59 protein-coding genes and 2 pseudogenes (1 of these 61 only partly in view) are annotated in these 56186 nt (G+C 50.8%); 38 read left to right on the forward strand and 23 right to left on the reverse strand.

Translation table 11 applies throughout. The features are described 5' to 3' along the window. The first annotated feature begins 63 nt into the window (after window positions 1-63). Window positions 64-1026, forward strand: a complete 963-nt coding sequence (locus ACQG1Y_RS23895) for a DNA replication terminus site-binding protein (protein ID WP_000119428.1) — start codon at window positions 64-66, stop codon at window positions 1024-1026. Between the two features lie 9 nt (window positions 1027-1035). Beyond that, complete coding sequence (locus ACQG1Y_RS23900; protein ID WP_001198595.1) at window positions 1036-1941, forward strand: hypothetical protein; 906 nt, start codon at window positions 1036-1038, stop codon at window positions 1939-1941. Between the two features lie 301 nt (window positions 1942-2242). On the opposite strand, the gene ACQG1Y_RS23905 is transcribed toward ACQG1Y_RS23900, so the two are convergent. Continuing rightward, window positions 2243-3418 (reverse strand): tyrosine-type recombinase/integrase, encoded by a 1176-nt coding sequence (locus ACQG1Y_RS23905; protein ID WP_000795949.1) that lies wholly within the window; start codon window positions 3416-3418, stop codon window positions 2243-2245. Between the two features lie 169 nt (window positions 3419-3587). Here ACQG1Y_RS23905 and ACQG1Y_RS23910 point away from each other — a divergent pair, with 169 nt between their 5' ends. Both ACQG1Y_RS23910 and ACQG1Y_RS23915 read left to right on the forward strand, forming a co-directional pair. Further along, on the forward strand, window positions 3588-3800 hold the full coding sequence (locus tag ACQG1Y_RS23910; RefSeq protein ID WP_001285422.1) for an Hha/YmoA family nucleoid-associated regulatory protein: 213 nt from the start codon (window positions 3588-3590) through the stop codon (window positions 3798-3800). Between the two features lie 360 nt (window positions 3801-4160). Further along, window positions 4161-5243, forward strand: coding sequence for a hypothetical protein (locus tag ACQG1Y_RS23915; RefSeq protein WP_001232447.1), 1083 nt, complete (start codon window positions 4161-4163; stop codon window positions 5241-5243). A gap of 165 nt (window positions 5244-5408) precedes the next feature. Here the strand turns inward: ACQG1Y_RS23915 and ACQG1Y_RS23920 are convergent, their stop codons facing one another. From ACQG1Y_RS23920 to ACQG1Y_RS23980, 13 genes are all read right to left on the reverse strand, one after another. Beyond that, window positions 5409-6908, reverse strand: coding sequence for a helix-hairpin-helix domain-containing protein (locus ACQG1Y_RS23920; RefSeq protein ID WP_001284318.1), 1500 nt, complete (start codon window positions 6906-6908; stop codon window positions 5409-5411). Window positions 6909-6933: 25 nt separating this feature from the next. Further along, a complete protein-coding gene (locus tag ACQG1Y_RS23925; protein ID WP_000081059.1) occupies window positions 6934-8571 on the reverse strand; it encodes a PP2C family serine/threonine-protein phosphatase in 1638 nt (545 codons plus the stop codon). Beyond that, complete coding sequence (locus ACQG1Y_RS23930; RefSeq protein WP_001253656.1) at window positions 8571-9611, reverse strand: TerY-C metal binding domain-containing protein; 1041 nt, start codon at window positions 9609-9611, stop codon at window positions 8571-8573. The genes ACQG1Y_RS23925 and ACQG1Y_RS23930 overlap by 1 nt, the downstream gene beginning before the upstream one ends. An 84-nt stretch (window positions 9612-9695) precedes the next feature. Beyond that, on the reverse strand, window positions 9696-10334 hold the full coding sequence (locus ACQG1Y_RS23935; protein WP_001253658.1) for a vWA domain-containing protein: 639 nt from the start codon (window positions 10332-10334) through the stop codon (window positions 9696-9698). Further along, the gene (locus ACQG1Y_RS23940; protein WP_000116681.1) at window positions 10334-10975 is read right to left on the reverse strand and encodes a TerD family protein; all 642 of its coding nucleotides are present in this window, start codon (window positions 10973-10975) and stop codon (window positions 10334-10336) included. The genes ACQG1Y_RS23935 and ACQG1Y_RS23940 overlap by 1 nt, the downstream gene beginning before the upstream one ends. Before the next feature lie 22 nt (window positions 10976-10997). Continuing rightward, window positions 10998-11636, reverse strand: coding sequence for a vWA domain-containing protein (locus ACQG1Y_RS23945; RefSeq protein WP_001253657.1), 639 nt, complete (start codon window positions 11634-11636; stop codon window positions 10998-11000). A 462-nt stretch (window positions 11637-12098) separates the two neighbouring features. Beyond that, window positions 12099-12566: a tellurium resistance protein TerW gene (gene terW, locus ACQG1Y_RS23950; RefSeq protein WP_001176767.1), complete on the reverse strand. Its 468-nt coding sequence runs from the start codon at window positions 12564-12566 to the stop codon at window positions 12099-12101. Window positions 12567-12583: 17 nt separating this feature from the next. Next, entirely contained in the window at window positions 12584-13792 is a 1209-nt protein-coding gene (locus ACQG1Y_RS23955; protein WP_011152964.1) for a DUF4236 domain-containing protein, read from the reverse strand. Between the two features lie 10 nt (window positions 13793-13802). Next, on the reverse strand, window positions 13803-14759 hold the full coding sequence (locus ACQG1Y_RS23960) for an HpcH/HpaI aldolase/citrate lyase family protein (protein ID WP_011152965.1): 957 nt from the start codon (window positions 14757-14759) through the stop codon (window positions 13803-13805). Further along, window positions 14759-15838 carry a cysteine protease StiP family protein gene (locus ACQG1Y_RS23965; protein WP_001585166.1) on the reverse strand — a complete coding sequence of 360 codons (1080 nt, stop codon included), beginning with the start codon at window positions 15836-15838 and terminating at the stop codon, window positions 14759-14761. The genes ACQG1Y_RS23960 and ACQG1Y_RS23965 overlap by 1 nt, the downstream gene beginning before the upstream one ends. Window position 15839: 1 nt before the next feature. Beyond that, the gene (locus ACQG1Y_RS23970; RefSeq protein WP_001040058.1) at window positions 15840-16613 is read right to left on the reverse strand and encodes a hypothetical protein; all 774 of its coding nucleotides are present in this window, start codon (window positions 16611-16613) and stop codon (window positions 15840-15842) included. Continuing rightward, the gene (locus ACQG1Y_RS23975) at window positions 16606-17748 is read right to left on the reverse strand and encodes a phosphoribosyltransferase domain-containing protein (protein ID WP_001280115.1); all 1143 of its coding nucleotides are present in this window, start codon (window positions 17746-17748) and stop codon (window positions 16606-16608) included. Before ACQG1Y_RS23975 ends, ACQG1Y_RS23970 begins: the two co-directional genes overlap by 8 nt. Before the next feature lie 9 nt (window positions 17749-17757). Further along, window positions 17758-18816: an ATP-grasp domain-containing protein gene (locus ACQG1Y_RS23980; protein WP_012695441.1), complete on the reverse strand. Its 1059-nt coding sequence runs from the start codon at window positions 18814-18816 to the stop codon at window positions 17758-17760. A 320-nt stretch (window positions 18817-19136) separates the two neighbouring features. Here ACQG1Y_RS23980 and ACQG1Y_RS23985 point away from each other — a divergent pair, with 320 nt between their 5' ends. The 8 genes from ACQG1Y_RS23985 (at window position 19137) to ACQG1Y_RS24020 (ending at window position 25903) form a co-directional block, all read left to right on the forward strand. After that, on the forward strand, window positions 19137-19718 hold the full coding sequence (locus ACQG1Y_RS23985; RefSeq protein ID WP_000254137.1) for a tellurium resistance-associated protein TerZ: 582 nt from the start codon (window positions 19137-19139) through the stop codon (window positions 19716-19718). Further along, the gene (locus ACQG1Y_RS23990) at window positions 19718-20875 is read left to right on the forward strand and encodes a TerD family protein (protein ID WP_001054786.1); all 1158 of its coding nucleotides are present in this window, start codon (window positions 19718-19720) and stop codon (window positions 20873-20875) included. The genes ACQG1Y_RS23985 and ACQG1Y_RS23990 overlap by 1 nt, the downstream gene beginning before the upstream one ends. Before the next feature lie 22 nt (window positions 20876-20897). Further along, window positions 20898-21353: a tellurite resistance TerB family protein gene (locus tag ACQG1Y_RS23995; RefSeq protein WP_000007449.1), complete on the forward strand. Its 456-nt coding sequence runs from the start codon at window positions 20898-20900 to the stop codon at window positions 21351-21353. Between the two features lie 22 nt (window positions 21354-21375). Next, window positions 21376-22416: a tellurium resistance membrane protein TerC gene (gene terC / locus ACQG1Y_RS24000; protein ID WP_000255079.1), complete on the forward strand. Its 1041-nt coding sequence runs from the start codon at window positions 21376-21378 to the stop codon at window positions 22414-22416. 48 nt (window positions 22417-22464) lie between these two features. After that, the gene (terD, locus tag ACQG1Y_RS24005; RefSeq protein WP_000116680.1) at window positions 22465-23043 is read left to right on the forward strand and encodes a tellurium resistance membrane protein TerD; all 579 of its coding nucleotides are present in this window, start codon (window positions 22465-22467) and stop codon (window positions 23041-23043) included. A 68-nt stretch (window positions 23044-23111) separates the two neighbouring features. Beyond that, complete coding sequence (locus ACQG1Y_RS24010) at window positions 23112-23687, forward strand: TerD family protein (protein ID WP_000301247.1); 576 nt, start codon at window positions 23112-23114, stop codon at window positions 23685-23687. A 428-nt stretch (window positions 23688-24115) separates the two neighbouring features. Then, entirely contained in the window at window positions 24116-25357 is a 1242-nt protein-coding gene (locus tag ACQG1Y_RS24015) for a vWA domain-containing protein (protein WP_001053340.1), read from the forward strand. Window positions 25358-25447: 90 nt separating this feature from the next. Further along, a complete protein-coding gene (locus ACQG1Y_RS24020) occupies window positions 25448-25903 on the forward strand; it encodes a hypothetical protein (RefSeq protein WP_000374058.1) in 456 nt (151 codons plus the stop codon). A 240-nt stretch (window positions 25904-26143) separates the two neighbouring features. Here the strand turns inward: ACQG1Y_RS24020 and ACQG1Y_RS24025 are convergent, their stop codons facing one another. Both ACQG1Y_RS24025 and ACQG1Y_RS24030 read right to left on the reverse strand, forming a co-directional pair. Further along, the gene (locus ACQG1Y_RS24025; protein WP_000398479.1) at window positions 26144-26335 is read right to left on the reverse strand and encodes a DUF7706 family protein; all 192 of its coding nucleotides are present in this window, start codon (window positions 26333-26335) and stop codon (window positions 26144-26146) included. A gap of 91 nt (window positions 26336-26426) precedes the next feature. Beyond that, window positions 26427-26768 carry a hypothetical protein gene (locus ACQG1Y_RS24030; protein ID WP_001151572.1) on the reverse strand — a complete coding sequence of 114 codons (342 nt, stop codon included), beginning with the start codon at window positions 26766-26768 and terminating at the stop codon, window positions 26427-26429. A 625-nt stretch (window positions 26769-27393) separates the two neighbouring features. On the opposite strand from ACQG1Y_RS24030, the pseudogene ACQG1Y_RS24035 reads away from it, so the two are divergent. Together ACQG1Y_RS24035 and ACQG1Y_RS24040 are read left to right on the forward strand one after the other, a co-directional pair. Beyond that, a pseudogene (locus ACQG1Y_RS24035) lies at window positions 27394-27614 on the forward strand (type I restriction-modification system subunit M N-terminal domain-containing protein); the annotation flags it as partial. Between the two features lie 140 nt (window positions 27615-27754). After that, a complete protein-coding gene (locus ACQG1Y_RS24040; protein WP_000880375.1) occupies window positions 27755-28009 on the forward strand; it encodes a hypothetical protein in 255 nt (84 codons plus the stop codon). Window positions 28010-28011: 2 nt separating this feature from the next. Here ACQG1Y_RS24040 and ACQG1Y_RS24045 read toward each other — a convergent pair whose 3' ends face one another. Next, complete coding sequence (locus tag ACQG1Y_RS24045) at window positions 28012-30051, reverse strand: ATP-dependent helicase (protein ID WP_000166877.1); 2040 nt, start codon at window positions 30049-30051, stop codon at window positions 28012-28014. Continuing rightward, complete coding sequence (locus tag ACQG1Y_RS24050) at window positions 30048-31034, reverse strand: hypothetical protein (protein ID WP_000211823.1); 987 nt, start codon at window positions 31032-31034, stop codon at window positions 30048-30050. Before ACQG1Y_RS24050 ends, ACQG1Y_RS24045 begins: the two co-directional genes overlap by 4 nt. 920 nt (window positions 31035-31954) lie before the next feature. Between ACQG1Y_RS24050 and ACQG1Y_RS24055 the strand changes: the two genes are divergently transcribed. From ACQG1Y_RS24055 to ACQG1Y_RS24110, 12 genes are all read left to right on the forward strand, one after another. Next, window positions 31955-32347 carry a hypothetical protein gene (locus ACQG1Y_RS24055; RefSeq protein WP_000341066.1) on the forward strand — a complete coding sequence of 131 codons (393 nt, stop codon included), beginning with the start codon at window positions 31955-31957 and terminating at the stop codon, window positions 32345-32347. A gap of 647 nt (window positions 32348-32994) precedes the next feature. Next, window positions 32995-33651 carry a trypsin-like serine protease gene (locus ACQG1Y_RS24060; RefSeq protein ID WP_000462754.1) on the forward strand — a complete coding sequence of 219 codons (657 nt, stop codon included), beginning with the start codon at window positions 32995-32997 and terminating at the stop codon, window positions 33649-33651. 202 nt (window positions 33652-33853) lie between these two features. Next, window positions 33854-34351 carry a membrane protein gene (locus tag ACQG1Y_RS24065; protein WP_000340139.1) on the forward strand — a complete coding sequence of 166 codons (498 nt, stop codon included), beginning with the start codon at window positions 33854-33856 and terminating at the stop codon, window positions 34349-34351. A 4-nt stretch (window positions 34352-34355) separates the two neighbouring features. Then, window positions 34356-35744, forward strand: a complete 1389-nt coding sequence (locus ACQG1Y_RS24070) for a hypothetical protein (RefSeq protein ID WP_000083579.1) — start codon at window positions 34356-34358, stop codon at window positions 35742-35744. Window positions 35745-36144: 400 nt separating this feature from the next. Next, window positions 36145-36438, forward strand: coding sequence for a helix-turn-helix transcriptional regulator (locus tag ACQG1Y_RS24075; protein ID WP_012477377.1), 294 nt, complete (start codon window positions 36145-36147; stop codon window positions 36436-36438). A gap of 4 nt (window positions 36439-36442) precedes the next feature. Further along, a complete protein-coding gene (locus ACQG1Y_RS24080; RefSeq protein WP_426737254.1) occupies window positions 36443-37768 on the forward strand; it encodes a type II toxin-antitoxin system HipA family toxin in 1326 nt (441 codons plus the stop codon). Window positions 37769-37828: 60 nt separating this feature from the next. After that, complete coding sequence (locus tag ACQG1Y_RS24085; protein ID WP_000134171.1) at window positions 37829-38035, forward strand: hypothetical protein; 207 nt, start codon at window positions 37829-37831, stop codon at window positions 38033-38035. Between the two features lie 100 nt (window positions 38036-38135). Next, entirely contained in the window at window positions 38136-38546 is a 411-nt protein-coding gene (locus ACQG1Y_RS24090) for a hypothetical protein (RefSeq protein ID WP_000985909.1), read from the forward strand. A gap of 12 nt (window positions 38547-38558) precedes the next feature. Beyond that, window positions 38559-39374 carry an HNH endonuclease signature motif containing protein gene (locus ACQG1Y_RS24095; protein WP_001641519.1) on the forward strand — a complete coding sequence of 272 codons (816 nt, stop codon included), beginning with the start codon at window positions 38559-38561 and terminating at the stop codon, window positions 39372-39374. 252 nt (window positions 39375-39626) lie between these two features. Further along, window positions 39627-40052 (forward strand): hypothetical protein, encoded by a 426-nt coding sequence (locus ACQG1Y_RS24100; protein WP_000278471.1) that lies wholly within the window; start codon window positions 39627-39629, stop codon window positions 40050-40052. A 548-nt stretch (window positions 40053-40600) separates the two neighbouring features. Next, window positions 40601-40909 carry a hypothetical protein gene (locus ACQG1Y_RS24105; RefSeq protein ID WP_001224686.1) on the forward strand — a complete coding sequence of 103 codons (309 nt, stop codon included), beginning with the start codon at window positions 40601-40603 and terminating at the stop codon, window positions 40907-40909. Between the two features lie 15 nt (window positions 40910-40924). Next, window positions 40925-41242 (forward strand): hypothetical protein, encoded by a 318-nt coding sequence (locus ACQG1Y_RS24110; protein ID WP_012477379.1) that lies wholly within the window; start codon window positions 40925-40927, stop codon window positions 41240-41242. Between the two features lie 181 nt (window positions 41243-41423). Here ACQG1Y_RS24110 and ACQG1Y_RS24115 read toward each other — a convergent pair whose 3' ends face one another. The 4 genes from ACQG1Y_RS24115 to intI1 form a co-directional block, all read right to left on the reverse strand. After that, entirely contained in the window at window positions 41424-42428 is a 1005-nt protein-coding gene (locus ACQG1Y_RS24115; RefSeq protein ID WP_000427623.1) for an IS110-like element IS4321 family transposase, read from the reverse strand. Between the two features lie 78 nt (window positions 42429-42506). Then, complete coding sequence (locus ACQG1Y_RS24120; RefSeq protein ID WP_001138073.1) at window positions 42507-45479, reverse strand: Tn3 family transposase; 2973 nt, start codon at window positions 45477-45479, stop codon at window positions 42507-42509. Window positions 45480-45481: 2 nt separating this feature from the next. Continuing rightward, complete coding sequence (locus ACQG1Y_RS24125; protein WP_001162012.1) at window positions 45482-46039, reverse strand: recombinase family protein; 558 nt, start codon at window positions 46037-46039, stop codon at window positions 45482-45484. A 296-nt stretch (window positions 46040-46335) separates the two neighbouring features. Further along, window positions 46336-47349, reverse strand: a complete 1014-nt coding sequence (gene intI1 / locus ACQG1Y_RS24130; protein WP_000845039.1) for a class 1 integron integrase IntI1 — start codon at window positions 47347-47349, stop codon at window positions 46336-46338. A 291-nt stretch (window positions 47350-47640) separates the two neighbouring features. Here intI1 and ACQG1Y_RS24135 point away from each other — a divergent pair, with 291 nt between their 5' ends. The 12 genes and pseudogenes from ACQG1Y_RS24135 to ACQG1Y_RS24190 all read left to right on the forward strand — a co-directional run. Then, complete coding sequence (locus ACQG1Y_RS24135; protein ID WP_063840321.1) at window positions 47641-48195, forward strand: fluoroquinolone-acetylating aminoglycoside 6'-N-acetyltransferase AAC(6')-Ib-cr5; 555 nt, start codon at window positions 47641-47643, stop codon at window positions 48193-48195. A gap of 130 nt (window positions 48196-48325) precedes the next feature. After that, window positions 48326-49156 (forward strand): oxacillin-hydrolyzing class D beta-lactamase OXA-1, encoded by an 831-nt coding sequence (locus ACQG1Y_RS24140; RefSeq protein WP_001334766.1) that lies wholly within the window; start codon window positions 48326-48328, stop codon window positions 49154-49156. 137 nt (window positions 49157-49293) lie between these two features. After that, a complete protein-coding gene (locus ACQG1Y_RS24145; protein ID WP_000186237.1) occupies window positions 49294-49926 on the forward strand; it encodes a type B-3 chloramphenicol O-acetyltransferase CatB3 in 633 nt (210 codons plus the stop codon). Between the two features lie 84 nt (window positions 49927-50010). Then, entirely contained in the window at window positions 50011-50463 is a 453-nt protein-coding gene (locus ACQG1Y_RS24150; RefSeq protein WP_001749986.1) for an NAD(+)--rifampin ADP-ribosyltransferase Arr-3, read from the forward strand. Window positions 50464-50685: 222 nt separating this feature from the next. Next, entirely contained in the window at window positions 50686-51033 is a 348-nt protein-coding gene (locus tag ACQG1Y_RS24155) for a quaternary ammonium compound efflux SMR transporter QacE delta 1 (protein WP_000679427.1), read from the forward strand. Further along, window positions 51027-51866, forward strand: a complete 840-nt coding sequence (gene sul1 / locus ACQG1Y_RS24160; RefSeq protein ID WP_000259031.1) for a sulfonamide-resistant dihydropteroate synthase Sul1 — start codon at window positions 51027-51029, stop codon at window positions 51864-51866. Before ACQG1Y_RS24155 ends, sul1 begins: the two co-directional genes overlap by 7 nt. Window positions 51867-51993: 127 nt before the next feature. Further along, window positions 51994-52494 carry a GNAT family N-acetyltransferase gene (locus tag ACQG1Y_RS24165; RefSeq protein WP_000376623.1) on the forward strand — a complete coding sequence of 167 codons (501 nt, stop codon included), beginning with the start codon at window positions 51994-51996 and terminating at the stop codon, window positions 52492-52494. Window positions 52495-52569: 75 nt separating this feature from the next. Then, window positions 52570-53274 (forward strand): IS6-like element IS26 family transposase, encoded by a 705-nt coding sequence (locus ACQG1Y_RS24170; protein WP_001067855.1) that lies wholly within the window; start codon window positions 52570-52572, stop codon window positions 53272-53274. A 5-nt stretch (window positions 53275-53279) separates the two neighbouring features. Next, window positions 53280-53420 (forward strand): hypothetical protein, encoded by a 141-nt coding sequence (locus ACQG1Y_RS24175; protein WP_001044210.1) that lies wholly within the window; start codon window positions 53280-53282, stop codon window positions 53418-53420. A gap of 485 nt (window positions 53421-53905) precedes the next feature. Next, window positions 53906-54643: a recombinase family protein gene (locus ACQG1Y_RS24180; RefSeq protein ID WP_001446887.1), complete on the forward strand. Its 738-nt coding sequence runs from the start codon at window positions 53906-53908 to the stop codon at window positions 54641-54643. After that, window positions 54640-54864: a hypothetical protein gene (locus ACQG1Y_RS24185; RefSeq protein WP_000743213.1), complete on the forward strand. Its 225-nt coding sequence runs from the start codon at window positions 54640-54642 to the stop codon at window positions 54862-54864. The genes ACQG1Y_RS24180 and ACQG1Y_RS24185 overlap by 4 nt, the downstream gene beginning before the upstream one ends. Before the next feature lie 121 nt (window positions 54865-54985). Further along, window positions 54986-55090, forward strand: a pseudogene (locus tag ACQG1Y_RS24190) (Arm DNA-binding domain-containing protein); the annotation flags it as partial. A gap of 253 nt (window positions 55091-55343) precedes the next feature. On the opposite strand, the gene ACQG1Y_RS24195 reads toward ACQG1Y_RS24190, so the two are convergent. Beyond that, window positions 55344-56186 carry the 3' portion of an IS110-like element IS5075 family transposase gene (locus tag ACQG1Y_RS24195; RefSeq protein ID WP_000427619.1) on the reverse strand. Its footprint extends 162 nt past the window's final position, so 843 of the gene's 1005 nt are visible here — the last part of the coding sequence; its start codon lies beyond the right edge, outside the window; it ends in the stop codon at window positions 55344-55346.

Below are 56186 nucleotides of genomic sequence, written 5' to 3' on the forward strand. Positions count from 1 at the left end.
TGTTCTGCAAGGTCAGCCTGGGCAGCAAAATTGATTGGAAATAACATGAGCCTGGAGAAACGTATGAGTTATGACGATTTGCCCTATTTTCGTGACCAGATTCTGGAACGCATCGACTCGCTCAAGTGTTTTCTTTCGAACACCCCCCCGATGATGGCAAACCTGATGACTGTCTCCACCGTATCTAGAACAGAAGAGCGCTTGAAGCAGGTTAAACCCATCAGGGTTAGTATTAAAGACGATGCTTCGGTTGAGGAAATTATTCAGGCACTTACTGACATCTGTGTGGATGACATAGAGTCATTAAGTCATGATTCCACCAAAGTAACCACTAAATACCCGGGTCTAATCATTGTCCCCGAAAGAGCAGATCTTCTCGAAAGCTTGATCACTTCTATAAACGAAGCAAAAAATGATTTTGCTGCGGCAATGAGGCGTATCGATAATAAAAAGAATGTCCGTTTTGATAAAGTGCACAAGAAGCTCCCGGGCCTTGTCGCTATGCACTCAACAAGAAATATCCTTTTCATCAAGTCCCAGCTTAAAAAAGTTACTTTTTCATGGCGGCTAAACCGAAACCAGGAAGTTAAAACAGCAGAGCAACTTGTGAGTTTGTTGGAGCGCAGGAGAGCCTCAGAAGTAAAAAATGTAGCAACTACCAATTTGAATGTCGTGTCTAATATCGATAAGGCTTTACACCGTCTTGAATTTCACCCACTGAAGCAGGGCGAATCTTATCGCCTTTGTCGAACTAACTCTTTCCCTGTTCCGATTGCTCACATTTTTGCATTTAGGCCTGAAGGGCAGGAACGAAACGGGAATAAATATGCTGAGACTGATTATTCAGTAGTAAAAGCATCCTTGCCCATTTTCGCAGCAGGCAACATACCTCAATTAAAAACGCTCTCTGACTGGGCTCCTGAAAACAGCCAGGGTCCGTCCAACCAACGGAAGCTGAGCCTGAAATATACAGAACTCGTGCCGGGGGCTGAGCTGGGCATTTTCATTGTCAGCCCCGAAAATTAAGGAACAACAATGCAATGGATTTCCACAGCCAGCCAGAAAATCGATGAGCGTCTCTATCGTGTCTGCGTCTGGGTAAAAAAATATCACGCTGATGCGATTAACCGCGTTGTGCTAACCGTTGATCTAAGTAAAGCCCGACATGACCCTGACGAGGACCAGGTAAGAGCAGAGCTGCTGTGCGGCCATTATTTTTTGCTTCGTAAGGAAAACGCTTCGAACTCTGCGCCTGACGATCAAAAGTTTGCTTTCCTGCCTGACGGGCGCAATCTGTGTTGGCAGACCGCAACCCCGGTGCTTCAGCATCTCCTACTCAATAAAAACGTTCCTGAGTCGCTGAGGTTGCTTACGGACTACATACATATGCGTCTGGCCAGGCTGACAATGGTACCTATGTCCGGAACCATCATGAACGAGGCTCTGCTGGACAGCATCAGCTGGGTTAAGGTGGATTTGACCTACTTCTGGCAGTACGAACAGCTCAGCTCTCATCTGGGACCCATCCAGATAACCCACAAGGCACTTGTACGCTTCGGGCACCTGGCAAAGAATGATGAAAACTCCAGTGCCATAAGAATTCTGCGTCAGCGTCTGTCTTCAGAATTCTTACAAGAATTTCAGATGGCTGAGGATGAGCTAAAGCGCAAACAGTCGTTGATGGGCACCATGGACGTGAAAATGCTGTTTCATGCTCATTACCCCAGCCAGAAGATGCTGGTGGCTCGATATAAAAATGGTTGGGTAATGGTGGATTGTTTTCTGTTTCACCATACCAAACCTAAGAAAAAAGCAAAAAACAAAACTACTGTGGCTAAGCCTCAACTTAAACAGACTAAAAGAGAAGGGAGTGAAAATGGAACTGGGCATTATGGTGTGCATCGTGTTGTTACTCTCAGTGGCGGCGGCGTGGATCAGTAATAAGACAGTTGATTTGCTCGAAAGATTCTATTTCAAGCGTCCGCTGAGCATGGAGTACGCGGCATGGCTACGTGTAATGTGTGCAGGCTTGTTATTAGTTTTTATTCAGGTTGCTCCCCAATTTACACTCCTGTATACCCTTAAACTTGTCACGCTTATTAATCTTGGAATCCAGACAATGAAATTAAATGGCGTGTACAAATATAAAAGGACGGGAATTTTGCCTCCGGGAGGGGCACTCTCTAATCTCACCAGACTTAACCCGTTCAAGAAAAAATAAAGTTATGCGCCCGTGAGGGCGCTATTCATCAAAGGCATTTCGCATAAGCTTGATCATGGCTTTTTTACCAGCTTCAATATTGCGAATGTAGCGCATAACCATTTCTTCATTCGACCAGTTCCCCATTTCCATAATCTGTGGTAGCGAGTAACCTTCAATATCCAGCTGTATCGCACCGCCTACACGAACGCTGTGCCCTGTCCAGTAACGGGTTTTAGTCTCATTTGGATAAAGCTCATTCCACATTTCTTTAAATGCCCGTAAAAGGGAATTTTTGCTGAGCATACCGGCATCGTCCACAGTGTCTTCCTCATCTTCATCGTTCAGAAGACTTTGTTTAGCACGGTAGGGCAGGTTATGCCGTTTAAGAAGCTCAGATAGCTCATTCCCTTTACTCCGAAGCTTCCAGCCGGGTGGCATATAGCCTGTATCATGGAAATTTACGGCCTGGAAAAGGTATTCATCCGGATGACTGTGCTGATCCATTTTCACAAGGTTCATCAATCTCAAGAGGCAGTTAGTTAACTGACGTGTCAGCCGGTAGGTAAGAAGTGTACTGATGTTCGTTTTTGTACGGTATACCGTCAGGTTAAATTCACCGGTCATACTATCCAGAGACAGATCTTTCAGACGTATACGGCGAATTTCGGATGAACGGAGCAGTGTTTCAAAGCCTGTCCAGATCAGGCACAGGTCACGAAGCTTACGAACTGAGTTTGTAGTACTGCGTAACTTTATCAGAGCCTTGAGATCGCCAATAAGAAAGGGAGTTGCCTGTTTAGTCGTCTTTCGCTTCCGGGCTTCCGATTGTTTTAAGGCTTCCAGCATGTACCATGCTTCAGACGTAATAATCCCGGGCAGGTTAAGCCCTTTTTTATGGATACTGTTTAAGGCCTGAAGACAGCTGTTTATGCTGCTTCGTGACAATTTGCCTTCAAGATGCCCCATAAACGCCAGCAGAGCTTCCTCAGACACGGGGAGCGAACTTACTGGCCAGTCTGTATGCAACCGGGCATTCGCCTGATACCATTCGTTCCATACTCGTAGCCAGTGCAGATAGGTTTTAGCTGTGTTGTATCTCAGATGGGAAAAGTAACGGATCAAGCGTGAAAGCTGTTTATCATGGTTGCCGAACGTTTCCAGCTGCTGATGCAATTCGCTTTCCGAAAACTGTCTGATCACTGATTGATTCTTCATCCTGCTCACCGGGATACACTGGTTTTATTTACAGTCATTTTAGCACTCATGTACCTGGTTATGAACAGGGTGGAAACAACGAAAAAGGTTGTGAAATCGTTAGGCTTAAGTGAAAAATGATATTAAGATTATCCCTGGCCAGTTGAGGCCTGTCTAAAGAAGGTTGATTATGTCTGACACAAAGCAGTCTTATTTAATGAAATTCCGTAAGTGTAGTTCGTTCGAAACGCTCGAAAAAGTATTTGAAAGGTTATGTGAAAAAAACTCGGGTGTCGCCTCTCTTGAAATTTCTGGTGCTTATGATCATCGTAAAGCTGAACTGACAATGAAAAAGTTATATGACAAAGTTCCTGCGAGTGTGTGGACCTTTGTTCGCGAGTAATTATTGATATTGGCACAACAAAAAGACTGTGTCTGGATTTGAAAATAGTTTATGCCCCTTTCGGGGCTAAAGGCACTGTAATAGCCTGTCTTTTTAACTTTCTTATTAAGTTCGGAGAAAGACTTTAATCATAAGCCAAGCCCACTGCTAAATACATCCGATATTCTCCTTAATTTTAGAAGTTGTGATAAAAGTTACTTTACCTAAACTTCTCTCTCCATATTTGTAAGGCTCTCATTTGATTCTTGTCAAACATTAATCTGGAAAACTAAAAAATCATTTCTTTTAATTCGTTTTACAGAAATCCTCCTCCGTTATTTCGGATATAGTTTGAATAATTATCAAAAACGGGGTGCAGCCATGCGTAAGAGTTACACATTTGGTATTCCATTTGGACTCCAGAGAGAATCAGGACTCTTTTTAGATATTACAGAGGTCAGCCGGGGTATCGACTGTAACTGCATCTGCCCCGCTTGCAAAACTGATCTGTTAGCAAAGCAGGGGGAGGTCAAGCTTTGGCATTTCTCACACAGTACTGCTGTAGCCGGTGACTGTGATGGTCTGATGGAAGCCATCCGGGGAAAAATTATTGAAGTCATCAACGAGCACCAGGTTCTTGGTTTCCCAAATCTTCTCGCTGGCGACGATGGTGGGCCGGTTTCACTGAATGAGGTTATTGGAAGCGGCAGTATGTTCGGAGGCACAGCTGATCTGTTCGTAAAGGTTAATGATTTATGTGTGGCCGTCTTTCTGGACAGGGATCGTAGCATTTCTGCGAAGTTAACCTTTGACCACCTTCATCCTTCCGAAAGAGTTGCCGCATTGCGTATCGATCTTCCAGATATTGAATATGAAATCAGTCAGGTGCAGCTCGGGCGACGTAAAACAACATACAGTGAGTGCATTGAAAGCCTGATCATTGATGAGACCAGTTCCCGGGAATGGCTATATCATCCATTAATGCATGAACTTGAATCTGAACCTCTTCAGGAGTATCGGGGACGGGAGCCTTCAGAGGAAGGGCCTCTTCTTCAGCGCCTTGCTGACTGTAAGATGAAATTGCCTGATATCCTTCCGGGCAGTCATAACGCGTTAGTCAGGTTACAGCAGGATACGATTGTATGTCTGTGTAGGTTAACGGTTCGGGCTTATGACATCGCTCAGACCGATGAATTTCCTTTGTTCCTTCGCTATTTCAGGTTGCACTGCCTGGAAAACAGCGAACATGTCAGTTACGAAAGACTGATCTGCTGGCAGGAAATGATTTCAAAAACCCAGGAAGGCCAGTCCTTGACACAAAACGAACTTGAATATCTTCATGAGATTGTCCGCATCGCCTTATACAATCACCGGCTTAACAATGTCAGTATTTCAGATGTTAAAAACCATGACACAGGAAAGGAGAGCGGCAGGGTAGAGCCACAAAACTATTCACTCTTATAAATAAATTGGGCTTTGCGCATTAAACCCTTGCCGCAGGAGGTGTACCGCATATCCGGCACAGACAGTCAGTTTTTCTGGCAGCTTAAATTTGACACAGCTTAATATAGTGATTCATTAAACAGGTTCAGTATGCTGCCAGAACGTTTTAGTCGTTATGGGCGTCCGTTAGTTTTCTACTAACTGAACGACGACCAGCCTGCCGCCTTCCTCCTTTGACAGAACAAACTGAGCGTTATTCGTCAGTTCAATTTTTTCCCCAATGGCAATCTGTCGTTTATCCGGTAATGACATAAGCCCATTTATGCCTTCATTTACTAACCACCACTGATCGTTATGGAAAACAAAATACCCAACTCGTTTCCTTTGCAAATCGGTTGTACGCTCATTTGGCGCAATGAGGCGATTCACATGCCACGCATAGATTGACTGCCCGCTCCACACCATCAACCGGTGGTCGTCAGGACGATAACTGCCTTCCTTTCGGGAAGAATATAAATTTAGAACCGGTAATTTACCCTTGTATGGCGTACCGCAGTAGGGACAAACCGGCTTTGTCTTACCCGAGAAAACGTACCATTTCTGTTCACACGCCTTGTTCTGGCAGGGCTGTATCAGATCGACTGTTTTAACCAGGGCGCTTTCCCACTCATCGGCGGTCGGGCGTTTAGTGGCATCGTGTAAGCCATCTATAAAGGCGCGCTCAAACAAAGGTGTCAGATAAGGGCCCATGATGGTGTAAGGAATTTTCTCCGGGTCAGCCCAGGGCAGTGAAAAGGACGATAGCTGACTGACTTTGACTGCATTGCTTTTGTCTGTCGGATGTTCAATGAAGAGTGCCTTCTCACCCATAGATAAGGTCTCATCACGTACTTCATCCGACATGTCATGTATTTTTCCGCCACGTAGCGGATGACGGAAGAACAGATACATGTAGATAAGCACCGACAGCGCATGACGGTCAGTAGTAATGCTTGGCAATACGCGGTTCGGATCCTCTTTGGAAAGATGACTGGTTTTCACCACTTCCGGAGCGATAAAATCCGGGGTGCCCACCACGTCGGGAGGATACTTTCCAGGGACAACCAGGCCGTCTACGTCAATGATGCAGGCATGTCCCATTTCTGGATCGATAAGCACGTTTTTATAGCTTAGATCGCTGTGACAGAGACCTGCCGCATGCATCCTTCTGACGGCTCTTGTCAGCAGCAGACAGACCTTGAGATAGGTAAGCGTATTGCCTCGTTCACGTGGGTCGAGAAATTTGTTCTGGTTGCTGGCGCTGGCAAACCATTTGCCTTCCTTTTCACGACCTTTTATGCCAAGAAAATCATCGTTTTTAGAGCCGTATTTAAAGAAAAAGTAGCTTTTGTAGGTTGGAACCACGATGCCGATTTTATGCCCATGCTCAACAACATGGGTCGGCCAGCAAAACAGGTCCTTCCAGTATTCACCTCCGGACTGGCCAAAAATGTTTTGCCTGTAGCGTCCGGTGATCATATCAATCCGATCCCGGGCCTGCTCGTTCTGCGGTTTATGATAAAAAGCGACGACGTATGATTTATCAGGCGAAAAGTAAACATCCTTCATCGAGCCCGAACCAATTACCTCGTCAACATACTGGACTGTTTCGCCGTCCTTTGTTTTGCACGTAACGATATTTGCCATATTGATCACCGAAAAAGCGTATCCCTTACCACAACACCGCAATAGTGCGGTCATCATGGTTCCCTGTGGAGAAAAAGTTAAGCCAGTCGCCTAACCTCTCAGGCGCAATACTGGCGTCTGTAAGGACAGGGTTGAGCTCATCAACGAGACGGGTCCATTTTTCGTCACTGCGAAGCCCATTATCCGTCTCAAACAGAGGGTCTGAGACGCCGTCTGTCATGAGGATCAAGTGAGATACATCATTCCATTTACCCACGCTGATGCGGCCGCTAAACGAGGGGTCTGCGATAATGCTCTGGTCAAGGAAACGGGTTTGTCCTGCGTATTCTCCGCTATCGGGATTTCCCAGTATCCTGACTTTACCGGAAGGGCTGTATGCACCTATCGCACCATCACCAAGCCAGAATGCAGCCGCAAACAGCTCGTTATCAGTTCGTAGCGCTACAGTTGCCAGAAGGGTTGTTGAATAGGATTTCACAGGTTGTTCTGCACAAATGGCTTCGTTCTGGATACTGTTGACCGCGAGCGTAGCTGCCTGTTTAAAATGATGAAGCATGGCGTTTATTGTTGCCTGCTGATCGCTCCCTTCCCACGCCGTGATGTGCTGCTTTAAATGGACGCCTTTCACACCACTGAGCTGATTTAAAAGGTAATCGCCAGCCGTTTTGACTGCAATCCGGGAGCCTTCCCGGGAATTTACCGCACTACCGGCTCCGTCTGCGACCAGCATGACAGACCATCCTGTTTCCTGGCAGTGGTTGATGTAGAAGTCGTCATCTCTGAAGCTTCCGGCATGCTCATGAGAGCGTCCCCGGCGACTGGCGGCAGCAATACGTATATCACCCCTGACCAGGCCAGCAGCGTCCAGATGGGACTTAGGGTAGGGAGCGTCTGCTGGTGGCTCTACCACCTTCCACAGGCTTCTCGGATCGGGATTGATTATAAATAGCTGTTTTGTTTCACATTCGTCGTGCGACGTGCATGACCAGATTACTGAAAGCTCTATATCGCCGCTTTCGGTGGGAGTACCTGTCAGCAACTCCTGTTCTTTGTCAAAAGACAGGCCAATGTTCCGGGGAAAGACAACGTCCCTGACAGTAGCCTGCTGGCCCTCACCCAGAACGATAGCAACCGGCGAAGAGAAACGTTCGCCTGCGCGGGCGTTGGGGATCGTTATTTTAGCTCTCGGGGGAACGGCAGGTGGCACAGCTAAGCTGGCCCGCTGCTGGCCTGTCGGTATCTGCCCGGGTTTTAATACCAGGGAAGACAGGTTTTCGTCTTCCCTCTGTGCTGGTTTATCAAATTCGTAATAAGGCATCAGCTTCCAGAACGGAGGATGAGGCTCATTTTCTGGCAGGGGTTGCAGTGCTGATGTATCGGTAGCGTCAATGCCCGGGTTATCAGCAACACTTACGACCGTTTGTTGCTGATCGGAAAGACTGGATGCTGACGAGGCGGCAATCTCTGCGTCGTTATCACCTTCGCTAACCCGCGCAGATAAACCCTGTGCAAGGCTCTCAATCCGCTCTTTAAGCCGCATAATTTCTTCGGTAAGGGATGGGTCCTGCGATAGAAGTAAAAGCCGCTCACCTTCAACAGGGTGGCCCAGCTCAGACAGAACTAAGCGGATAATCTTCTCTTCAAGTAAAGCATTTTGCGACATCAACCTCTCCCTCTGTTTACGTCGAAGTTAGTGTTTCCGCCATCATTGCTGAATGACAGGCCTGTTTCACACCACGGGCAGATCACGTCATCCGGGCCGTCAATACACAGCAACTTTCCGCATGAGCACAGGGCAAACGCACTGGCATTACCGCAGTGGGGGCAACCCGGTACGCCATGCAGTTCGCTGGTATTTACCTGCAAACCGGTAGCGGTGGCATCTGACCACGCAAAATAGTCCTCATCGATGGGATAGCATCCGGCAATATTAAAGCTGTTCAGGTTCAGACTGAAATCGAGCCCGGAAACCCTTGCTGGTGGCCGTTCATACTTCATCAGGTACGGACGACGGGTCTTGCTGCAACGGCCGGTAAGCGTAACGCAGTTTTCGTCGTACGCTTTTACTGGCTCGTCCTTGGCCAGCCGGACTATGTATTCAGTCTGGCTGAGCTCAGGTTGTTTGTCGTCCCCGACGCTGCGGCTGTGCGCCGTAACCGAGGCCGTGATCCATTTGATGAAGCGGGTAAAGTCCCCTTCCTGAGATTCGGTGAACAGCATGACATTCTCTGTCAGTTGCCGCAGGATATTCAGGTCCGCTGACGGCCCCAGGCCAACGGCAATGAGATTCACTTTACTCGCGTAGTGATCCTTCCAGCGCTTCACTTCTGCGGTTGTGTCGTCAGTCGGACGTCCGTCGGTAAGGAGATACACGACGGGTTTCCAGTCGCCTTTAGCCTCATGAGTGGTTTTTCTGACCTGGGTATCAATTTGCACGGTCAGCTCACGCAATGCAGCTCCAAGGCTCGTACCGCCGCCAACGGGAAGGCGGGGAGGGTAGAACGAGGCAATTTCGTGAAGAGGTACAATCGTACGGGCTACACCGGCAAATGCGATTACCGAGACCCAGGCTGTTTCAAGTGCGTGTGGATCCTTTCTTAAATCTCCGACGATCATTTGCAGACCATCAGTCATTTTTTTCAGGTTTTCACCAATCATGGACTCTGAACAGTCCAGGACAAAAAACACGGGAAGGCGTCTCATAATTTTCCTCGTACGGCTGGTACGGCCAGCAGAAAACGTTGCTGTACAGAAAGGTGCTGCCCGGAAACAGCACCTTTCTGTCTGTCAGAGCACCAGCTGGATTTCTGGTGGAGGAGGGGGAAGGGTATCAGTTCCGTTATTAATCCCCGCGCTTGTGCTGCCGGAAGACACGCTGGCCGATACCCATTTAAAGAAACCTGCAAACGCGGTTGAATCTAGCGTCTCCAGAGACACAACCTTATCGGTGAGCTGTTTTAAGTGCTCATGGCCTGCTTTAGGACCAACGGCGCAGGCAATGATGGATCCGAATCCCCGGCCGCGAATCGCTTTTACCGCTTCACCGTACGCCAGGGCATCAGAAGGGGTTCCATCAGTCATCAGGAATACCAGAGGACGCCAGTCTCCTTTGGTATCACCATCTGAGCGACGTACATCCCGTTCAACACACTGCATCAGACATTCAAGGGCAGCACCGGTGAACGTCCCGCCTGCGCTTGGCACAACGATGTCAGAAAACTGGAAGTCTTCCAGCGGCGTGAGAGGAATGAACTCACGCGCCTCATTGTCATAGGTGATAATGGAGATATGAACGCTTTCGAGGGCGTAGGGATCCTGGCGAAGAGCGCTAAGCATCGCCTGAATTCCAACGTTAACGGAATGGATTGACTCACCGCGCATCGAGCCGGATGTGTCGATAACAAGGTAAACAGGCAGGCGGCGCATCACATGTAATTCCTCAGGTGCGAGACAAACGAATCTGATTCTGAAGGCTCACCAATTGCCCTGAGTTTCCAGCCTGTAGCCTCGCGTATCAGCTCGGCAAAGACCATGGAGCGCTGGCTGGCGAAGGCGGGTCCGCCAGAAAGATCGAATCGTGCCATTTCAATATTACGGGCATCTACTGCCCGGATGAAGGCATTCTGAACTTTACCAAAGTGCTGCTGGAGCTTTTCACCATTGTAGATCTGAACGATGAACACAATTTTCTCGTACTGAGCGTCAAGGGAATTCAGGCGCACAATAATTTGCTCATCGTCACCGTCACCGGCTCCGGTTCGGTTATCGCCCGTCAGCCAGATATTGCCTGACTTATGGCGAAGGCTGTTGAAAAAGATGATATCGCCATTCACAAGCGTTGGTTTACCATTTTCCACATTGCCGAGATCGGTCACCTTTCCGGCTGAATTACACAGGAAAGCGATCACATCAAGGTCGTATTCTTCTTCTTTTTTACCAAAGATCCCGCCGAGAAAACCTTTCTTTTCCTCATTAATATCCCAACCGAGGCCGATAGTAACGGACGAGAGATCGTATTCATTTTTTTTCAGGCTTACGCCCTGGCCTTTGCTCAGACTGACAGACATGATATCCCCTTAATCAATAAAATTATAAGACCACATTTACTTCTGGCGGCGGCGGTGGCAGGTCTTCAAGACCGATCACTTCTTTTTTGCTGGACTCCACTTTCTGACTGCCTACCGAAATGCTCGCACTGACCCATTTAAAGAAAGCTTTAATCGTCGAACTGTCAGCTGTATCGAGCTGAACCACGATTTCAGTGATTTCTTTGAGGACGCTGGTATCGGCATCATGCCCGGCTGCACATGCCACAACAACGCCGGTTCTGGCCGCTTTAAAGTCATTCAGGCCTTTACGCCAGTCATCATTCGGACTTCCATCCGTCATCAGGAATACAAGGGGACGCCAGTCACCTTTAGTGTCAGCCGTCGTTTTCTGTACTTCTTTGGCAATGGAGCTGGCCGTGAGGGAAAGCGCTTCGCCAAGAGACGTGGTGCCGCTGGCTGTTAGTGCTGGCATCTGGAAACTCAGGAGGTCTGTCAGGGGGACTGCCTGTCGGGCTGAAGAATCAAAGGTGATCACTGACACGTGAGCCGTTTCGAGTGCATACGGATCCTGTTTCAGCGTGGTAAGCAGCGTCTGAACGCCATTTTTAACCGCTTCGATAGGCTCTCCGTGCATAGAGCCGGACGTGTCGAGTAGCAGATATACGGGTAAGCGTCTCAAATGTAATTCCTTCTTAAGAGATCGGAAGAGGAGAGTAGTTTCAGGAAGAGGCCAGGGTTTGTTGATTTGATAAAACGGCACGACATCTGTCGGGTGGAGATTAAATACTCAGAAGCGGCATTAAAGAAATAAGTTAACCACCATAGAATTACCGACATGTGAATGGCCTCTTATCAACAGAAAAATAATTCAGACCGGACTGGAATATAAGATTTCTGAAAAAACTCGGACAAATAAACTGTCTTATGTATGAAATTCATCATACATCACAGATCTGCATGAATGGAGTGTAAAACGCCCAAAGATTGATGTGTAGCACAAGAGGATGTCAAGACACCAGGTTTTGTAGTCAGTAAGGCGCTGCTGGCATTGCGGGAGGAGAATAGATCAAAACTACGTCACGCCAATACAGAGGTAAAATATGACAAAACCGGGGTTTTCACCCCGGTCTGAGATTTAGCGTCAGGACTTTTTAGCGCTGTATTCTTTTATCAGTTCGTCAACGGAGTGCAGAGCCAGCTTCTCTACCGCTTCACTTCGGGTCGAGCCACTCAGCGCAGCCAGACGGTCAATTTTTCTTAAGATCCGCATGCGTAGCGATAAGGACACGGCTGTTTTTTTATCCTTATCGAGTACGACCTTCCCTGTAGACTCACCGGTTTTCAGTTCAGCATTCTGTGCGAGCGCTTCATTCATCCGGCGAAGGGTCTTTTTATCCAGCTGGCCCGGATTAACGAGATGGTAGGAATGACCTGCCTTGCTGTATTTGATCTCCGCAGAATATGACTCGCGTAGCTCTTTGAGGGCCCGGGTTAATGTCGGCTCTGAGCATTCCAGACTGGTTATAATGTCGGCAGCGGAAACGGGCTTGCCGGTGCCCAGTAAGTTGGCAAGCTTAAAAATCCGGGCCTGTCTGGTATTTAATTGCATCGTAAGATTTAGCCTGCTTAAAGGGTTAGTGGTTCAATAGGCTGAAAAATGAAGGTACTGCTCATCTTTCGAATAACCGGGTGATCGCCTAACGCTTCAACCGGATCAATGTGTTCTATGCCTGCAAAATTTACTGACGACATCTGGCTGCGAGTGCATTTGCAGGACAGGATATACTCATCCTCCAGATAGCCGGTCCGCTTACTGACCCGTTGCGTAAAGCCTGACACAATCACGTTGTCGAAAGGTAGCGTATGTAAAACGATACCGACCAGGCGGAACAAGCAGCCATGGACGTGGCGGGCATAGTTTTCGCGTACGGCTTTTTGCGTCATGGCTTTTTCCGTCAGCTCCGTGCCCCGGGCATTAACGCCGTAAATCTTATCAGGGAAATCTTCAATCTCAGCTAAATCAACGTCCAGCAGGACTGCTGATAGCTCCGGCTTTACTTCAAATGCAACAATCGTTTCACGCGGCCATTCAGTTTCTGCCAGCACACCCGCCAGGTATGATTCGAAAAACGCGGCGTCTGTCCGGAACTGCTGCCGGGCATCTGCCTGAGCCGTGGCGAGCCGTTTTTCATGTTCTTCTGCTTCAAACTTCCAGTTTGCATACTGTTCGGCCCAGGCCGTCCGTTGTTGCTGGTACCGGTGCTGTCGAAGGGTATTCTCACGCTCCACATCAATCAGCTCCTGCTGCCACCGGCGAAGATTTTCGGCGTGGCGCTCAGCTTTAGCTGATTCCGATTCAAACCATTTACCCAGAAAACTAATGCCTTCGCTCTCGGCAGGCTTTTCCGGCAATGCAAGGTAGTCTGGCTTTTCTGGACGCACCGGTGCCGGAACCTGAAAAGGCGACGTTCTGTTATGCAGGTATACTGCTTCCAGCTCTGCCCAGCTGATGCCTGTTTTTGGATCCGGCGTCAGCTCGTGAATATTACGGATTGCGGTTACCGCTGACATGAGTTCAGCGGCTTCCTGCTCAAGCGCCTGTCTGAGCCCCGGGTCGGTTGCCGTCCGGTTTCCACCTCCGGAACGCGCGGCCCGGTCAAGCCGGGTACGGTAACTCAGCCCGGTACCGGGCAAGCCCAGATTGGCATAGGTCCCCCGGCTACCAAAAGAAACGGAAGCACCTCTCGGCCCGACACTCAGGCTCGGTGCACCGTTACTCAGGTTGAGGCGAACGCCAGGAATAATGTTGATCGACTTTCTGAACCTGAACCCCATTATGATTTCCTTAATGATGCTGGGTCACGGTAAGTAATCTGATTCCATCAGCGCTTTGCTCGTTCTGTAACCCATAAAAACGAGCTCTGTCCAGAATGCCAGCCGCCCAGCGGCGATGTGTGGCGGGTTCACACATTGCTCCCTGCGACTTAAACACGGCCTGGGTAGAGTTCAGGATCCGCAGAGCGTCAGAATACTCACCCTGAGTGACCATCAGCGCGTTTTGAATGACCTCTATCTGACCCGGGTGAATGGCCGTTTTCCCAACAAGCCCATGTGCCATATCAAGAGCCAGCTCTCTGGCCATAACGGCATGATCGTCAATATGCTCACATACGGGCGCGGTCAGGGCAAAATCACGCGGGCCGAAGACTGAAACGAGCATTTTGATGACGTAGCCCATCGGGCTGTCATACAGCGTCAGGTCCCGGGGGCGGCGAAGCGACACAACGTTCATAAGATCGTTGCCGCCGATTCGAAGCGCAATAATGCGGTCGTGGCAGGGATGTTCCACCAGGCGAGTGGCCAGCTCGCGCATCTGAACCACGTCAAAGACGTCTTCTGTTTCCAGCGTTGGCATCATGCACAGGTGAGTCCCGCCCATGATATCCCACCATTCAGCTAACGAACTGAGGGTAAATTTCGGCAACACAAACCCATCGACAGCGGAAAGATCATAATGCGCTTTTAACCATCTGCCCATTTCGGCATGCCGAGGGCGAATGAACACCAGAGGCCAGTCATTTTTACCCAGGCTACGCATGCTGTTACTGAGCTCGTGCAGCAGGTGCTCCAGATTTTTGAGGGCGATGGGGATGTCTGCTTCACTGACAGCATCCTCCAGGCAAATCACCAGAGAGCGCAAACCCGGGATTTTCCCGTGCAGGACGGCATCAGCAATATCTTCCCGTGTTGCAGGCATGTATAGCGTGGCTCCCAGATTCCAGGGAGAAAGACGATTTTTCATCAGAGTACCTTCTTGATAATGGTTACAGCCCGATACTGGCCGAGGGTTCCCCCCATTTCTGTAACAACTATTCCCTTTTCACGAGCAAGCCCTACAAGCAAGGCAACGTCCGGGTCGTCAATAGAACGCACAAATACATGGTCCGGTACCCGACGTAATACAGCCCGGGTTGCTTCAGCAATACCGGGTTTAATACGATTGACGCTGTCCACTTTAAATTCATCGGCCAGGAACGCGATAACGTCGCGACTTGTCTGCCATAAGACCCGGGCTGACTCCATATTCCAGCTCAGGGTAGCGAGGGATGACGGGGTTAACTTCTTACGGAAATGGGCGACGGTATCGACAAGCATCCGGCTGCATTCGAATTCACTGAGATGCTCGCAAACCATGCACCCATGTAATCCTTCAGAGGACCATACTGACCGGGAGATCAGGCCTGATACCGGCGCACCCATGATGCCAAAAGGAATGAGCCAGTCATCATCACTGGCTGCAAGCCAGGAGCAGCCACAGGGATCGGCCAGGACAACCAGTCGCGGCTGCTCAGGATAGCCCGGGCGATCTTTCAGTGCGCGTACAAGCTCTCCGGTAATTGCGCCTTTACCTGTCCATCCGTCAACAAAGACAATACCGCTGGTACCATGGCGCTCTTCAATGACGTCGAGGGCTGCACCGTCAATTCCACGATCCCGGATAATGCTGATACCGTAATGCCATGAGGTTTTCCCCATGTCACGCAGGGCCTGGTGCAGCATAACGCCGAGCGGCACGCCAGCTCTGACGAGACTGGCCAGTACAATGGGCTCATCACCGAAGCGTTCGGCCAGAGCAATAGCGAGCTGTGTGACTTCTTTTGCAAGTCTCTCTGCGCCCCGATCCAGCGCCCGGTGAAACAAATCAAGATGCCATTGTGTTGGCGCTGGCTCCTGACTGAGCATGTCCGAATAATGTTTCTTCCCTGACTGAATCAGCTCTTCTTTTTGCTCAACCGGCGTCATCTCAATGACTACCGGCTTTAGCAGAAATTCCACGTCACCGGGCTGGTATGAGCCGGTAAATGTGTCATGTGGCTGCATTTTAATTTTCTCCAAAAATTCGCTGTGAAATGGCATCTGCAAACTGACTCTGACGCGGGATGCCAAACCAGCTGCACAGTTTCATAAAACGATGATCGCTCAGGCTGTCGCCCAGACCAATTACGGGGAAGACTCCGCGTTCAGCCCGAAGTTTTTCAAGAAGCCATCTGACTGCCAGCCCTTTCTCAACCGCGGTGGGAAGCCAGGCCACGTTATTACTGTTGCGGTGGATGTAGAAGCCCTCGGTCGGAAACACCGTTTCTATCTCATCTGCAATGGCATTGAGCTCGTCAAGGCGGGTGCTGTCGCGGTGCTTCATCACCATATAAACCGCCGTTTCACCGTATTCGAAGTTCAGCCTTGCCCAGGCATTGATCCCTTTTGCGTCCATCATTTCAGTGATCAGACGCTGCATCGATGTCAGCTTTTCCTGATAGGGAGCCAGCTGGCCGAGCATATGGGCCTTCCACTCCTCGTCGGGTTTGCCTTCTGGCGTGAGAATGACGGCCCCGTGAGTGGTGATTGCCCAGGAGTGGAAAGGGATCCGTACGCGGCTGATTTCTTCAGTTCCCCGTGCGGTAACGGGTATGAGTTCAGCCTGCTCCAGGAGCCAGTCCACCAACATGGACTGTTCTTCCGTCATAAAGCTTCGTGGATTCAGGGTGCGATCAACGGCACCGGTACGGAATGGCTCCAGGGCCAGCTCGTCCACCATTTTACGACGGGTCTGAAAGAGCGTGTCGTCAAGGTCGCTCAGAACAACGGGTTTATTCATAGGTAACAATCTCCACGACGGCCGCAACCTCAGCCAGCGCTTTAAGAAGCTGCGTGTCAATACTTTCTGCGGGTGTCTCAGTACACACAAGAATGCGGTCAAACTGCTGGTGGGCGACGTTATAGACAAAATTGGGGATGCCCAGCCCGTAGTTATCCGTAAAGGAAATGGCGGACTCAATGGCATAACCAACGGCGATAGGGGAGCGGGTGGTCGATCCATAAAATGCCTGTGCTCCGGCAGCTTCGAGCCGTTCAGCAAGCAGGAACGGCTCCCAGACGAATTCCCCGGTCCCGAGAACCAGAATACGTTCCCCCTTGTGGACGGAGACCTCATGGCCGAGATCGGCCGCAGGTGCGAGCATCCCCAGTCGGCCCCAGGACTGTTTTCCCTGGATGTCCCATTCTCCTCGTGAAGTTACGTTGACTTTCGGCATGTCCGGGACAGGTGCATCAGGTAATGGGGTCCATCCCCACTTACCGCTTACAAGAGAAACCGAAGTGACTGGTAAGGTGCTGCGCTCGGACAAGGCTTTGCCACTCCAGTCGGTAAGCGTAACGGCTATAACCTGTTCAATATGTTGAAGCTTGCCGGTATTACGCAGGGCTGAAAGCAGGTTAATAAAGGTATTACCGGTGGTTGCCTCGTCATCAATCAAAACCAGCGTTCGTGCGTTGGTAACACGACGTCTTTTCTCTTCATCATCTGGCAGATAGATCAGATGATCGGTGGCGTGGCTGTGTTCTTCCTTGAACTCGCAAAGCAACGTGCCATCAACCGGGTGACGGGTAGAGGTCAGATAGACAGATTCAGGATGCTGGTGGCGCACTTCATCAAATACACCGGCCCCAAGCCCAACGGCGGTTTCAGCCATACCGATAAACAGTACGGGTCCTGTCAGTGTCGAGGGGAACTGGCTGGCAAGCTGTCTGTAGGCCTGCCGCATGACTGAGGGTGGCACGGGAATGTGCCTGCCGAGTACTTTGCTGACAAACAGAAAGGCGCGTTTCGGGTTACGTCTTTCAGCGATGTCAAACAGGTCATCGAGCGAAACTTCACCCTGGTCGCGGGTTACCTGAATCGTACCGCATGAGAGGGTACGGCGATAAATCATATCTTCGAGGATATCAGACATAAATACGCCTTAATTCAGAAGGTTAGAGAGTGATTCCGGGTATGCAATTACATCCGTAATGGATCTCACCGCAACCGGAGAAAAGGTGTTTTTAGCGCTCTGGCGCACCATATCTTCAGACATCAGACCGAGCTTAAAGGCAGCAAATAACCCAGGAAGGTTCACCCCGCTGTGAAGGGTATAACCCACCCCCCCTGACGGACGCATGTTGGTTTCAAGCAGCACCGGGTTGCCATTCACATCGTTTCGCGTCTGAACATTCACCAGCCCGTCGGCCTTCATAACCCTGGCGCAGTCACACGCCAGTTCCCAGGCGCTTCCTTCGTTTACCAGATACTGGATAACCCCTTCCTTACGGCGTCCCACGGCTGCGAGTATTTCGCCCTTATCCGCGAGGATATCGACGGAAAATTCCGGGCCTGGCAGGTACGGCATCAAAACAAGGGGTTTAAACGACTCAGCAGCTGATGCTGCTGCAATATACTGTTGCGGACTGACCAGACGATGTTCGGGATGATTAAAGACGGCCATAGGCGAAGCACTGTCATCAAAGCGCCAGAATCCCATGCCATAGATACCCGTCACCGGCTTCACGCATACCGGGCTGTCAGTGAACGGCGGGGCCGCGAGGTGTGTTTTTAATTCTGCCAGCGTATTCACCCGCCAGGATGGTACGACCGGGAGACCCTTTTGCTCCATAAACTGAGCAAAAGTAACTTTTTCGTCAGCCAGAGTTAACCAGTCGACGCCCGTTGCACCGGTAGTAAGGGTGGCACCGGTCGATTCAATGGCTGAACGGTGTTCTTCAAACCACTGGCTGTTACGGCCAGTATGAATATGGTGGATGCCGTAGGACTGAATGGTTTCCTGGATAAACTGAAGACGTTTTTGAGGATCTTCAGGTTCAGTCAAAGAATAGTCGGCAACGGAAAGGATTTCATTTCTTTCGTTACGGTGGGAGGCAAAAACGGTAATGGCAAAATTATTTTTTTTTGCAAATGATTTTACCCCCTGAATAATATCTCGCTGGGAGGATAAACCTTCCATAAACCAAATTTTCTTGTTCATTTTTTTTAATTATCCGGAACGCCATGCAAATTTATGATTGAGAAGTGAGTCTATGAGTGTCTAAGCTACATGTCAATCATAATATGATTAATAACTCCTGTGGTTATGGAGTGCGTCAGGTTTTTTGGATTCCTGATAACACATTGATATTTAAATTAAACTTAGAAAATTAACACCCTGAAAAGGATTTCTTTTTGTGTTTTTACAGAAAACTACCAAAATTTCCCTTGTCAGAGAACTTCATCATGATATGATTTTCTTCGTCAGTTACTAAATATACCTTTGATTGTCTCGGTCATTACCATTTTAAGGAATAAAACATGGTTTCATTAGTTAAGAACCAGACGGTATCACTCAGCAAAGAATCATCTGCATTAAGCCAGCTTCATTTCGGTCTCGGTTGGGATCCGGTTAAGAAAAAAGGTCTTCTTGGAGGATTGTTTGGAGGCAACGACTCAATCGATCTCGATGCTGGCTGCGTATTAATGGACAGCACCGGTAAAACAATTGACACCATCTGGTTCCGCAAACTGGAATCCACCTGCGGCGCTGTTGTGCACAGTGGCGATAACCTGACCGGTGAAGGTGACGGTGACGATGAGGTGATTAATGTCAACCTCTCCCGACTGCCTGCAAACGTTGAATACCTGGCGTTTACGGTAAACAGCTTCCGTGGTCAGTCGTTCAATGACGTCGAAAACGCGTTCTGCCGCGTTGTCGATCAAACCGGCAAAGAGCTGGCTCGCTACAAGCTGACTGAGCAGGGCTCACATACCGGGATCGTTATTTCTTCGCTGCGCCGTAATAACGGCAACTGGGACTTTACCGCCCTTGGCCATGCCTGTCGCGGCCGCACAATTGACGATATGCACTCCGATATCGTTTCAGCGGTTATTCGCTAATGAACCTGACGCCGGGGGGCAATGCCCCCGTTCCAGCCCAGGAGTTGCGGGTCCGGATCACCTCGGGCGGCCAGGTGGATGCTTCGGCGTTTCGCCTGTATGCCGACGGGAAGGTGCAGGGTGATGCGGACATGGTGTTTTATGGTCAGCCACGTAACGATGATGGTACCGTCAGCCTGGTCAGTGAAGGCCAGTACTCAACCTTTACTGTCGCGCTCAACCGGCTGAAACCTGATGTCCAGAAAATTGCGTTCACCGTGACCTGTGACGGTGGGCAGACGGTGTCCGGTCTTCGTAATCTTTCCATCGACGTGGAGCAAGGGGCTACCGGCCTGGTTAGCGGCAGTGTCGAACTGAGCGGCCGTCAGGAAGCAGCCTTAATTCTGGGTGAATTTTACCGTCGTAATAATGACTGGAAATTCCGCTTCGTTGCGCAGGGGTTCAACGGTGGACTTAAACCGCTGGCAGAGCATTTCGGCGTAAATATTGCCGACGAACCGGCTCCCGCAGCCCCGACTCCTCCGGTTGTAACCCCTCCGCCAGTTGAGACAAAAATCAGCCTGAGCAAGGTATCGCTGACAAAAGAGAAGCCTGCAATCAGCCTGACCAAACGGGATAACTTCGGTGAAATCCGGATCAACCTGAACTGGCACCGGGGCAGCGGCAAATCAGGCTTTGCAGGCATGTTCGGCTCCAAAGGAATCGACCTGGATCTGGGGGCCTTTGTTGAGCTTCAGGACGGGTATAAATCGGTCATTCAGGCGCTCGGTAATGCATTCGGTGATTATCGCGATGAACCGTATGTTCAGCTCAAGGGCGATGACCGGACGGGTGATGTATCAGACGGCGAGTGGCTGCATATCAATGGACGTGAATGGAAGCATATCCGCGAAGTGCTGATTTACGCCTTTATTTATGAAGGTGTTCCCAGCTGGGACAAGACTGATGGTGTGGTCACCATTCATGTGCCGGATCAACCGCCCATTGAGACCCGCCTGACCGAAGGTGAAAACCGTCGCACATTGTGCGCCATTGCCAGACTCGTAAACGAAAACGGCGCAATTAAAGTCGAGCGAATTAACCAGTACTTCAAAGGCCAGGACGAAATGGACCGGGCATTTGGCTGGGGATTTCGCTGGAGCGCCGGTTCTAAATAACACAGCAACAAAGGAAACAGGTATGAGCTTTTTCGACAAAGTTAAAGGTGCCATTAACTCAGGCCGTGACGAACTGACCCGCCAGGTTGGCCGTTTCAAAAACAAAAAATTCATGCAGGGCACCGTTGCTGTATGTGCCCGTATTGCCGTATCGAGTGACGGCGTAAGTTCGGAAGAAAAGCAGAAAATGATGGGCTTTCTGCGCTCTTCAGAAGAGCTGAAGGTCTTCGATACCAATGAGGTGATTGAGTTCTTCAATAAACTGGTTTCAAGCTTCGATTTCGATGTTGAAATCGGCAAGGGCGAAACCATGAAATACATCCTGGCGCTGAAAGATCAGCCTGAGGCCGCTCAGCTGGCCTTACGTGTTGGTATTGCCGTTGCGAAAAGTGACGGTAACTTCGATCAGGACGAGAAACTGGCCTCCCGCGAGATCGCTATCGCGTTGGGCTTCGACCCGGCTGAATTTGGCCTCTGATCCACATCCCTAAGGGTAAAATATGGTTTCCACACACATCGGCTTCCCGACTGAAACGGTCATTGTTTTTATTGCGCTTTCAGTCGGTGCCATCTTTATTGACCTGTTTATGCACCGTGATGACAAGCCTATTTCGCTGAAGAGTGCGGCGCTCTGGTCCGTATTCTGGGTTGTGGTTGCGATGGCATTTGCCGGTTTCCTCTATATCCACCACGGTGCTGAGGTTGCCAGTCTGTTTGTCACGGGTTATGCGCTGGAGAAAGTGCTGTCGGTCGATAACCTGTTCGTCATGATGGCCATCTTCTCCTGGTTCGCCGTTCCGGATCGTTATCGCCACCGTGTTCTCTACTGGGGGATCATTGGTGCCATTGTCTTCAGGGGCATCTTTGTCGCCATCGGTACGAGCCTGCTGAGTCTGGGGCCGTATGTTGAAGTTGTCTTCGCTATTATCGTTGCCTGGACAGCGGTCATGATGCTTAAAAGCGGTGATGACGATGATGAAATTGAGGATTACTCCCAGCATCTGGCTTACCGCATGGTTAAACGCTTCTTCCCTATCTGGCCGAAGCTCAGAGGGCATGCCTTCCTGCTTAACCAGAAGGAAGTGGATGCTGAACTGGCGAAACCAGAAAACAGCGATGTCACCATTGGCCGTGGTAAAAAAGCGGCGCTGTATGCGACCCCGCTGTTCCTGTGTGTGGCTGTGGTTGAACTCTCGGACGTAATGTTCGCGTTTGACTCGGTACCGGCAATCATTGCCGTCAGTCGTGAACCGCTTATCGTCTATAGTGCCATGATGTTTGCTATCCTGGGCCTGCGTACTCTGTACTTTGTCCTTGAGGCACTGAAACAGTACCTGGTTCATCTGGAGAAGGCCGTTATCGTGCTGCTGTTCTTCATCGCGGCAAAACTCGGCCTGAATGCGACCGATCACATCTGGCATCATGGTTACAGCATCGCGGCAACAACCAGCCTGTATGTTGTACTGGGTGTACTGGCGCTGGGCATTCTCGCAAGCGTCATGTTCCCGGGCAAACCTGAATCTGAGGAAAAGGGGAGTTAATCCCCTTAAGTGTTAACCTGAACAATTACTAATCGAAGAGGTTATTTTATGAGTGTTTCTCTTTCCAAAGGCGGGAACGTCTCCCTAAGTAAAGCAGCTCCGTCAATGAAAAACGTCCTGGTGGGCCTTGGCTGGGATGCGCGTTCAACAGACGGTCAGGACTTTGACCTGGATGCTTCAGCATTCCTGCTGGCCTCAAACGGCAAAGTGCGCGGCGATTCAGATTTCATCTTCTATAACAACCTGACGTCATCCGACGGTTCCGTAACGCACACCGGCGATAACCGCACCGGTGAGGGCGATGGTGATGATGAATCGCTGAAAATTAAACTGGACGCCGTCCCGTCTGAAGTTGACAAGATCATCTTCGTTGTGACCATCCACGATGCTCAGGCTCGTCGCCAGAGCTTTGGTCAGGTATCCGGTGCGTTTATTCGTCTGGTTAATGACGATAACCAGACTGAAGTTGCTCGCTACGATCTGACCGAAGATGCGTCCACTGAGACTGCCATGCTGTTCGGCGAGCTGTATCGCCACAATGGTGAGTGGAAATTCCGCGCAGTAGGTCAGGGTTATGCTGGTGGTCTGGCATCTGTATGTGCTCAGTACGGCATTAACGCGTCCTGATCAAAAAGTAACTTTTCTACCCGGGGCTGTTAATGCAGCCCTCATTCAACTGTTTGCAGGAGCTAAAAATGGCAGTTTCTCTCGTAAAAGGCGGCAATGTATCTCTGACCAAAGAAGCACCAACCATGAATGTTGCTATGGTTGGCCTAGGCTGGGATGCCCGTGTAACCGATGGTCAGGGTTTTGACCTGGACGCTTCCGTGTTCGCAGTAGGCGAAGACGGTAAAGTGTTGTCAGATGCGCATTTCATTTTCTTCAATAACAAAACCAGCCCTGATGGCGCGGTAGAGCACCAGGGCGACAACCGTACCGGTGAAGGCGACGGCGACGATGAGCAGGTCAAAATCGATCTGACCAAAGTCTCAGCAGATATCAAAAAACTGGTGTTTGCCGTTACCATCTATGATGCAGAAGCGCGTAAACAAAACTTCGGCATGGTGAGCAACAGCTTCATGCGCGTTTACAACAACGACAACGGCACGGAAATTGCCCGTTTCGATCTGTCTGAAGATGCCTCAACCGAAACCGCTATGGTCTTCGGTGAACTGTATCGTCATGGCGCTGAGTGGAAGTTTAAAGCTGTCGGTCAGGGCTTTGCCGGTGGCCTGGCGGCTCTTGCCTCCCAGCACGGCGTTAACATCTAAAATAACGCTGAATCATACCCCGGCAATGCCGGGGTTTTTTTTGGTTGCGATCCGCTATCAGGAGGGGGGGGGCAGAAAGGGTTCGGGAATCTCAGAAAGCAGAGAGATGTTAATTCTGACGTGAGCCTTTTAAAGGCAGGAAACGGATTTTTCTCTGGTTGCTGGTTAAAGCCTGTATTCCGTGCCTTATATCAACAGCATGCCCCTCTGATATATGTTACGTTTGCGACTTATGAAGGCACGGGTTCTGGAAGATAAAATACCCGACCAATGGAAATTCCAATTCAACAGGTATAGAAACTTCAACGTGATGAAATATGGTGTCACACCATATATACGCCTCACCAGAAATCCAGCGTCCTGAACTAAGCCAGGGGAACCTATATAAACGCTGCGCTTTAAAATAATCAAAAATCAGGAGAGTTAATGTGAATCTACAATCCGGACAAAACATACCACTTCAGCAATCTGCGATCAGGCTGAATCTTCAGTACCCTACCAAATCCGGCTTTAAAGGCGAACCCGATACCTGCCTGTTCCTGCTTAATGCTCAGGGAAAGGTCAGCGGCGATTCTGACTTTATCTTTTACAATAATCTGTCTTCTCCTGAAGGGGCAGTAAAGCTCGTTACCGGTTCTCAGCAGTCCAGCATTGAGATAGCACTGGATCGTGTTCCTGCGAACATCAGTAAAATTGCAATCACAGTTGTCATTGATGGTGAAGATACCATCAGTGGGCTCAGTTCGTTGAGCATGCAGGCTCAAGGAATCGCTGAGTTCCAGGCTGAGACTCAGGGCCGCAGTGAGAAAGCAATTATCCTGGGTGAAGTATATCGGCACAATGGCGCCTGGAAGCTTCGTGCGCTCGGGCAGGGTTTCAACGGTGGTCTTGAGCCTCTGGCCATTAGCTATGGCGTTGATGTCGCACAGCCAGCTCCGCAGCCAGCAAAGCCTGCTCGTATCAGTCTGGAAAAGAAACTGGAAACCAGATCTCCGCGCCTTGTAAGCCTCGCTAAAAAAGCCTCGGTCAGTCTTACTAAAAATAAACTGGACACCCTTGAGGCAGCGGTTGCATTTGTACTTGACGCATCCGGCTCAATGAGTGGCCAGTTCAGTAAGGGTAACGTTCAGTCTGTGCTGGACCGCATCGCCGTTCTTGCCGCCCAGTTCGACGACGACGGTGAAATGGATGTCTGGGGATTTGGAGAGAAGCATAAGAAGTATCCAAACGTCACACTGGACAACCTGGACACATATATTCAGTCCATTCGCGGGGCTGGAAAGCGTTCAGCCTGGGAGAACCTGCCGGGCCTCGGAGGGACAAACAACGAGCCTCCTGTGATGGAAGAAATAGTCGACTACTTTAAGGACTCGAAAATCCCGGTGTATGTTGTATTTATTACCGATGGCGGGATCAGCAAGACCCGGGCGATTAAAGATGCAATCCGGCGTTCTGCCAACTACCCCATCTTCTGGAAGTTTGTCGGCCTGGGTGGTTCAAGCTACGGTATCCTCAAAAATCTGGATGACTTTACTGACCGCCGGGTTGATAACACCCACTTCTTTGCCATGGATGATTTCGGTTCGATTAGCGATGAAAAGTTATATGATAATCTACTGGAAGAATTCAGACCGTGGATCGATGAAACAAAAAGGTTAGGCATCCTTTAATACGCACAGTTTGAGCTTGGTTGAATGAGCTCTACAGCAGCTTAATACTGTAGAGCCTTTGTTCATTGGAAATCGTACAGGGAGGCGCATATGGACCGCATCAAGTACCTGAAATGGATAGCTGAAGAATCACCAAGTACGGCTCAGCAGCTGGTGGCCTGGTTAAACAGAGCAAGGCACTATACGCCCGACATGAAAGAGCATCAGGCAGGTGTACAGATTCAAGAAAAGGGGATTGTTGTAGGGCTTAGACAAAGTACTAATCGTTATCATGGAGATTGTCTGACCATACATGTGGTACGGCTTCCGGAAGAAATACAAAACAAGGGATGGTTTAAGTCTTTTCTGAAGCTTTGCTGTGAATCGAATCCCTGGTGCGATGTTGTAATAGAAGACGTGAAAAACCCATATTTATTAAGCTTTTGTAAGAAACTAAACTTTACTGTATTAGATGAATTTTACCCGAATACTTACATAGTAAACACAGATGCCATTATGAGTTTACCTATCCCACCCTTAGGGAGATACGAAACCTATCTTTATTAAACCTGCGAACCTTTACCGGTTGCGTGGGGAGCGGATGGACTTCGGCTAAAGAAAAATCACATCGTCTATTTTGACCAGAAAAAGCTAATCTGCTTGATGTAATGCAGAAACGCATTACATTAATATCTTCTCCCAACAATCACCTGAACAATTCCCTGATTGCTTTTCACCTCATACCAGTGCTGGCTCATAGTTAGTCCTTAAGCAAATTTGTTATCGGAATAAAGAACGAAGCCAGCCTCATCGAGGCGCATAACCTTCTTCCCTTAACGCCTGTTGTAATTTTTCAATTGCGCTTTTCATTACCCAGGCTTCTTCGTCACTCACAGCACAGCCACGAAGATCGCTCCAGCTCAGACGTTTAACTAATTGAGCAAGGGCCATAGTTTCATTCTCATCAAGCTGCAAACTCAGTGTCTCAATACCTTCCACTATCTAACCTCCCTTATACTGAAAAATGGCGCTTTATTTCTGACCAGATGCCGAAGCCTTGAATGCGGCCGGAACTGCCGTTGTTTCTACTTTACAGAAATGGAATTAAAAAGTGGTGGTGCTGGGCACGTTTCTTTTCCAGTCGGGGTTTAAGCCAGAGCCGAAACTCATTCAACTTCTCAGCAGCCAAAACCGCTTCAACGGGGAAAACTTTATATTTACCCTGCTGCTGAGGTTCACCCAACCATCGCCTGATGGCTCCGTCAGTCCATAAACGAGTCTCTTTGAGCCTGGTTACAGTGACCCATTTCCTGGACCATTCATCAAATTGTCGCTGGCGATCCCGATAACGTTGTTCTTCCTGCTGACGAAGCCAGTCACGATCAACAGCGAATTTTCGGTATCCAACAAAGAGCCCTTGTACTTTGGCCATGACAACATTCCGGTTTGCTTAGAACTGTTCAGACAGACATGTCAGGGATAAAGCTGAAGAAAAAGGTACAACGAAGAATAACCAAGACATAGGCCTGCCGGGTAAGTGGTGCGGTGCACAGGACTGTCGGAAAGTACGCTCAGAGAGGGTCGTTTAAGCATGATGCACCACCGCCAGCCAGCCTTAATAATGGTAATGTACCACTGGGTTACCAGACAGACCAGTAACGCATCAAACATAAAACTGTTTTTTAAAAAACGTCAGGAACGTAGCCTGACCTTTTAACCAGTGGTGTAAAAAACATACAGATTGCTCTGAGGTATGAGGTTCAGCAACTAGCCTTGTCGACGCAGAAACATTAAGTAATCAATAGCAGCTATCGCAAACAATGGTGAAAACCACCACGTGCTTTTCAACAAGCCAAGCGGCAGAAAGAGTACAGTTGCCATCGAATAAACAAAAACACGAACCATACCATCTGTAATAAACATAGGCTATTTGCAATCTGAGGTTGGATTGTAGATTTTAGTTAGAAATGGATCAAAGTCCGTTTTGTGCAAAACTTGGTTGACAACCCTCTTTTGGAAGATGTGCCGTTTCGTGCAAAAGTTGGTTGGAGGCCAAGATGGCAGAGTTCGTAGGTTCGGCTGCTTCGCAAGCTGATTTCATTTGGAAGAACGCGGAAGACCTGTGGGGGGGGATTTCAAGCATACCGACTTCGGCAAGATCATTTTGCCGTTTACTCTGCTGCGTCGATTGGAGTGCGCACTGGAGTCTACACGGGAAGCATCGCTCGATAGCCAACCAGCCACGATTGAGTTCTTAGAAGCAGAGTTCAGTGTTGATTTCGATGCGCTGCTATCTTGACCGCCAATCAGACCCGCATGGTTCAGGTTTGTGTATGAGAGTCCCCAAATGGCTGTAGTTCTAACCAAAGCCTTGATTGAAGCCGGCCGCGCCGGAAATAGTGGGTACAGAAAAGGCAGTTGCTTGCGCTGGGCGTAAGTTACCCGCCGAAAAGCGGCTGGATCGAACGACTGATCGGCACTGAGGTATCTGACGAGCAGTACGAACGCTTTCTGGGGCACAGCACGAGCAAGCAGGCTGAACAGATCCTACGCGGAGAGCAGCCAGCCAAGGGGCTTCAGTATGCAAAGCGAGCGAAGAAGCTCGCTTCTGAAAGAAAAGCCACAATTGATCTGGATAACGAGCACCTGTCTGAAATCGAAAAGTATCGGTAGCCCTAGACTTTTAGCCGCTGAAGATCTCTTAGATACCATTGGTGAAACTTGCTGAAGTCAGCCTTCTGTTTCTCTACCGTGCTGTTATAGATCGCATCACTGGTAACCGCACAAGCAGTCCAGCCAGCCTCATAGACGAAGCGAGTAGCTATCGGTGACTTCTTCGGGGTGCTATCCCAGCGGTTTTTGAGCCACCGCGCAAGCCCTTCATCAAGAGGGACCACCAGATTTAGCTGCTGTTTTGTGCGAGTGATACCGACATAAAACAGCCGACGTTCCTCCTCGATTTCCTCTTCGGCCGGAGGGGTGTTCATCGATGTGCGAACGCTGTAAACATCATCGGGTTTGCCGCCAGGAAATTCCTGCTCATTCAGCCCGATCAGTATTACGTTATCCCACTCCAGCCCCTTGGAACCATGCAGTGTGGAAAGGATGAAGGGATCGCAGTCAGTAGCAGCCTCGCCTGGATTCAAGATAAGGTTTAAAAACGTGCGGGAATCGATCTTACTGGAGTCAAGTAGCTCCCCGATCCTCACGACCCCTCGTTGCTGGTCGTTCGATCCAGTGCGAGTTACACCCTCAGAGCCAACACTATCAATGAAACCCTCCATACTCAGGCGTCGTAACACATCGATAGCAGGCGTTTCCTCTCCGTCTTTCTGGCAGATAGTGGCGAGCCTGCCCAGCCGATCTTTTTGGTATTGTGCGCCCTCGAATAACTGACCTAGAGCAGACCATAGGTCGGCGTGCGGAGCCATCAATCCACTGAGCGCCGCTTTGAATTGCCCTTTCTGCCATCTAAAACCAGCCTCCTTCAGAAAGCCGTAAACAATCGCTTGTTTGTTGGGATGGTTTTCCAGTAGCCGCAGATCGCCGTACACAGACAGCAAGACGCCAACTACCAGTATCCCGATTTCGGTGCGGGTGTGTAATGCGCTTGAACCATTGAGGTAGCGATAAGGTAGCCCACACAGGCGTAAAGCAATTTCCGCCTCAGCAAGGTTCGCCTTAGTGCGGGACAATATGGCTTGTGTTCCACTGCTCACCGAGAGGTTTGATAGCACCTTGGATAGGCAGTTATCAAAGTGCAATCTGACCTCTGTTTTGGGGGTGCTAGGATGACTGACACAAAGCTTGGTCAGCTTTGTAGAGTTGCGCCGAATTACCGAGTTAGCCATCAAGGAAAGCTCATGGCCAAATCTGAACGTGCATGACAGTTGAAACACCTTCGTATTCGGGTAGTGCCTTTCAAACAGTCCGCCGATAAAGTCTGGTCGAGCACCACGCCACTCATAAATACACTGGTTAACATCACCAACAGCCATAACCGACGTATCCGACTTAGATAGCAAGCGGGTCATGTCATGCTGTATCAGGTTAACGTCCTGATATTCATCAACAATGATGTGCTTGAAGTGGGCACCAAGGCTGCTGTCATTACGCAACAGTGCGACAGCCTCAATCAAACAGTCATCAAAGGTTCGCAGACTGTTTTCCTCCAGCAGCTCACAATAGCGGCCATAGGCGTGAATAAACTCCCGTTTGATGTTGCTGAACGTTGGATCATTGGCAGCATCAACAGGAGTTACGGCCGCCGCCCGGCAGCGAGCAATAAACAGCTCGAAGTTTTCAATTTCATTGGGGTCAATATAATTCGCCTCATGGTCAAAGCCATAGCGGTAGGCTTGCTTTACCAGTTGCTCATAGCGGTAGTCGCTTGGAGTAATGAGGTCTTTCTTCTTGATTATCTGTTGGCGTTCTCCGTAACCAACAATCTTTAAGGCCAAGCTGTGGAACGTGCGGATTTCTGGAATCACGCTCGACATCAGTGCCGTCTTCAAGTTCTCCGTGAAGCTCACCTGCGCCGACTTGTTGTACATCAGGATCAGAATGGAGCGAGGATCAGTTCCCGTCTTGACCAGCCGCTCAACGCGCTTTACAAGTGTGGTTGTTTTCCCGCTACCAGGTACGGCTTTTACCAACGCATGTCCGGTGTCATGGCTGACAATACTTTTCTGCTCCCAAGTCAGTCTTTTGGTCATGCCTTAACCTTGTAATTGGCGCACTGACGGGCCTCGGTGTAGGGAACGATCTTTGCCTTACTGTGACATTGCAGATAGCCATCCTCCCATCGGCCTGCTTGCTCGCACATAATGCAGTTGGGAAATAGTGAATGAGGATCGGCGTGACGGATAAAAGCTCGTAAGTTATCAGCCAGCTCAGCGGCCCCTAACGATCTAGGCCATGTGTTCACGTCAGAATTGATTGTTAAATCCACTTCAGCGAGCGGCATCGTTTGTTCGTTGAGTCGGCCGGAACCACTTAAACTCCAGACAGACATATCCACGTTACCTACTGAGCAGACGCCGCTACAGGTGTCCACAGATTGAAACGGGGGAAGCCAGTTGAATACTCTCAGGATCTTCTCCTTGATCGAGTAGGCCCCGGTAAGCAACATCTGAATATCAGAGGCAGATTGGACCTTAAACTCAAGAATCGGGATACCGGCTTCGATCTTGTCTTGAGAGCAGGGGTGTGTGACACAAATCTCTACGTAGCAACGCCTTTCGCCAGTCGTATCATACAACATCACGTCTGGTCGCAGCCCTGTGACCTTATCGTGTTTTTCCAGCTCTGCCTGATCGAAAAATTGAGTCAAGTTGTAGCGTGCAGGCACGGATTTTACGCACTGACGTGCTTCGTCTCTAACCAAGGCTAAACGAGAACCATTACAGGCAACCCGGCGCTCCAGCTCAAGGCTAATAGGCATTTCACGGCTGAGAGCTTGTTGGTAGCGATAGAAGAATGCTTCTTTGCCGCACTTGTGAAGATAGGTTTCAAGGGCACAGCATTCTTCCGAATGGCGAAAGTGCTTAGCGTTGAACTCGCCCATTACCGGGGTCAGGGGGCTCTTACAACCTGGGCAGGTGTAAGTATGTGAGCGCAGGGCAGCGCCAATGTGCGTGAGGGTGCCCTCGCCGTCTAGCGCGTAAGCGTATTGTATTGAGCTGGATTGAGTTGTCATGACTGCGTATCCTCCCAAAAAAATCCAGCTAAGAACAGACCTTACGGCAGGCAAATGGTAAGTAGTGCTTCTTGAAGCAGTCGAGTGTACAGCGGCTCAGTGAAAAAGCTAATCGCCCGCTCAACAACCTAGTGATACTGGTGCAGATTCGACAATGAGTTAATGCCCGGAGAGCATCTGCAAGACTTCTAGCTGGAAGGCATTCCAACCAGCCCTCGCTTCTGAAAAGCCGTCAGGAAACGGTAAAATCCAACCAAGTGAGCAACTTCACTTGATCAAAGATCTAAGGCTAGAATGATGGAATTCCAACCTTAGTTTGCAAATAGCCTAAACATATAACTTCCTCTGAGGATTTAAAAGAATTCTCAGATGTCTTGAAAGCTACTTTTTAAACTTTCTCATTCTGAGAAGCATATTTAATTTTGCTGCGTCTGCTCGTGCTGCTGCTACAGAAAGGGCTTTATGCAGTGAAACTACCACGACAAACAAACAGAACATCGACCAGAATCCATCCATTTCGTTTACCTAATCGTTGAGGTTTTTATTCGGGATATCTGGCTAAATAGGACTACACAGATACCCAGTTAAACCCCCCGCTTACATAACACTCCGGTTCCTCACCAGACGTTTTATTCTATCGCGGTCTGTGGTTATCAGAAGCTGCATAAACCGGTTATTTAGTCCGTTACGCGAAAATTATTGAGGATCCGGGCTGTTAAACTGTTCTTCCTCTTTCGCTTCCGGAGAAAAGGGGAGGTGTCACCCTGCGGCCGGGTAGTGAAAGGGATTTGACGTAATTCAGGCGAAGGGCGAACAAGACCGCAAAGGACGCCCGGGCGACCGGATACCTGCCGGGTTGTGCGAAGTAAAAACCGGAAGCAGTGATAACACAAACAGGCCCCTACAGCGTAAGGATTGTGATGGACGATAAAGAGCAATTTACGAATCTTGTGGCAAAGCATGCCTCCGGACTCACCGAAGAGCAGCTGGCCGGTTACGATGCCTGTTCCCTGGATGGTGAATGCGTCACGCCTTCATACGAGGTTTTCCGGGGGTATCGTACCCGCCATACCCTGGATGAATTTCTGGAGATGGCCATATCGCTGAATGCCATCCACCCGGATGAATATTTAACGGATATGCTGCTTAAGCCTCATGAGGTGATCGGCGCTCTGGCCGATGAAGGCGACCAGCTGAACAACGCCACCCCGGTTTATTTCTTCCCGGATACCGGCGTCTATGCAGCGGCCGTCAGTGAAACCCGGGTGCTCGATGCCTGGCTTTGCTGGCCATGCTACCCGGCGAACTGGTAACGCGGCCGTTGGAATTGCACCGGCAGGATACGAATTTAACCGACCCCGTGGCGGGAAGGTTATCACAATTGCATGTCCTCATCCCTCAAGCCCCCTGCCAGGCCCTAACGTGCTGTCAGGCTTCGCCTGATTCCCGATCTGCGCCGGTACTTCAGCCGATAACTTTTTGTTTTCTTTTTATTTTCTCCCCATTTCCTCAAAGTTCGCGGGCGGCGTGGACAGGGCACCATTGCCGCATGTGGGGTCTTAATAAGGGCAGGGTGGTCAGGTTTGCTCGATGCCGGGGGTAGGCCCTACCCTTTATGGGATGAGGACATGCAATTCACTAAATTAATCGACAGCACCGGTGGTGACTTATCTGTAACGGGTCAGTTTTGATACGGGGAATGTTTCAGGGTTAAGATCTGGAATCATAAAAATATACGCTCCCGTTCAGGACATACGACTTGAAATGGATAATGCCATTAAAGGAATTCCAGCCTTTCGTCGATAACAGTGCCATAACCATGTCATGGAGGAGACTAACCGTGTTTCAGAGGTGAGCTGGTGCCTGGCAAAACATACAAACTCAAATATCAGGAAGCGAGTTTAGTTGTTTATAACATGCAGCCGTGTAACTGATTAGGTACCGGCAAAAGGAGGAAATAATGTTTGAAAACTACGTTTGTAAAATCTATGTAAGCAATGATCCTCATTTTAGTAGCCATCTCGAAGCAACTGCGTTTGGTTTCGATAATGGTCAGCAGCAAAAGATTCTCACCGCAGCCCATGTTGTTACCAATGCTCTTGGAAAAATTTATCCCGTCAGCAATACACTTAAACTTTACGTCAAATTTCTTAACCATCAAGGACTGGTGAACGAAGAGCCTGTTCTAGTCGATTTCATTCTCAATGAGGCTAATGACAGGGCAGACTTTAAAGACGGCATTCCGTTTGTTGACAGTGCAGAAATCGTATTACCAGCTGGAATACAACAGCCTGTAAGTAGTTACTTTAAGGTCCTGGCTCCCGCAGCTGGCATGGGTACATTGGGTGTCGGATATCCAATGAATGAGACAACAATTTCGACATTCCCTGGTGAAGTTTCAGGCATTTGGCCTTTAAATTGCTCAAATCATTCTCCCCAACATCTCACAACTCGCTTTGTAATAGCACATTTCAACACCGATGGTTGCTCTGGTGGACCCTATGTCGTCTCCGAGAATGACGAGCATTTTGTCATTGGAAGTCTGGTTGGAATAATGTCTGGAACCTGCCCAGATTCAAATCCACACATGTCTGTTCAGTCCGCTACTGATTTTTAGCAAAGTCAGTTCCAAAATGACGCTGGCACGATAGTTATTTTGGGTCTGCCCGATATGGCGTCTGCCCTTACTAACAGCAACAGCATTGAAACTGACAAACATGAACTCGAAAGTGCCACAATAGTAAGTCATGATTTCTTCATCACTTTTATGGTGCTCTTTTTCACCTATCACACAGCAAGTTATGAATACGAGGCCTGTAATGGACGCTACCGAAACTGAAGAGCTCGAAAAAATTCGCAAGAAGGCAATGGATGAAGTTACAAGTGCTCTTCAGGCGCTTGAAAATAAGTTCCCGGGTATTACTGAGGGCGCAGCAGCTTTGGCGGGGTCAGGCGTAGGCGCAGCGGCTTCCTTCGGTGCTCTCTATACGCTTGGTACAACGGGAGTGTCAGCAGCAGGCATAACCTCCGGGCTCGCTACAGCAGGGTCTATCGTCGGTGGCGGTATGGTTGCAGGCATTGCGGTATTGGCCGCACCTGTAGCTGTGTTAGGGATTGGCGGGTACGCGATAGTGAAACACAAAAAAAATGCGAAACTGACAGCCGCCCTTAGTCAGGCCATCCAAAAGCTCTACGAAGTTCAGGAAAGGTTGATGTCGAATGCGGAATATTTTAAGGCAGAAATTGCTGGCATCAAGGCAACAATCGACATGCTTACTAAGAAAGCTCCAAAAGGTAGCCTGGTCGCGGTGAGGTAAACACATGAGTCAGTCTCCTTATGATGATGAGTTCAGGGCCATCCGTTATATTCAGCTCCGTGGTCAGGATATCGCGAACGCTCACGAGACAATTAACAGTGATATAGAGAGCCTTAAGGCACAGTTGACCGGGCTAATCAGCGGCACTGAACTTGATGAAGCGGAGCATCTGGCGCTTAAAGAACATCATCTGCGAGAAATGACCCCTTCAGATACTGCCATGCATTCTACTGGTCTCAAGACTATATATAGCGAGGCTAACCAGCGTGTATGCGGTGATATTGGACTGGCCACAATACTCTCCACGGATGACTTGGCTGTTGTAGATGCCCGGATCCAGAATCATATTAAAGAATTTAATGATCGCTACGCACTCGACGCCTGGGATTATGCTATTGCCTGCGGATGCGGGCTCATAGCATCCATGCTGGATTTACTTTGCGTCAGAGCCCCGCCAAAACCTACGGTGAGCTTTACGGCAGAAGTGGATGGTATTTTCAATAAACAGGTGCAGAAAGCCTTCAATGCCATTTTGCCGGAGGACCTGAGTACAAAACTCTCAGATTTGTTCCCTATAGGGGCACCAGACAGTTCGATCAGCAGCGATTTAGTGGGTGCGGCCGGTGGCGTTTTGTCTCCCACAAATCACCGCTTAAGAGCTTTGTCACACGATCCCGTACTGGGCATTATTTTCGGTATAAAGGATATGCTGAACGGGACCTGTACGGTGGTTCAGAATGGACAGATCGTGGTTTATCCTTCCAGTAAAGGCGTTACAGACGAAACCAATATTTTCAGGCTCATCGCCAGAATGTTTGGACACCTGGCATCGGATGTTAATGCCCCCTCAGCAAAAGGAAACCGTGGCATGGGGTTACCGGCTCCTTTTATGGGGCTACTTCGTATGCTTGAGGGGATCCCTGTGGGGAGTTCTAACTTCGGCAAACAAATAGAGTACATGTATGTCAACGGGTATGACTTTCGTCAGTTTATCGTGACAAGTATTCCGATGAGCATAATGGAAGTTTTGATGCGGGTTTTCTATGTGGCGAAACAGGTATCGCTGGGAAAAGGAGCTTTTGGGGAGACCTTACTGGATACCATGCCGTTGCGGCTAAATCCACGCTTCCGGATGATGCTTGCCCTGGGTTATGGAACTTCCAGTGCTGTTAACGCAGGTAAAATGTATATCACCGGCAATATTCTCAATGCGAATTACGCCTCCTGGATGGGGTTGGCCTGGAATGGTTTTCACTCACTCAAGTGGTCCCTTTATCAGCGACACTTAAAGCTTTGGGCCGGTATTGAAAAGGCAGAACTGGAACGGCTTCAGAACAATATAGACAGCATCGAGGCATTGACCATCAGAGCAGGAAACTTGCCAGTCAAGTAACATTCACCGGAGCACCTCCGGAACCCCATAGCCCACCAGCTGCTAAAAATGTCTGCCTTTGCTTTTAATACTCTCTCTGCCTCCTCCCCGAGGCAGAGAGTAGCTCGTAGTTATTTATACAGCTCACAACAGGGCCATAAGATACTCCGCTTCTCGTTTACCGATGATCCTGATCTGTCAGCTCTCTTACCGGATGCTGTACGAGCGTAACGGCTTATTATTGATAGTTCTCTCATATCAAACCTCATAAAGATTTATGCTGCCACTTAGTAACAGCCTAAAGGTTGTACTCTCTATTTAACAGCTTTTAGGCTGTTAATTTGATATTACAGCTTTTAGGGTGTATGTTTAGAAAACAGCGTACAAGGTGTATCAGAGGAACTACTGAGGCCAGCTTATGATCAATAATGATTACCCGTTAAACACGCTCAACCAGTTGCGTCCCTTGCTCATTGGTTTTCGCAAGGCGAATGGCCTGACGCAAAAAGACCTGTCCGAAAGGTTAGGGGTCACTCAACAGACATACTCACGTCTGGAAGCCAACCCTGCCAGTGCGAGCATTGAACGGCTATTCAAGGTGTTTTCTATCCTGGGCGTAAAAATCAGCTTCTCCTCGACAACCGCCTCTTCAGAGGGGAAGCAGACGGAAGAAATGCTTAAATCAAACTCACCTGCACGACAGGAGAAATGGTAACGATATGAGCCGGAAACAGCAGCGTCTGGCAATCTGGATGAACGGAATCAAAGTCGGATACTGGGAAAAAAGTAAAGGGGTAGACAGCTTACAATACCTTCCTGACTGGAGTGCAGACGAACAGGGAAGGCCGCTGTCATTGTCCCTTCCTTTTACTCCCGGGAACCAGGTCTGGCGTGGAAATGTGGTACGTGACTATTTTGATAATTTACTCCCGGACAGCGAAGGCATACGCAGACGTCTGGCAATGCGTTACAAGGCCGATAGCCAGGAGCCTTTTGATCTTCTGACGGAGCTGGGAAAAGACTGCGTGGGCGCGATACAGCTGCTTCATGACGGAGATGAACCCACAGATTTATATTCCGTGAAGTATCACCCGCTTACTGAATCAGAAATTGCGGCAACTTTGCGTAATACCACGGAGACATTGCTACCGGGCAGGCCAGAAGATAACGACGACTTACGTTTATCTATTGCCGGTGCTCAGGAGAAAACAGCCCTACTGTGGCATGAAGATCGGTGGTGTATGCCGGAGGGTAATACACCAACGACGCATATATTCAAGCTACCGCTCGGACTTGTGGGGAACATGAAAGCCGACATGCGCTCGTCGGTTGAAAATGAATGGCTCTGCTCGGTACTTCTCGAACAGTACGGGCTCCCCGTGGCAAGAACGCAGATTGCTCACTTTGAAGATCAGAAAGCGCTGGTGGTAGAACGTTTTGACCGAAAATGGTCAGGAAACGGACAATGGATCATTCGTTTACCCCAGGAGGATATGTGTCAGGCCCTGGGCATTTCGCCATTACGAAAATATCAGGCGGACGGCGGGCCAGGTATATCGGAAATTATGGAAGTTCTGAGTAATTCAGACCGTGCTGAGCGTGACAAAGCGCAGTTTTTTATGACGCAGATAGTTTTCTGGATGATGGCCGCAACAGATGGCCACGCTAAAAATTTCAGTATTTCTATTGGGCCACAGGGACGTTATCACCTTACACCACTCTATGATGTGTTGTCGGCATGGCCGGTGATCGGTCATGGGAACAATCAGATATCCTGGCAGAAGTGCAAACTGGCGATGGCCGTACGTGGCAGTAGCAACTATTACCAGATATATCGAATACAACGACGCCACTGGATCAGGCATGGTGAGATAACCGGCCTGAGTAAACAGCAGACAGAGGCGATGATAGAGGAAATCATCGCCAGAACCCCGGGTGTCATTGAACGTGTTAGCGGGCTTCTTCCGGACCAGTTCCCCCAGCAGCTTGCGGAAAGTATTTTTGATGGAATGAGGCAGCAATGCAGGCGCCTGGCTGAGAAATGACAGCCGCAATTTATAGTGTGCATGTTTTCAGAATAGCTGATGTAAGCGTGAGGATTCAGTATGACTGAAGAACAAAAAAGAATAGAGCGGGCTATTGAGTTGGCTTGTCGTTACGGCGGAACCGATGAAATGCATCATCTGCAATGGGTCGTGGATCAGATGGTAAGAGAACTTGCTGGAGAACGTTATGCACAGATTGTAGCAGATGCCACCAGCGGAGAAGATGGGCCTGATACTTACAAATGGAGTGTTGGGATCGCGCCTTAGCATCTGTCAGTCTGGGGATGAAAACGTACTTAACATCCAGCGAATTCCCAGACTTCACATTAAGACTAGAGTAACGGCCGCAATCACGTGAGAGAAAAAAATGGCAATTTTAGCAATCATTGCAGTTATCGCCCTGGGTGGGTACGCCTGCGGGTTTATTAAAGCCCGTGAGCTGAGCGCTTTGCGTAAAGAAATGAAACTATACGTGGATCGCATGGAAGCGGCGGAGCTGGACTTACACGCAATCAGAAGTGTAGCGGAGCACCGGTTGCACGGTGCAGGTAAACAGTTTGCCGACCTTTACAGCCGTATCGACGGTGCAACTGTGACGCTGACACCCGAAGATCAGCTGTTACTGGCAACGATGCCATTTAATATTCAGGATGTAGAAGACATCGTAAACGAGCGCGGTCCAAAGACAATTAGCGGCCGTCCATTCTGGGAAGTTGAGCCAGGCCCGCATGACTATGAATATGGCCCGCAATATCCGTATTTCCCAGACCAGCGCTAGGAAGAGATCAAGATGAGAGAGCCAAGACCCCGCCATACCTTGCAGGTCATTCGAGTGCCTTCTCTGGAGGTTCAGGATCTGGGGCTGACCAGCTTTGATAGCTGGCTTGACGAGAACGGTTATGACAAAACGAATGCCAGAAATAACCGTACCATCTGGGCGAGAGAAGGCGGATGGCATCTGAAACGTTGCAGAAATCTGGAAACTGGCACGGACGATTTCTGGTTTATCGCTTTCGATGGTAAAGGCGGAAAGATATACCCGCTGAAAACCCAAAGAGACTACCGGGCTGCATATCGTAAGCTGGAAGCAGAAGGTTATGCACCTGCGGTCATCGAGCAAATGACCACAGGCGCAGCATATAACCTGGCCTATCCACGTTCCACCCTAAAACAAGCTGAGACGGCCACCAGCGAACCAAAGCGGAAACCTGACGTAGATATCCAGGGTGAGCACTGCGAGCGCGTAGTGACGCAACGTAGTGGCGTGGCACAGGGTAAATTTAAAGCTCTGCTCATCGAGAATTTCGCGGGCCGTTGTGCGGTAACCGGTTGGGTTAATGGCGGTGTCCTGGATGCGGCACACATTGAACATGGAACCCGGTACAATCCGTCTAATGGCATCCTGATGACTCCAACAATGCATGCTCTGTTTGATGCCGATCTTATGGGCATAGATCCGGCCACCCTGACCGTTCATTTTAAGCCAGGCATTGAGCTGGGCGAGCTGTTTGAAGGCCGTAAAATCACACCGCTGGTGTACGATCTGGACTTAGAGCGGCTGGCCGTACGCTGGGCAGGATACCAGGGCCTGGCTCATGAACAATGATGGGTTACAGCCGGGATGTGTGAAAACCCGTCAGTGAAACCTGCATGCGCCATACCTTTAAATTTAAACTCAAGAGCCAGGCTCAAGATAAAACCGAAATGAAAAGGTAAAATCCGGTGCACCAGATCTCTTAGGTTTAATACCTGAGCCGGTATACTGGCAGGCGCAGGCATGTGGGTATTATCCAGTCCATACATCTCCACACAGTGTTAACCGCAACATTTAAAGTTCAATAAGGACGGTTTCAATTTTATGTATAAAACAGCATTAGTGATGATTATCGGGATCCTCGGATGCAGTAAAGCATTTGCAGCCACTGAATTACAGCTCCAGCAAAAACGCGTTATGCAGTTCTGTGCCAACGCCAGTCTTCCATTGTTAGTTGCGGGTACAACGTACGCGAATACGTCTGACAACGGGCGACCAGAAAAAGAAAGATTGGCAATCCTGAAAAATTCAGTTGCAAGCTCGACAGCTTATAAAATGGCATCTCCCGGAGTTCAGATTGCCATGATGAGCGTGGTGGAAGATATTGCCGATCCGAAAGAATTAGCTCTACATCAAAAAGAAGTTAGACGTCTTGGGGCTAGTTATCTTTCCGACAGCGGTGTTTCATGGGCTTCAAAAACTGTTTCACCATTTACAGCCTGGTGTAACTTTAACCGTTTAGAAAGTTAAGGCTGGCAAGGCGGTTCCTGTTCAGGAAAGTTACTTTCCGTGCGGGGACCGTAAGATACAGATAAAGCTTAAGGCCTTTGAATTTCTGGAAAGCATTTGAAAATTTCATTGCGCTTGTCTGATATGAAACAGCCCCTGCATTTCTGCAAAGGCTGAAAGAGTGTGTACGGACTTTGGAAGGAGTGATGATATACGCCTGAGCCATCCCATCACCGCAGACAGGGTAATTAACCCTGACTAAAGCTTTCACCTATTCCGTCGCTCGCAAGCGGCTTTCGCACACTAACGAAGGTATGGCCTTTCGTCGGTGTTAAATTTTTCAAACTTTGCTTACTTTGTCAAGGAAGGTGACCGCAGTAGTAGGCACAACTACTTTAATCTGTATGAATAATAAGGTAGAACCGGCCAGTGAATGAATGCTTTCCCTGAAATCAGGCGGACAACCTTCAGGAATATTGATAGCAAGACTGAATCTCTCGCTGCGGCGATAAACATTTCGCCATAACCCTGAACGAGAGTGGTTCATCCATCATATACAGGAGCGTTACATGCGCAAATTTAAGTACATAATCTGTCACCAGTGCGAAGGCCACGGGACCATGGAAAACCCGGCCTTTGAAAATGGATTCACCCAATCAGAAATGGCTGAGTGGGAGCCAGAAATGCGTGAAAAGTATTTTGCCGGAGCATTTGATGTTCGCTGTGACGTTTGTGCCGGTGACGGTAAGCTCAGCGTACCAAACGTAGCGGCTATGTCTTTTTCAGAACGACGGGTTCTGGCAGCACGGCGGCGTGATGAGCGTCTTCAGGCTGCTGATGAACGGCTGTCCCGCCAGGAACGAGCAATGGGGTACTGAGGTGTTACAGCAAAGATGAAAATGACGAAGCCAAAACCGGTAAGCCGGATGAAAAGACCGTTTATTAGTGAGCTTGCAGAGCTGGGTTTATCGGGTGAAATTCTTTCAATTCGAACTGACGGCATGCAGGGGACGCTCATACCCGATCTTACCGCAGGGGTGAGTGAAGCAGGCCGTGTGAAAACCGGCAACTGGGTAATCTCTGACAAGAGAACCTTCGACCATGTCGTTCTGTGTGGGGTCGTCTCAGAAAACGGAATCTATGGTCACTCCCGTTTTTGCAACACCGATTTTGACGACAAGTTGGCTTGCTTGAATCTATCCGGCGTCTGAATGGGATTTTATTCCCGCGCCTTGATGAGTTCCGCGCCTGATGAACCTCCAGAAAATATACGGCTTCAATGAGCCTTTCCGTTTTACAGGTTCCTCAACAGGCCGGTGGGCCGTTAGTATCATCAATATCAGTATTCGCAAAACCAGATCAGTAATTCTTTAAACCGGTGTATTTCTGCCGTTATGCTACATAAGTTTGCTGTCGTGCCGTTAGGGCCCAGGCTATTCTGGCCAGCTTGTTTGCCAGAGCACAAGTGACGACAAAGTTGCTTTTCCGGCACAGTAAATCCCTGACCCAATCGGCCAATTTGCCAGACTGGTGTTCCAGTTTTTGTATGAATACCCTGGCACATTGAACCAACAAAGTTCGGATCTTTTTATTACCTCGCTTACTAATTCCCAGCAATGTCGTCCTACCTCCCGTGCTGTACTGCCGAGGTACAAGCCCTGTTGCCGCCGCAAAGTCACGGCTGCTGGCGTACTGCTTCCCGTCGCCAATCTCAGTTGAAATAGTACTCGCTGTCAGTGTTCCGACGCAGGGAATGCTCAGCAAGCGCTGTCCAACCTCATCTTCGTCCAACTTTCGTTTCAACTGGGATTCCAAATCTTTAATCTGCTCAACAAGATAGTGATAATGCTGTTGTAATTTCAGCAATAACTGGCTGAGGTAAAGAGGCAAACTATTATCCTCAAGAATGGTACTCAGTCGGCTAATAACGGCAGCTCCTCGGGGAACGCTAATGCCAAATTCCAGCAGAAAAGCATGCATTTGATTGGTTGTTTTTACCTTATCCTGAACCAGGGATTCACGGACACGATGCAGAGCCCGCATTGCCTGCTGAGATTCCGTTCTGGGCTGCACAAAACGCATAGACGGACGCGATGCAGCTTCACAAATAGCTTCGGCGTCGACAAAGTCGTTTTTATTGCTTTTAACGAACGGGCGGACAAATTGTGGTGATATCAGCTTTGGGGAATGCCCCAACTCTTCCAACTTGCGTGCCATAAAGTGAGAACCGCCACAGGCTTCCATTGCGATGGTTGTAGCGGGGCATGTCGCCAAAAATTCGATCAACTTTGGCCGGGTAAATTTTTTACGGTAAACAGCCTTCCCGCGACGATCCTGGCAATGAATATGGAAAGAGTTTTTACCCAGATCGATACCAATGAGCGCAATGTTTTCCATGATAGTTCTCCGAATGAAAGCCTGTCCTCAGCATAGTACCGGGAAGGAGGGAGTGACCATCTCATTAAATAAAGCACGCTAAGCCGGTGGCAGCGGTCGCAATGGCCTAAACTTCCCCGCACCGACCTTGGCGCTGCTGCGCCATAGGTAATCGCCGGTCAGGTTGATGTGCTCCCACCCCAGCGGCGACAGATATTGCAACAATGTGTCGTCCAGCGCCGTGCCGTTGCCACGCAAAGCACTGGTGGCACGCTCCAGATATACCGTGTTCCACAACACGATGGCCGCCGTCACCAGATTGAGGCCGCTGGCCCGGTAGCGCTGCTGCTCAAAACTGCGGTCGCGGATTTCACCCAATCGGTAGAAGAAGACCGCCCTGGCCAGCGCGTTGCGCGCCTCGCCCTTATTCAGCCCCGCATGGACGCGGCGGCGCAGCTCCACGCTTTGCAGCCAATCCAAAATGAACAGCGTGCGCTCGATGCGCCCCAGCTCGCGCAACGCCACGGCCAAGCCGTTCTGGCGCGGGTAGCTGCCGAGTTTGCGCAGCATCAGCGAAGCCGTTACCGTGCCTTGCTTGATGGAGGTGGCCAGCCGCAGAATTTCATCCCAATGGGCGCGTATTTGCTTGATGTTCAGCCTGTCGCTGCTAATCATCGGCTTGAGCGCGTCATAGGCGGCATCGCCCTTGGGGATGAATAGCTTGGTTTCGCCCAAGTCACGGATACGCGGCGCGAAGCGAAATCCCAGCAAATGCATCAAGCCAAACACGTGATCGGTGAAGCCTGCCGTGTCGGTGTAGTGTTCCTCGATGCGCAAGTCCGACTCGTGGTACAGCAGGCCATCAAGCACGTAAGTTGAATCACGAATGCCCACGTTGACCACCTTGGCACTGAAGGGCGCGTACTGGTCGGAGATATGGGTGTAGAAAGTCCGTCCTGGACTGCTTCCATACTTCGGGTTGATATGACCAGTGCTTTCTGCTTTGCTGCCGGTTCTGAAGTTCTGGCCGTCCGACGATGACGTGGTGCCGTCACCCCAGTTGCCGGCGAAGGGTTGCCGAAACTGCGCATTCACCAGCTCGGCCAGCGCCGTCGAATAGGTTTCATCGCGGATGTGCCAGGCTTGCAGCCAAGACAGCTTGGCGTAGGTGGTGCCAGGGCAGGACTCGGCCATTTTGGTCAGACCCAGGTTGATCGCGTCGGCCAGGATCGTCGTCAACAGCAAGGTTTTGTCCTTGGCCGTGTCGCTGGTCTTCAGGTGTGTGAAGTGGCGGGTGAAGCCCGTCCATTCATCGACCTCCATCAGCAACTCGGTGATTTTGAGGTGCGGCAGCAGCATAGCTGTCTGGTCGATCATGGCTTGCGCGGCGTCTGGTACTGCCGCGTCCAGCGGCGTGATCTTCAGGCCTGACGCGGTGGTGATGATGGCATCCGGTAAGTCGTTGGCCGCAGCCATGCGGTTGACTGTGGCGAGTTGCGCCTCCAACAATTCCAACCGGTCATGCAGGTATTGGTCGCAGTCGGTGGCCACTGCCAGCGGCAATTCGCTGGCCAGCTTCAAAGTGGCGAACTTCTCGACCGGCACCAGGTATTCGTCGAAGTCCTTGAACTGGCGAGAACCCTGCACCCAGACATCACCGGAGCGCAGCGCGTTCTTCAGCTCCGACAGGGCGCATAACTCGTAGTAACGCCGGTCGATGCCGTCGTCGGTCAGAACCAGCTTTGCCCAGCGCGGCTTGATGAATGCGGTTGGCGCATCGGCGGGCACCTTGCGCGCGCTGTCGCTGTTCATGCCGCGCAGCATGTCGATGGCATCGAGCACACCCTTGGCGGCGGGCGCAGCCCGCAATTTGAGCACGCCCAGGAACTGCGGCGCGTAGCGGCGTAGCGTGGCATAGCTTTCACCGATGTGGTGCAGGAAATCAAAGTCGGCAGGCCGCGCCAATGTTTGCGCTTCGGTGACGCTGGCGGCGAAGGTGTCCCAGGGCATAACGGCCTCGATGGCGGCGAACGGATCGCTGCCGCTTTGCTTGGCCTCAATCAACGCTTGACCGATGCGCCCATACATCCGCACCTTGTCGTTGATCGCCTTGCCGGAAGCCTGGAACTGCTGCTGATGCTTGTTCTTGGCCGCGTTGAACAGCTTGCCGATGATGCGATCGTGAAGGTCGATGATTTCATCGGTGACGGTGGCCATGCCTTCGATGGCCAGCGCTACCAGCGTGGCATAGCGTCGTTGCACCTCGAACTTTGCCAGATCAGCAGGCGTCATCTGGCCACCTTCACGAGCGATTTTGAGCAGGCGGTTCTGGTGAACCTGCCGCTCGATGCCTGCGGGCAGATCAAGTGCTTGCCAGGATTTCAGGCGCTCAATATGTTCGAGCATGTGGCGAGAGTTCGGTTTGGCAGGCGACTGGCGCAGCCATGCCAGCCACGTCACTTTACTGCCGTCCTTGCGCTTGAGAAGTTCGTCCAGGCGCTGACGGTGGGGTGATAACAAAGAATCGGTCAGCGCCGCGTAAATGCGTCGGTTGGCACGGGTGATGGCCTCGGCGCTTGCGCGCTCGATGGCATTCATGGCGGGCAGGATAATGCTCTGCCGCCGCAGATTCTCGACAAGTGCGCTCGCCAGCACGATGCCTTTGTCGGTCTGCAAGGCCAGCTCGGTCAATGTATGCACGGCTTGCCGATAGTGGCTCATGGTGAAGGGCTTGAACCCAAAAACCGTTTGCAGCTCGACCAAGTGCTCCCGCCGTGTCTGTTCGCGCTGGCCGTACTCGCTCCAACTTTCCACTGGCATCTTGAGTTGCGCGGCCACCATGCGCAACAGGGGCGGAAACGGAGGCTCATCGACGCCCAAAAAGGTGCCAGGGAATCGCAAGTAGCAAAGCTGCACAGCGAAGCCCAATCGATTCGCGGCGCCGCGACGCTGACGGATCACCGACAGGTCGGTTTCGTTGAACGTGTAGTGCCGTATCAGTTCGTCTTTGGCATCTGGCAGTGCCAGCAGGCTTTCGCGCTCGGTGGCGGACAGGATTGAGCGGCGTGGCATGGTCAGTCTTCCCGCAGGTACTGGTACAAGGTTTCGCGGCTGATGCCGAAGTCACGGGCCACCAAGGTTTTTTGGTCGCCTGCCGCAACTCGCCGTTTCAACTCGGCAATTTGTTCGCTGTTCAGCGATTTCTTTCGTCCCCGGTAGGCACCGCGCTGCTTGGCCAGCACGATTCCCTCGCGCTGACGTTCGCGGATCAGGGCGCGCTCGAACTCAGCGAAGGCTCCCATGACCGACAGCATCAGATTGGCCATCGGTGAGTCCTCGCCGGTGAACTTCAGCCCTTCTTTGACGAACTCCATGCGCACGCCCCGTTGTGTCAGCCCTTGGACGATGCGGCGCAGGTCATCAAGGTTGCGTGCCAGCCTGTCCATGCTATGCACCACCACGGTGTCGCCCTCGCGGACGAAGGCCAGCAGCCTTTCCAGCTCGGGACGCTGGGTGTCCTTGCCAGAAGCCTTGTCGGTGAACACCCGCGCCACCTGAACACCCTCCAATTGCCGTTCCGGGTTCTGGTCGAAGCTGCTGACGCGGACATAGCCGATGCGTTGACCTTGCAAGATGCCTCCAAAGGCAAAAGTGTCAGGATGAAATCTATTACCTTTGACGGAATATGTCAATCAATAGGAAATTTAACTCTATTCTGACATCGTTTGTCGTTTTCAGAAGACGGCTGCACTGAACGTCAGAAGCCGACTGCACTATAGCAGCGGAGGGGTTGGATCCATCAGGCAACGACGGGCTGCTGCCGGCCATCAGCGGACGCAGGGAGGACTTTCCGCAACCGGCCGTTCGATGCGGCACCGATGGCCTTCGCGCAGGGGTAGTGAATCCGCCAGGATTGACTTGCGCTGCCCTACCTCTCACTAGTGAGGGGCGGCAGCGCATCAAGCGGTGAGCGCACTCCGGCACCGCCAACTTTCAGCACATGCGTGTAAATCATCGTCGTAGAGACGTCGGAATGGCCGAGCAGATCCTGCACGGTTCGAATGTCGTAACCGCTGCGGAGCAAGGCCGTCGCGAACGAGTGGCGGAGGGTGTGCGGTGTGGCGGGCTTCGTGATGCCTGCTTGTTCTACGGCACGTTTGAAGGCGCGCTGAAAGGTCTGGTCATACATGTGATGGCGACGCACGACACCGCTCCGTGGATCGGTCGAATGCGTGTGCTGCGCAAAAACCCAGAACCACGGCCAGGAATGCCCGGCGCGCGGATACTTCCGCTCAAGGGCGTCGGGAAGCGCAACGCCGCTGCGGCCCTCGGCCTGGTCCTTCAGCCACCATGCCCGTGCACGCGACAGCTGCTCGCGCAGGCTGGGTGCCAAGCTCTCGGGTAACATCAAGGCCCGATCCTTGGAGCCCTTGCCCTCCCGCACGATGATCGTGCCGTGATCGAAATCCAGATCCTTGACCCGCAGTTGCAAACCCTCACTGATCCGCATGCCCGTTCCATACAGAAGCTGGGCGAACAAACGATGCTCGCCTTCCAGAAAACCGAGGATGCGAACCACTTCATCCGGGGTCAGCACCACCGGCAAGCGCCGCGACGGCCGAGGTCTTCCGATCTCCTGAAGCCAGGGCAGATCCGTGCACAGCACCTTGCCGTAGAAGAACAGCAAGGCCGCCAATGCCTGACGATGCGTGGAGACCGAAACCTTGCGCTCGTTCGCCAGCCAGGACAGAAATGCCTCGACTTCGCTGCTGCCCAAGGTTGCCGGGTGACGCACACCGTGGAAACGGATGAAGGCACGAACCCAGTGGACATAAGCCTGTTCGGTTGGTAAGCTGTAATGCAAGTAGCGTATGCGCTCACGCAACTGGTCCAGAACCTTGACCGAACGCAGCGGTGGTAACGGCGCAGTGGCGGTTTTCATGGCTTGTTATGACTGTTTTTTTGTACAGTCTATGCCTCGGGCATCCAAGCAGCAAGCGCGTTACGCCGTGGGTCGATGTTTGATGTTATGGAGCAGCAACGATGTTACGCAGCAGGGCAGTCGCCCTAAAACAAAGTTAGATGCACTAAGCACATAATTGCTCACAGCCAAACTATCAGGTCAAGTCTGCTTTTATTATTTTTAAGCGTGCATAATAAGCCCTACACAAATTGGGAGTTAGACATCATGAGCAACGCAAAAACAAAGTTAGGCATCACAAAGTACAGCATCGTGACCAACAGCAACGATTCCGTCACACTGCGCCTCATGACTGAGCATGACCTTGCGATGCTCTATGAGTGGCTAAATCGATCTCATATCGTCGAGTGGTGGGGCGGAGAAGAAGCACGCCCGACACTTGCTGACGTACAGGAACAGTACTTGCCAAGCGTTTTAGCGCAAGAGTCCGTCACTCCATACATTGCAATGCTGAATGGAGAGCCGATTGGGTATGCCCAGTCGTACGTTGCTCTTGGAAGCGGGGACGGAAGGTGGGAAGAAGAAACCGATCCAGGAGTACGCGGAATAGACCAGTTACTGGCGAATGCATCACAACTGGGCAAAGGCTTGGGAACCAAGCTGGTTCGAGCTCTGGTTGAGTTGCTGTTCAATGATCCCGAGGTCACCAAGATCCAAACGGACCCGTCGCCGAGCAACTTGCGAGCGATCCGATGCTACGAGAAAGCGGGGTTTGAGAGGCAAGGTACCGTAACCACCCCATATGGTCCAGCCGTGTACATGGTTCAAACACGCCAGGCATTCGAGCGAACACGCAGTGATGCCTAACCCTTCCATCGAGGGGGACGTCCAAGGGCTGGCGCCCTTGGCCGCCCCTCATGTCAAACGTTGGGCGAACCCGGAGCCTCATTAATTGTTAGCCGTTAAAATTAAGCCCTTTACCAAACCAATACTTATTATGAAAAACACAATACATATCAACTTCGCTATTTTTTTAATAATTGCAAATATTATCTACAGCAGCGCCAGTGCATCAACAGATATCTCTACTGTTGCATCTCCATTATTTGAAGGAACTGAAGGTTGTTTTTTACTTTACGATGCATCCACAAACGCTGAAATTGCTCAATTCAATAAAGCAAAGTGTGCAACGCAAATGGCACCAGATTCAACTTTCAAGATCGCATTATCACTTATGGCATTTGATGCGGAAATAATAGATCAGAAAACCATATTCAAATGGGATAAAACCCCCAAAGGAATGGAGATCTGGAACAGCAATCATACACCAAAGACGTGGATGCAATTTTCTGTTGTTTGGGTTTCGCAAGAAATAACCCAAAAAATTGGATTAAATAAAATCAAGAATTATCTCAAAGATTTTGATTATGGAAATCAAGACTTCTCTGGAGATAAAGAAAGAAACAACGGATTAACAGAAGCATGGCTCGAAAGTAGCTTAAAAATTTCACCAGAAGAACAAATTCAATTCCTGCGTAAAATTATTAATCACAATCTCCCAGTTAAAAACTCAGCCATAGAAAACACCATAGAGAACATGTATCTACAAGATCTGGATAATAGTACAAAACTGTATGGGAAAACTGGTGCAGGATTCACAGCAAATAGAACCTTACAAAACGGATGGTTTGAAGGGTTTATTATAAGCAAATCAGGACATAAATATGTTTTTGTGTCCGCACTTACAGGAAACTTGGGGTCGAATTTAACATCAAGCATAAAAGCCAAGAAAAATGCGATCACCATTCTAAACACACTAAATTTATAAAAAATCTAATGGCAAAATCGCCCAACCCTTCAATCAAGTCGGGACGGCCAAAAGCAAGCTTTTGGCTCCCCTCGCTGGCGCTCGGCGCCCCTTATTTCAAACGTTAGACGGCAAAGTCACAGACCGCGGGATCTCTTATGACCAACTACTTTGATAGCCCCTTCAAAGGCAAGCTGCTTTCTGAGCAAGTGAAGAACCCCAATATCAAAGTTGGGCGGTACAGCTATTACTCTGGCTACTATCATGGGCACTCATTCGATGACTGCGCACGGTATCTGTTTCCGGACCGTGATGACGTTGATAAGTTGATCATCGGTAGTTTCTGCTCTATCGGGAGTGGGGCTTCCTTTATCATGGCTGGCAATCAGGGGCATCGGTACGACTGGGCATCATCTTTCCCGTTCTTTTATATGCAGGAAGAACCTGCATTCTCAAGCGCACTCGATGCCTTCCAAAAAGCAGGTAATACTGTCATTGGCAATGACGTTTGGATCGGCTCTGAGGCAATGGTCATGCCCGGAATCAAGATCGGGCACGGTGCGGTGATAGGCAGCCGCTCGTTGGTGACAAAAGATGTGGAGCCTTACGCTATCGTTGGCGGCAATCCCGCTAAGAAGATTAAGAAACGCTTCACCGATGAGGAAATTTCATTGCTTCTGGAGATGGAGTGGTGGAATTGGTCACTGGAGAAGATCAAAGCGGCAATGCCCATGCTGTGCTCGTCTAATATTGTTGGCCTGCACAAGTATTGGCTCGAGTTTGCCGTCTAACAATTCAATCAAGCCGATGCCGCTTCGCGGCACGGCTTATTTCAGGCGTTATGCAGCCAAATCCCAACAATTAAGGGTCTTAAAATGGTAAAAGATTGGATTCCCATCTCTCATGATAATTACAAGCAGGTGCAAGGACCGTTCTATCATGGAACCAAAGCCAATTTGGCGATTGGTGACTTGCTAACCACAGGGTTCATCTCTCATTTCGAGGACGGTCGTATTCTTAAGCACATCTACTTTTCAGCCTTGATGGAGCCAGCAGTTTGGGGAGCTGAACTTGCTATGTCACTGTCTGGCCTCGAGGGTCGCGGCTACATATACATAGTTGAGCCAACAGGACCGTTCGAAGACGATCCGAATCTTACGAACAAAAGATTTCCCGGTAATCCAACACAGTCCTATAGAACCTGCGAACCCTTGAGAATTGTTGGCGTTGTTGAAGACTGGGAGGGGCATCCTGTTGAATTAATAAGGGGAATGTTGGATTCGTTGGAGGACTTAAAGCGCCGTGGTTTACACGTCATTGAAGACTAGTCCTTTGCATAACAAAGCCATCAAACCGGACGCCAGAGATTCCGCGCCTGTTGCGCATGGCTTCGCCATTTTATGCGCAATAGGCGCGCCACCCTGTCGCCGTTTATGGCGGCGTTAGATGCACTAAGCACATAATTGCTCACAGCCAAACTATCAGGTCAAGTCTGCTTTTATTATTTTTAAGCGTGCATAATAAGCCCTACACAAATTGGGAGATATATCATGAAAGGCTGGCTTTTTCTTGTTATCGCAATAGTTGGCGAAGTAATCGCAACATCCGCATTAAAATCTAGCGAGGGCTTTACTAAGCTTGCCCCTTCCGCCGTTGTCATAATCGGTTATGGCATCGCATTTTATTTTCTTTCTCTGGTTCTGAAATCCATCCCTGTCGGTGTTGCTTATGCAGTCTGGTCGGGACTCGGCGTCGTCATAATTACAGCCATTGCCTGGTTGCTTCATGGGCAAAAGCTTGATGCGTGGGGCTTTGTAGGTATGGGGCTCATAATTGCTGCCTTTTTGCTCGCCCGATCCCCATCGTGGAAGTCGCTGCGGAGGCCGACGCCATGGTGACGGTGTTCGGCATTCTGAATCTCACCGAGGACTCCTTCTTCGATGAGAGCCGGCGGCTAGACCCCGCCGGCGCTGTCACCGCGGCGATCGAAATGCTGCGAGTCGGATCAGACGTCGTGGATGTCGGACCGGCCGCCAGCCATCCGGACGCGAGGCCTGTATCGCCGGCCGATGAGATCAGACGTATTGCGCCGCTCTTAGACGCCCTGTCCGATCAGATGCACCGTGTTTCAATCGACAGCTTCCAACCGGAAACCCAGCGCTATGCGCTCAAGCGCGGCGTGGGCTACCTGAACGATATCCAAGGATTTCCTGACCCTGCGCTCTATCCCGATATTGCTGAGGCGGACTGCAGGCTGGTGGTTATGCACTCAGCGCAGCGGGATGGCATCGCCACCCGCACCGGTCACCTTCGACCCGAAGACGCGCTCGACGAGATTGTGCGGTTCTTCGAGGCGCGGGTTTCCGCCTTGCGACGGAGCGGGGTCGCTGCCGACCGGCTCATCCTCGATCCGGGGATGGGATTTTTCTTGAGCCCCGCACCGGAAACATCGCTGCACGTGCTGTCGAACCTTCAAAAGCTGAAGTCGGCGTTGGGGCTTCCGCTATTGGTCTCGGTGTCGCGGAAATCCTTCTTGGGCGCCACCGTTGGCCTTCCTGTAAAGGATCTGGGTCCAGCGAGCCTTGCGGCGGAACTTCACGCGATCGGCAATGGCGCTGACTACGTCCGCACCCACGCGCCTGGAGATCTGCGAAGCGCAATCACCTTCTCGGAAACCCTCGCGAAATTTCGCAGTCGCGACGCCAGAGACCGAGGGTTAGATCATGCCTAGCATTCACCTTCCGGCCGCCCGCTAGCGGACCCTGGTCAGGTTCCGCGAAGGTGGGCGCAGACATGCTGGGCTCGTCAGGATCAAACTGCACTATGAGGCGGCGGTTCATACCGCGCCAGGGGAGCGAATGGACAGCGAGGAGCCTCCGAACGTTCGGGTCGCCTGCTCGGGTGATATCGACGAGGTTGTGCGGCTGATGCACGACGCTGCGGCGTGGATGTCCGCCAAGGGAACGCCCGCCTGGGACGTCGCGCGGATCGACCGGACATTCGCGGAGACCTTCGTCCTGAGATCCGAGCTCCTAGTCGCGAGTTGCAGCGACGGCATCGTCGGCTGTTGCACCTTGTCGGCCGAGGATCCCGAGTTCTGGCCCGACGCCCTCAAGGGGGAGGCCGCATATCTGCACAAGCTCGCGGTGCGACGGACACATGCGGGCCGGGGTGTCAGCTCCGCGCTGATCGAGGCTTGCCGCCATGCCGCGCGAACGCAGGGGTGCGCCAAGCTGCGGCTCGACTGCCACCCGAACCTGCGTGGCCTATACGAGCGGCTCGGATTCACCCACGTCGACACTTTCAATCCCGGCTGGGATCCAACCTTCATCGCAGAACGCCTAGAACTCGAAATCTAACGTCCGTTCGGGGGCACTGTTGCAAATAGTCGGTGGTGATAAACTTATCATCCCCTTTTGCTGATGGAGCTGCACATGAACCCATTCAAAGGCCGGCATTTTCAGCGTGACATCATTCTGTGGGCCGTACGCTGGTACTGCAAATACGGCATCAGTTACCGTGAGCTGCAGGAGATGCTGGCTGAACGCGGAGTGAATGTCGATCACTCCACGATTTACCGCTGGGTTCAGCGTTATGCGCCTGAAATGGAAAAACGGCTGCGCTGGTACTGGCGTAACCCTTCCGATCTTTGCCCGTGGCACATGGATGAAACCTACGTGAAGGTCAATGGCCGCTGGGCGTATCTGTACCGGGCCGTCGACAGCCGGGGCCGCACTGTCGATTTTTATCTCTCCTCCCGTCGTAACAGCAAAGCTGCATACCGGTTTCTGGGTAAAATCCTCAACAACGTGAAGAAGTGGCAGATCCCGCGATTCATCAACACGGATAAAGCGCCCGCCTATGGTCGCGCGCTTGCTCTGCTCAAACGCGAAGGCCGGTGCCCGTCTGACGTTGAACACCGACAGATTAAGTACCGGAACAACGTGATTGAATGCGATCATGGCAAACTGAAACGGATAATCGGCGCCACGCTGGGATTTAAATCCATGAAGACGGCTTACGCCACCATCAAAGGTATTGAGGTGATGCGTGCACTACGCAAAGGCCAGGCCTCAGCATTTTATTATGGTGATCCCCTGGGCGAAATGCGCCTGGTAAGCAGAGTTTTTGAAATGTAAGGCCTTTGAATAAGACAAAAGGCTGCCTCATCGCTAACTTTGCAACAGTGCCGCGCGACGAGCAGCAGCACCAGGAGCAGAAGCACGTCGAGAAAAAGCAACAGCAGATCGAGCAGCGCCCACGGCGGGCCGCTCGCATCGGATAAGTCGAAAAATCCGGCTAAAGTGGCCGAGCTGCACATCAGGCCGCGCGGTTTTCCTCCCTGATCGCCGGCGCGGTTTCTTCCTCCCTGAACCGCATGCAGACTTGCCGCCTCGGACACCCCGAGGCGGTTTTTTTTCGCCTCGCTCGAGCATCGCCGCATCCGACGATGCCGAGACGACCAGGCCGCGCACGTCGAGCTGCAGCATCGCCATTGCCGACGATGGCACCAGGTCGCCGGCGGTGGCCACCGACCTCGAGCTCGCATCGCCACATCCGACGATGCGCGCCGGCGTCGACCATCGCCAGGTCTGACGATGGCGGCCGCCCTGCCCTGGATCTCGCATCGCCATTTCTGGCGATGAGATCCACGGAGCGGCCATTTAGACCCGCCAATAACGACCCGGCCAAGATAAATCGCATGACGGCCTTTTTGGCCGGGGGTAGCATGACCGGACACTTTGCGTATGCCCAAAGGAGCCCGCAAGTATGCGCAGGACGAAGCCAGTAGCCGCGCCGATGGTGGCGCGGGTCTATCTGCGCGTCAGCACCGACGCGCAGGACTTGGAACGCCAAGAGGCGATCACTACGGCCGCGAAGGCCGCCGGCTACTACGTCGCCGGCATCTACCGTGAGAAGGCATCCGGCGCACGCGCCGACCGGCCTGAGCTGCTGCGCATGATCGGCGACCTACAGCCCGGCGAGGTGGTCATTGCCGAGAAGATCGACCGCATCAGCCGCCTACCTTTGCCCGAGGCCGAGCGCCTGGTGGCCTCGATACAGGCCAAAGGCGCAAGCCTGGCCGTCCCTGGCGTGGTCGATCTATCCGACCTGGCGGCCGAGGCCCAGGGCGTCGCCAAGATCGTGCTGGAAGCCGTGCAGATCATGCTTTTTCGCCTGGCCTTGCAGATGGCCCGCGACGACTACGAGGACAGGCGCGAACGCCAGCGCCAAGGCATTGAGTTGGCCCGCCAGGCCGGGCGGTACAAGGGCCGCCGTGCTGATCCGAAGCGCCGCGCCCAAGTTGTCGCGCTGCGCAAGTCCGGCTACAGCATCAACAAGACCGCCGAGCTGGCCGGGTACAGTGCGGCCCAGGTGAAACGGATATGGGCCGAGGTCAGCCAGGCCGAAGCGAAGCAGCACGGCGCGTTCGTGGAGGACGCATTGACGGAAGCCGATGCCCTGGCCGCTGTCGGCCAGGATGAGCGCCAGGAGGAAAGGGCATGAAGAAGCCGAACCAAGACGACGAGCCGTTTTTCATCACCGAGGAGATTGCGGCCGAAATGATCGCCGGCGGCTATGAGTTCGAGCTGCCGCCCATTCCTTGCACCATCCGCCTACGCGACGTGCTGGAGCGCATGACCGATGCTGAGCTAGCATTGCAGCCGGGCGAGATCGCCGACCAGGAGCGTGAACGCTGCCGGCGCAAGCCGTGTTCAACCTCATGATCTGGTCATGGTATTTTTCATGGCACTGAGCCTGATAGTTCTTGCAAATTGTTGTCACTAAAGGGTTTTGTGTGCTTGTTTACAATCGAGTGGGTATCGGAGACGAAGAAGGACAAGGTACATGCTGACCGATACCAAGCTGCGCAATCTCAAGCCCAGGGACAAACTCTACAAAGTGAATGACCGGGAAGGTCTCTATGTGGGGGTCGCCTCAGAAAACGGAATCTATGGTCACTCCCGTTTTTGCAACACCGATTTTGACGACAAGTTGGCTTGCTTGAATCTATCCGGCGTCTGAATGGGATTTTATTCCCGCGCCTCGATGAGTTCCGCGCCTGATGAACCTCCAGAAAATATACGGCTTCAATGAGCCTTTCCGTTTTACAGGTTCCTCAACAGGCCGGTGGGCCGTTAGTATCATCAATATCAGTATTCGCAAAACCAGATGAATGATTGTTTAAACTGGTGTATTTCTGCCTTTATGCTTCGTAAGTTTGCTGTCGCGCCGTCAGTGCCCAGGCTATTCTGGCCAGCTTGTTTGCCAGAGCACAGGTGACGACAAAGTTGCTTTTCCGACACAACAACTCCCTGACCCAGTCGGCCAACTTGCCAGACTGGTGTTCCAGTTTTTGTATGAATACCCTGGCACACTGAACCAACAAAGTTCGGATCTTTTTGTTGCCCCGCTTGCTAATCCCTAACAATGTCGTCCGACCTCCCGTGCTGTACTGTCGGGGTACCAGCCCTGTTGCCGCCGCAAAGTCACGGCTGCTGGCGTACTGCTTCCCGTCGCCAATCTCAGTTGAAATAGTACTGGCAGTCAGCGTTCCAACGCAGGGAATACTCAGCAAGCGCTGTCCAACCTCATCTTCGTCCAACTTTCGTTTCAACTGAGATTCCAGATCTTTAATCTGCTCAACAAGATAGTGATAATGCTGTTGTAATTTCAGCAGTAACTGGCTGAGATAAAGAGGCAAACTACTGTCCTCAAGAAGGGTACTCAGTCGACTAATAACGGCAGCACCTCGCGGAACGCTGATACCAAATTCCAGCAGAAAAGCATGCATCTGATTAGTTGTTTTCACCTTATCCTGAACCAGGGATTCACGGACACGATGCAGAGCTCGCATTGCCTGCTGAGATTCGGTTCTGGGCTGCACGAAACGCATAGATGGACGTGATGCTGCTTCACAGATAGCTTCAGCATCAACGAAGTCATTTTTGTTGCTTTTAACGAATGGGCGGACAAATTGCGGTGATATCAGCTTTGGAAAATGCCCTAACTCTTCCAGCTTGCGTGCCATAAAGTGAGAACCGCCACA

Origin of the sequence: Enterobacter cloacae complex sp. 397G4 (assembly GCF_050031515.1) — a bacterium.
Classification (GTDB): domain Bacteria; phylum Pseudomonadota; class Gammaproteobacteria; order Enterobacterales; family Enterobacteriaceae; genus Enterobacter; species Enterobacter hormaechei_C.

What these genes read in the sequence shown, in the direction of transcription:
- terD (WP_000116680.1), top strand. Translation starts at nt 22,465, where the DNA reads ATGAGTGTTTCTCTTTCCAAAGGCGGGAACGTCTCCCTAAGTAAAGCA.
- ACQG1Y_RS23965 (WP_001585166.1), bottom strand. Translation starts at nt 15,838, where the DNA reads ATGCAGCCACATGACACATTTACCGGCTCATACCAGCCCGGTGACGTG.
- ACQG1Y_RS23980 (WP_012695441.1), bottom strand. Translation starts at nt 18,816, where the DNA reads ATGAACAAGAAAATTTGGTTTATGGAAGGTTTATCCTCCCAGCGAGAT.
- ACQG1Y_RS23995 (WP_000007449.1), top strand. Translation starts at nt 20,898, where the DNA reads ATGAGCTTTTTCGACAAAGTTAAAGGTGCCATTAACTCAGGCCGTGAC.
- ACQG1Y_RS24060 (WP_000462754.1), top strand. Translation starts at nt 32,995, where the DNA reads ATGTTTGAAAACTACGTTTGTAAAATCTATGTAAGCAATGATCCTCAT.
- ACQG1Y_RS23975 (WP_001280115.1), bottom strand. Translation starts at nt 17,748, where the DNA reads ATGTCTGATATCCTCGAAGATATGATTTATCGCCGTACCCTCTCATGC.
- ACQG1Y_RS23960 (WP_011152965.1), bottom strand. Translation starts at nt 14,759, where the DNA reads ATGAAAAATCGTCTTTCTCCCTGGAATCTGGGAGCCACGCTATACATG.
- ACQG1Y_RS24095 (WP_001641519.1), top strand. Translation starts at nt 38,559, where the DNA reads ATGAGAGAGCCAAGACCCCGCCATACCTTGCAGGTCATTCGAGTGCCT.
- ACQG1Y_RS24010 (WP_000301247.1), top strand. Translation starts at nt 23,112, where the DNA reads ATGGCAGTTTCTCTCGTAAAAGGCGGCAATGTATCTCTGACCAAAGAA.
- ACQG1Y_RS24090 (WP_000985909.1), top strand. Translation starts at nt 38,136, where the DNA reads ATGGCAATTTTAGCAATCATTGCAGTTATCGCCCTGGGTGGGTACGCC.
- ACQG1Y_RS23900 (WP_001198595.1), top strand. Translation starts at nt 1,036, where the DNA reads ATGCAATGGATTTCCACAGCCAGCCAGAAAATCGATGAGCGTCTCTAT.
- ACQG1Y_RS24105 (WP_001224686.1), top strand. Translation starts at nt 40,601, where the DNA reads ATGCGCAAATTTAAGTACATAATCTGTCACCAGTGCGAAGGCCACGGG.
- ACQG1Y_RS23955 (WP_011152964.1), bottom strand. Translation starts at nt 13,792, where the DNA reads ATGGGGTTCAGGTTCAGAAAGTCGATCAACATTATTCCTGGCGTTCGC.
- ACQG1Y_RS24150 (WP_001749986.1), top strand. Translation starts at nt 50,011, where the DNA reads ATGGTAAAAGATTGGATTCCCATCTCTCATGATAATTACAAGCAGGTG.
- ACQG1Y_RS23930 (WP_001253656.1), bottom strand. Translation starts at nt 9,611, where the DNA reads ATGAGACGCCTTCCCGTGTTTTTTGTCCTGGACTGTTCAGAGTCCATG.
- ACQG1Y_RS23910 (WP_001285422.1), top strand. Translation starts at nt 3,588, where the DNA reads ATGTCTGACACAAAGCAGTCTTATTTAATGAAATTCCGTAAGTGTAGT.
- ACQG1Y_RS24145 (WP_000186237.1), top strand. Translation starts at nt 49,294, where the DNA reads ATGACCAACTACTTTGATAGCCCCTTCAAAGGCAAGCTGCTTTCTGAG.
- ACQG1Y_RS24155 (WP_000679427.1), top strand. Translation starts at nt 50,686, where the DNA reads ATGAAAGGCTGGCTTTTTCTTGTTATCGCAATAGTTGGCGAAGTAATC.
- ACQG1Y_RS23985 (WP_000254137.1), top strand. Translation starts at nt 19,137, where the DNA reads ATGGTTTCATTAGTTAAGAACCAGACGGTATCACTCAGCAAAGAATCA.
- ACQG1Y_RS24170 (WP_001067855.1), top strand. Translation starts at nt 52,570, where the DNA reads ATGAACCCATTCAAAGGCCGGCATTTTCAGCGTGACATCATTCTGTGG.
- terC (WP_000255079.1), top strand. Translation starts at nt 21,376, where the DNA reads ATGGTTTCCACACACATCGGCTTCCCGACTGAAACGGTCATTGTTTTT.
- ACQG1Y_RS23970 (WP_001040058.1), bottom strand. Translation starts at nt 16,613, where the DNA reads ATGAATAAACCCGTTGTTCTGAGCGACCTTGACGACACGCTCTTTCAG.
- ACQG1Y_RS23990 (WP_001054786.1), top strand. Translation starts at nt 19,718, where the DNA reads ATGAACCTGACGCCGGGGGGCAATGCCCCCGTTCCAGCCCAGGAGTTG.
- ACQG1Y_RS24165 (WP_000376623.1), top strand. Translation starts at nt 51,994, where the DNA reads ATGGACAGCGAGGAGCCTCCGAACGTTCGGGTCGCCTGCTCGGGTGAT.
- ACQG1Y_RS24180 (WP_001446887.1), top strand. Translation starts at nt 53,906, where the DNA reads ATGCGCAGGACGAAGCCAGTAGCCGCGCCGATGGTGGCGCGGGTCTAT.
- ACQG1Y_RS24115 (WP_000427623.1), bottom strand. Translation starts at nt 42,428, where the DNA reads ATGGAAAACATTGCGCTCATTGGTATCGATCTGGGTAAAAACTCTTTC.
- intI1 (WP_000845039.1), bottom strand. Translation starts at nt 47,349, where the DNA reads ATGAAAACCGCCACTGCGCCGTTACCACCGCTGCGTTCGGTCAAGGTT.
- ACQG1Y_RS23905 (WP_000795949.1), bottom strand. Translation starts at nt 3,418, where the DNA reads ATGAAGAATCAATCAGTGATCAGACAGTTTTCGGAAAGCGAATTGCAT.
- ACQG1Y_RS24120 (WP_001138073.1), bottom strand. Translation starts at nt 45,479, where the DNA reads ATGCCACGCCGCTCAATCCTGTCCGCCACCGAGCGCGAAAGCCTGCTG.
- ACQG1Y_RS24085 (WP_000134171.1), top strand. Translation starts at nt 37,829, where the DNA reads ATGACTGAAGAACAAAAAAGAATAGAGCGGGCTATTGAGTTGGCTTGT.
- ACQG1Y_RS24100 (WP_000278471.1), top strand. Translation starts at nt 39,627, where the DNA reads ATGTATAAAACAGCATTAGTGATGATTATCGGGATCCTCGGATGCAGT.
- ACQG1Y_RS23915 (WP_001232447.1), top strand. Translation starts at nt 4,161, where the DNA reads ATGCGTAAGAGTTACACATTTGGTATTCCATTTGGACTCCAGAGAGAA.
- ACQG1Y_RS24055 (WP_000341066.1), top strand. Translation starts at nt 31,955, where the DNA reads ATGGACGATAAAGAGCAATTTACGAATCTTGTGGCAAAGCATGCCTCC.
- ACQG1Y_RS24065 (WP_000340139.1), top strand. Translation starts at nt 33,854, where the DNA reads ATGGACGCTACCGAAACTGAAGAGCTCGAAAAAATTCGCAAGAAGGCA.
- ACQG1Y_RS23935 (WP_001253658.1), bottom strand. Translation starts at nt 10,334, where the DNA reads ATGCGCCGCCTGCCTGTTTACCTTGTTATCGACACATCCGGCTCGATG.
- ACQG1Y_RS24140 (WP_001334766.1), top strand. Translation starts at nt 48,326, where the DNA reads ATGAAAAACACAATACATATCAACTTCGCTATTTTTTTAATAATTGCA.
- ACQG1Y_RS24050 (WP_000211823.1), bottom strand. Translation starts at nt 31,034, where the DNA reads ATGACAACTCAATCCAGCTCAATACAATACGCTTACGCGCTAGACGGC.
- ACQG1Y_RS24080 (WP_426737254.1), top strand. Translation starts at nt 36,443, where the DNA reads ATGAGCCGGAAACAGCAGCGTCTGGCAATCTGGATGAACGGAATCAAA.
- ACQG1Y_RS24045 (WP_000166877.1), bottom strand. Translation starts at nt 30,051, where the DNA reads ATGACCAAAAGACTGACTTGGGAGCAGAAAAGTATTGTCAGCCATGAC.
- ACQG1Y_RS24185 (WP_000743213.1), top strand. Translation starts at nt 54,640, where the DNA reads ATGAAGAAGCCGAACCAAGACGACGAGCCGTTTTTCATCACCGAGGAG.
- terW (WP_001176767.1), bottom strand. Translation starts at nt 12,566, where the DNA reads ATGCAATTAAATACCAGACAGGCCCGGATTTTTAAGCTTGCCAACTTA.
- ACQG1Y_RS23925 (WP_000081059.1), bottom strand. Translation starts at nt 8,571, where the DNA reads ATGTCGCAAAATGCTTTACTTGAAGAGAAGATTATCCGCTTAGTTCTG.
- ACQG1Y_RS23895 (WP_000119428.1), top strand. Translation starts at nt 64, where the DNA reads ATGAGTTATGACGATTTGCCCTATTTTCGTGACCAGATTCTGGAACGC.
- sul1 (WP_000259031.1), top strand. Translation starts at nt 51,027, where the DNA reads ATGGTGACGGTGTTCGGCATTCTGAATCTCACCGAGGACTCCTTCTTC.
- ACQG1Y_RS24070 (WP_000083579.1), top strand. Translation starts at nt 34,356, where the DNA reads ATGAGTCAGTCTCCTTATGATGATGAGTTCAGGGCCATCCGTTATATT.
- ACQG1Y_RS23940 (WP_000116681.1), bottom strand. Translation starts at nt 10,975, where the DNA reads ATGTCTGTCAGTCTGAGCAAAGGCCAGGGCGTAAGCCTGAAAAAAAAT.
- ACQG1Y_RS24030 (WP_001151572.1), bottom strand. Translation starts at nt 26,768, where the DNA reads ATGGCCAAAGTACAAGGGCTCTTTGTTGGATACCGAAAATTCGCTGTT.
- ACQG1Y_RS24020 (WP_000374058.1), top strand. Translation starts at nt 25,448, where the DNA reads ATGGACCGCATCAAGTACCTGAAATGGATAGCTGAAGAATCACCAAGT.
- ACQG1Y_RS23920 (WP_001284318.1), bottom strand. Translation starts at nt 6,908, where the DNA reads ATGGCAAATATCGTTACGTGCAAAACAAAGGACGGCGAAACAGTCCAG.
- ACQG1Y_RS24110 (WP_012477379.1), top strand. Translation starts at nt 40,925, where the DNA reads ATGAAAATGACGAAGCCAAAACCGGTAAGCCGGATGAAAAGACCGTTT.